Below are 57,671 nucleotides of genomic sequence, written 5' to 3'. Positions count from 1 at the left end.
ATGCGCTAAATATGCTTCTCAATTTAAACGAACGGATATCCCAATGAGTAAACTGGTAATTGGGATGAAATGTGGGGCATCCGATGGTTTATCTGGAATTACGGCAAACCCTACGGTTGGACGCTTCAGTGATTTTTTGATTGCAGAGGGTGGTAGTACTATTCTTACAGAGGTTCCTGAAATGTTTGGTGCAGAAGATATGCTAATGAATCGTTGCATCAATAAAAATATATTTGATAAAGCAGTCAATATGATTAATGGTTATAAACAGTATTTTACAAACCATAATGAAGTGGTTTATGATAATCCAAGTCCAGGAAATCGACAGGGTGGTATCACAACGTTAGAGGACAAAAGTTGCGGATGTGTTCAAAAAGGTGGAACTGCTCCTGTAATGGATGTAATTGGGTATGGTGATAAAGTAACACAAATGGGTCTTAATCTTTTGTATGGACCAGGAAACGATTTAGTTTCCAGTACCGCATTAACGGCTGCAGGCGCACATATCATATTGTTTACAACGGGAAGAGGGACACCATTTGGTGCTCCAGTACCTACTCTGAAAATTGCTTCTAATTTACAGTTAGCAGAAAAGAAAAAAAGTTGGATAGATTTTAATGCAGGTTCCGTTGCATATGGTGAACCGTTAGATGATGTAGCTCAAAGGCTTTTAACTTTAATTCTTCAAGTGGCAAATGGCAAATTAACGAAAAATGAAGAGAGAGGTTTTCGGGAGATATCTATTTTCAAAGATGGGGTAGTTTTGTAGAAAGTAGATGTTAAATAAATAAATTAGTAATTTATGGAAAATATATATTAACCTAAAGAACTAGTAAAAACTAATATATAATAAAAGTAAATGTTAGCTTTAGTAATTAACATGATGATATAATATGTATCATTATTTTAATAAAAAACAAAAGGAGAAATGTAAAATGAAAAAAATGTTAGCTTTATTTATGGTGGGAATTATGTCAGCAACTCTATATGCAGGTTGCAGTAGTATTAAGACGGATAGTCAGGCAAATGAATCAGAGAGTACAACAGAAGCGGCAACGGGAAAAGATGTTTATACAGAGGAAATTAAGATTGCATTTTTACCAAATGTAATTGGAGATTCTTGTGCAGCAGCTTGGTCAGATGGAATGAAAGAGTACTTGTCAGCATTTTCCAATGTCACATTTGATGTATTTGATGGACAAGCATCCGTAGATACTCAAGTAAAGGTAATGGATGAATTAATCAATCAAAAATACGATGCAATTATTTTACAGGCAACGGATGCATCAGGACTTTCTACTTCAACTGAAAAAGCAGAATCAGCAGGAATTCCAGTTATTACAGTAAATCTTGATGCAGATACTACTCATACAGCACTCGTATCGGCAGTTGATGTGGAAGCGGGACAGGCAATCGCAGATAAAATCGGCGAAAGTTTGAATGGAACGGGTAAAGTTGTAATTATATCAGCAACACCAGGAGCAACAAAGGGAGAAAACATTGACAAGGGATTTAAAGCAGTTATGGAAGAAAAATATCCTAATATTGAAATACTTGATGAGCAGTCTGGTGAATGGTTAACTGAGAATGCGAATACCGTAATGAATGATTATTTAACAAAATATCAAGAAATTGATGCTGTACTATGTCATAATGATGCAATGGCAGAAGGAGCTGCAGAAGCAGTAAAAGCAGCAGGAAGATTAGACCAGATCGCAATATGGGGCGTTGATGGAGAATCAAAAATGCTAGATTACATATCACAAGGATTGTGTACTGGAACGGTTTACACAAACTGTAACAATCAGGGAGCATTGTGTGCACAAATGGCAATGTATGCAGTGGATTCCGGAATAACAGCAAGTTCATTGAGTGAAACACCAGTGATTAAAATGTCTCCAACCATTGTAACACAAGATAATTTAGATAGTATTACAGAAGATATGCGTTGGTAAGTTAAAGGAGATTAAAAGGTGTAAATCCTGTTGGAACAGCCGGATTGTTAAAAAGATATACGAATTAAGGAGGTATACATATGAGACAGGAGAATATACGTCGTTTAATTTCTGTCGTTTCGCTAGTTTTAATGATGCTTATTTTTGGAGTAACTAGCAGCTCATTTTTTACTGTTGGAAATATTTTAAACATCTTAAGAGAATGTGCAATAAGTGGTACGATAGCTGTAGGTGTGGCATTTGTAATTATAACGGCGGGTATTGATTTGTCCACTGGAGCAATCGTAGGATTAGCTAGTATGATATGTGCTAATTTAATGTACTATTATAATTTACCTGCACCAGTAATTATGCTGATTGCAATTGCAACAGGTACATTATGTGGAGGGTTAAATGGGTTTATCGTTACCAAACTCCGAGTACCTGAATTTATAGCTACTTTATCCACACAATATTTGTTTCGTTCTATGGTGTTTGTTTTCGCAATCCGTGAGGCTGGGGTGATTACAAATAAGAAAATAACAAATCCGGGTATTCTTCTTATGGGAGGAAGTGTGAATGGATTTTACCTAGTTACTATGGCATTTTTGTTAATTGCAATCATTGGACAGATCATATTAAAAAAGACGAAATTAGGTGTGTATATATATTCAACTGGAGCAAATAGAAAATCGGCTGAACTTTCTGGAATTAACACAGAAAAAATTAAAATAATAGTATTTACTATAACAGGTTTTTTGTGTGGAATAGCGGCTATTTTTGAAATTGGGCGTGTTGGCAGTGTTACAACAGATTTAGGAGTAAGTCTTGAATTTGAGGTGATCGCAGCAGTTGTAGTTGGTGGATGTGCTTTCTGCGGGGGACGTGGTGATATTTTTGGAACAGTTATAGGTGCAATATTTATGGCCGTATTACAAAATGGTATTTTAAAGTACCATATGCCAACAGCAGCCCAGTTGGTAATAAAAGGTGTTGTTATTGTTATTATGATTATTTTTGATTCTGTATATAATAACATGGTTCAAAAGCGCATACAACAGAAAGCAAAAGATGTAGAAATGAAAATGGCAGGGGGCGAAGCATAATGTCAAATCAAACTTTATTAAAAATGGAAGAAATTGAAAAAAACTTTAATGGCTGCCCCGTATTAAAAAAAGTTAATTTTGAGGTTGAAAGTGGTGAAGTGCATGCCCTTATGGGAGAAAATGGAGCTGGAAAATCAACTTTAATTAAGATATTAACAGGAATTTATCCAAAAGATGGTGGCAGGATCATTTTTGATGGAGAAGAAGTTCATATTAATAATAGATCAGATGCGATAAAACTAGGTATCGGTGTAATTTATCAAGAGCTAAGCTTAATCCCTACTTTAACTGTTGTTCAAAACATTATGTTAGGAAAAGAAAAAGAAAAATTTGGTTTTGTTCAATCGAAAAAGATGAGAGAAGAAGTAATTGAGCTAATTAATAAATACAATTTTGGAATCAAACCAGACGCAATCGTGGAGACGTTGACGATAGCACAAAGGCAAACAGTCGAGATATTAAAAGCGTTAAGTGAAAAATCAAAATTGATTATTATGGATGAGCCAACTGCTTCCTTAAGTTCAAAAGAGTCAGAAGCCCTATTTAAGATTATTGAACAGTTAAAGGAACAAGGAGTCAGCATTATTTATATCTCACATCGTTTGGAAGAAGTTTATCGTCTGTCAGATAGATTAACCGTATTACGAGATGGGGTAAGAGAAGCATTACTCAACAGAGAAGAAATTAATCCTTCCGATGTGATTCGATTAATGATTGGAAAAGATCTTAGTGAATCGACTGCTTCAAACAATTTAAGAGTAGCAAATACACCAGTCAAATTAAAAGTAGTGAATTTAGAGAAGAAAGGTGTTTTTAAGAATATTAGCTTTGAACTTCATGAAGGTGAGATACTTGGCTTTGCTGGTTTAGTTGGAGCAGGAAGAACAGAGGTTATGAGATGCATTTATGGAGCGGATCCTATTGATAGTGGAACTGTGACTTTAGATGGGAAAGAACTACCTAGAAGCATTGGCAAGAATATTGAACTTGGATTTGGTTTAGTACCAGAAGATCGAAGAAATCAGGGATTTACCCCTCTTTTGTCCATTGAAAAAAATGTAGCCTTAACCAATTATGATACGTTAGCAGTTGGCGGATTTGTCAAAGAACAAAAAGAAAAGACACTTGGCAATAAAATGGTAGATGCTTTGGGCATCAGACCCAACAATTCACAAATACCAGTTGGAAATCTTTCGGGCGGTAATCAGCAGAAAGCAGTTTTGGCTAAATGGTTAAGCAGAGATTTAAAAGTACTGATTATTGATGAGCCGACTGCAGGAATTGATGTTGGTGCAAAAGATGAAATATATAAAATTATCGAAAGTATAGCAAAGAATGGGGCATCCGTTATTATGGTTTCTTCCGATTTACAAGAATTACTTAGAGTTTCTCAACGAATTATTGTTATGAGAAAGGGAGAAATATTTACAGAATTTTCAAGTGGAAAAATAACGCAAGAGGATATACTAATGGCTGAATCTGGAATCCTAACGAAGGAGGCTGAAAATAATGAACAGTAAAAAAATTGATTTCAAAAAGATTTTAAGTAAATCTCAAAAATTATGGATTTTATTAATCGTTATGCTTATATTAACCATTCTTCAACCAGGAGTCTTTTTAACAGCCGCAAATATGAAGAGTATCTTGTTATCAATCTCTATTTACGGAATTATGGTATGCGGCACAATTTTTCCTATCTTACTGGGGGGAATTGACCTTTCGGTAGGAGCCGTTGCAGCGGCAGCTGGAGCATTTGCGGTGGTTCAAATTGTAAAAAGCAACTATTCAACTTCAGGCGTTATCATCGGCGTGCTTGGCGGACTTCTATTAGGGGTTTTTGTAGGGTTGATTCATGGGATTATCGTTTCTAAATTTGATGTTCCAGCTTTTTTAATCACGTTAGCTTCGCAAAACATAGTATATGGCGTTGCACAATTATTAACAAAAAACAATGTAATACCTTGTATGGAACCAGCTTCTTTTGCTTTCTTGGGTGGCGGTCGATTATTTGGAATTCCATTTTCCATCATAATTATGCTTACTATAGCTATTATATCGTATGTCTTGTTAAATAAAACGGTATTGGGGCGAAATGTATATGCCGTAGGTGGAAATGCAGAAGCATGCCGATTGTCCGGTGTTAAGAGCAAAAAGATTATTATTCTATCCTATATAACATCAGGATTTACTGCTGCCATGGCAGGAATTGTTCTTGCAAGTATGAATCGTCAGGCAATTGCAAAAGCTGCGCAAGGATATGACAATTACGTTCTTACGGCACTAGTCGTCGGAGGCGCTTCCTTAATGGGAGGTGAAGGAAGCATTATTGGTGCTATATGGGGCGCATTTTTGGTAGGAGTTATTTCAAACGGACTACGACTCATTGGTGTGACATCAGATTATCATGGAATTGTTAAGTGTATTGTTATTGTTGCTGCGGTAGCATTTGATGCTCATATCAGACACAAAAATAGTGGATTGCAAAAAAGTAACTTTTTCTTCAAAAAAGGGAAAAAGTTAGCGAAAGAAGGAGGTTCTCTATGAAAATCATTGACTCCCATGTACATATTTTTGAAACCTTAAGAGGATTTAATGGAAAAGGAGAACTTACACCCATTGGCAAAGGGCAAGCTCGTTGGGCAAATGGAGAAGTTGTTAAAATGATACCACCTGAAATGGGAGAGTTTGCCTTTACTGCAGAAACTTGTTATAATGTTCTAAAGGAAAATGGAGTAGAACGAGCTGTTTTACTCCAAGGAAGTTTTTATGGATTTCAAAATGAATATGTAGCACAAACGGCTTTAGAATACTCAGATATGTTTATTGGTGCGGGAACGTTTGATCCGATGGGATATTATGCGGATGCGATTTATAATCGTTTGACAAATGATTTAAAGATGAAAATTCTTAAATTTGAAACGAGTACAGGCTGTGGATTCATGTCGTATCACAGAGTCTTTGACATTGCAGAGGTATTTATGCCAATTGCTAAAAAATGTACAGAGAATAATCAAACACTTGTGTTGGATATAGGAAGCCCAGGAATGTCTAGCTTTCAGCCAGAATCAATTGCAAAGATTGCAAAAACGTTTCCAGAATTAAGAATTGTAGTGTGCCATCTTCTTGCACCAACCTTAAAAGAAGGAGATGAAGAAGCTTTAAAGAAAAGTTTGAATTTATTAACATCAAATCATATTTATTTTGATCTTGCTGCAATTCCATTTAATGTGCAGCCAGAAGAATACCCCTATCCGACTGGAATTAAGTATATACAGTTTGCTAAAGATATTGTTGGTTATGATAAGCTGCTTTGGGGTACGGATATACCATCGGTTCTAAATAGTTACTCATACCAACAATTAATCAATTATATCATAGACTCTAATTTGTTTACAGAAAAAGAGCTTTCTGCTATTTTGTATGACAATGCATTCAAGGTATATCCGTTTGAAGTTTAAAAAAAACTTGGATAGACAAAAGAATCAGTGTTTGTCTTGAATTAAAGAGGAGAATGAGCATGGAATTTGTAAAAAAGTTAAACCAATGTAAGGTACAAGAAGGAGAACTTGCATTATTTTGGCTTGGTCAAGCTGGATTTATCATAAAAAACAGTAGAGGAAAAACGTTAGTGGTGGATCCCTATTTATCGGATGCCGTTGAAAGAATATGCGGATTAAAAAGGTTGATGATGCCAGTTATGGAAGCAGAAGATTTAAATCCTGATTTAATAGTTATAAGCCATCACGACGAAGACCACTTGGATATGGATATCATTCCGGATATTATGAAAAGAAATCCAAATACTAGAATATTAGCACCCGATACATCATTTAAAATGTGCAAAGAAGCTGGAATAAGTGAAAAGCAACTTCTATTGTTTAATAAGGGAACGAAAGTAGAATTGGATGAATACAAATTAGAAGCTGTTTTTGCAGATCATGGTGATCACGCCAAAGATGCAATTGGTATGCTGGTAGAAACAGAAGGTCATTTAATTTATTTTGCAGGAGACACTTCTTTTCAGTGCGATCGCATGCAATATGCTGCTTCAAAAGACATTGATATTTTGGTACTCCCTATCAATGGAGAGTATGGAAATATGAATTCTTATGAAGGGGTTGACCTTGTTAAACTAGTGACCCCCAAATTAACCATACCAAGCCATTTTTGGACTTTTATAAGACATGGCTCAGATCCATATACATTTGACCGTGAAATGCGAATTGAGGCACCCAATATGCCGTTTTATTTTATGTGTCAAGGAGAAATGATAAAGTGGAATGGCAGTATGTTAAATCCATAATAGGTATTTAACGACTCTTTCATCAGTCAGCAAAGAATCAAATTATAGTAGTAAATGGTAATTGATTTTAGGAGGCAGCATTCCAAATTCATAAACAATATATCCTAAATAGCATTGGAAAATACAAGAAGTCCTTTACTCCTTAAATTAGTAAACGTGGATTAACACGATCTCAATTAGCAGAAATGTGTAATGTAAAGCAGCCAGTAATAGCGAGAATGGAATCTGATATTCATTCGCCACAAGTAGACAGCATATTAAAAGTACTTACCCCACTAGGGTATGCTCTGCAAATCGTGCCAATGCAAGAGAAGCATAAATCTATGAAAGATATATACTAGAAATAGTGTGTATCTTTTTTTATGGAATAATTATTTACAAAATAGATATGAAATAGATTAATCTTATTTAATAGAAAACTAGTTCCTTTTTCCTATTCATAATGGTAAATATACCTATTCATAGGTGAGGGAGGATTTATATTGAAAAATCTTAAAAAGGTACTGTTAACGCCTATTGTAATGGTTTTTGTGCTATTATTACCAACTGGTCTTAATGAGGTGCAAGCTGCAAAGGCAAAAATAAGAGTAACGTTAAAGTAAGAGATAGTAAAATAAAATCAAAACGTATTCAAGTTTAGCTACTACTAAAACAGTATATGGTGAAAGAGTAATCCCTTTAAATGAAAGTGCTATTTATTACTTAAATCTACTAAAAGAGTTTATCAATAATCATAATATTCAAACAGAGTTTGTTGTATATGCGACAAATGGTAATTATAGTACAGCAAGAAATCTTCAACGAACGTTTGATCTAAATATATCCATGTTTTAAAAGAACAGCAGGTTGAAGCAGTTAGATTTTTAAATATAATTTAAGATAATTTTACTCAATTTTATAACCAAAATAATACCCAAATAAAGCCGAAATTAAATAAAATGTAACGGTTTTAACCGAACTAAAAATAAAACGATATGTTAAATTCATAAAATAAAAAATGCTCAAAACACTGTAATTATAAGCATTTCAAGCATCTTAAATATTTTTGTGATATCTCTTTAATATGGAGCTGAGGGGAATCGAACCCCTGTCCGAAAGCTCTTCCATCATGGCATCTCCCATTACAGTCATTATTTTAACATTCCCTCTGTCCAGCGCCTAATGACAGGCTTTGGATTTTAGTAGCTTCATAAATTCTTTTACTTTTTCAAAGCTTTAAAAGTAAAGTGCCCCGCAAGTTCGAAGCCGAATTCTTAAGCAGCGAGTGGCTTAAGGTCGACTGCTGCCACTAGGCAGCGTACGCTAAATTTTCGTCTGCGTTTATATTTATTTTACGGATTAATGACGCGGTCCCGCCCCGCGAATGGCTTCCTTAACTTCTAAACCCCCGTCGAAACCAGTACAACCCCTAGGCTGTAGGTATGCAAACGTAAGTTTATTATAATCTAATAATTTTATTATGTCAACTTTATTTATAATCCATTTTATTCCTATCAATGATTTAAGAAATCAATAGGTATCATTGTATTTAATGATTCACAACTTCAAGCTTATCATAGATTATATGTACTTTTTCATCACTAAGCTTTGTAAGTACATTTTTTGATTTATCATATATAATATAATTTGCAAGCTTATCACTTTCATGATAAGTATCCTTAATTAGAACTGCTTTATTTCCACAATAATGTGAGAGATATTCTTTGAATTCCCCATTATAACCAGTATCAAGTATTAATAGCATATCAGCTGTTGAAATTGCATTCATTGCTTTTGTAACCTTATTATTATCAATTAATTCGCCAATCATTTTTACATCAGGTCTAATGGCAGAATTACATTCCAGACATTTGGGTAGTCCCTTGCTTTGTATCATATAATCAACCGAGTATCGTTGACCGCATTTTGGGCATATATTATCATAAACATTTCCGTATATATCTATTACATTTTTACATCCAGCTCGCTGTGCCAAATTAAATATTCCTTTAGTAATACAGCATTTTAATCTACCTATTTTCTCAAGTTGAGCCAATTTATAATAGGAAAGACTAGGTTTAAACTTAAATTTTAGTATCTCTTCTTTGTATATTTCAAAGAACTCCTTACTCCTTGTTGAATAAAAACCGATATTATATATTTCTTCCATCGATTTTCCATATTTGTTCTCAAAATAATATGAATAATTCTGAGTCCAATATTCAGGATAGCCGCAATCATAAGTCATACCTCGTCCGTTGATACATACAATATTTTGCGAGTTACTAATTAATTCTTCTAATTGAATTATATTCATATTCATCCTCCTTATATTGTTATAATATCGATTTACTTATGTATATTTCTTACTTTTGCGTGTATAAATAGTATACATCATACAAGTAATTTTTTCAATATTCATGTATTAATTTGTAATTTTATAAAATAATTTATCGAATTATGAAATTGTAAGTATAATTATAAAATTAATTAAATATTTAATGTTATTTAACGAGCCATATTCCCTATGTTTATGTAGATAACAAAATGTTTATAACCGAACATATAAAGTTTATTATTTTTTAAATGTTTATATAATCCATATAAATATTTAATTGTAAGTATTTAAATTCTTTTAAATTATTTAATAAAAGATCACATCATTTACTGATGTCATTATACATGATATGATTCAGTTAAAAAACTGCTCACTTAATAAAGGAGCAGTTTGCTGAAATGTTTTGAAGCGGGTATGGTGACTATCTTGATATAAATAGGAGTTATTTGAATATATTTATTACATAGTCACGCATGGCATCTTTTGAATTGATGCATTTTGCTCCTTCAATTAATTCATTTTGTTTTTCTTTTGTCAATTTAGAAAATTGATTCAAAACGTCACTGTGCTGTGCAAGCTCCATTGTAAAACCGATAGGAAGCTCTTCGTTATTTATCATAGTATCACCTCATTAGGTATTATTTCTAATTTTGCTTATATTAAACAAAAATCTTAAAATAATAAGTTTAAATATTCTGTGAAATAACTTGATAAAGGATATAAGACTGTAGTAAAGTACAATCATAAGATTTAAATTATTGAATAGAAATTTGCTATTAAATCTGTTAAAATATCAGTTAGTAAAAGGAGTGATACAATGGCAGATAGAGATAATTTAGAGATAGATGGATTTGTTTTTTGCTCAAGGCGTGATGCAATTGCAGCGGAAAATGAGTTAAAGGGTGTAGAATATCTTAAAAAGAAAGCAAATACAAAAAATGTGAAAACAGTACTGGTTGTATATAATAAATTAGTTTCTGAGGGGTTATTTCATACTCCGATAGGAATAAGCTATTTAAAAGAGCTTCAGCAGCTTCTGATTGACAGTAAGGAAATAGATAATAATAGTATTAAAAATATTCAGGTAGAGCCATTAGATAATGGTATATCAAAAAGGAATATGGCAGATAGAATAGCACATATATTTAGCAATTCGAAAAAAGCATATCGTGAGAGACTTAAGATGTCAATTATAATAAATATTATTTTGGCAATTGTGATTGCTGCTATGTTTGTTATTACAACTACAGGCAATAATGTAAATATATTGAATTATGAAGAAAAGTTGGTTAATAAATATGCTTCATGGGAACAGGATTTAACAGAAAGAGAAAAAGCATTGAATAACAGATAGAAAGAGGGGTTATCATTATGAATCGTGATAAATTAAAGATTCTTGTTGTAGATGATGAAAGCAGAATGAGAAAGTTGGTAAAAGACTTTTTGGTTAAGCAGGATTATGAAGTAATAGAAGCAGCTGATGGGGCGGAGGCATTGGAGCAATTCTATGCAGTAAAGGATATTGCTCTTATTATTTTAGATGTTATGATGCCCCAAATTGACGGTTGGCAGGTTTGCAGAGAGGTAAGAGAATGTTCTAAGGTTCCAGTTATTATGCTCACTGCTAAAGCGGATGAAAGGGATGAACTGCAGGGCTTTGAACTTGGAGTGGACGAATATATAGCTAAGCCGTTCAGCCCTAAAATATTGGTTGCAAGAGTAGAAGCACTTCTTAGACGTGCTAATGTACTGAATAAGGATGATGTGATTAAGGTTGGAGGCATAGAAATTAACAAGGCAGCTCATATGGTTTATATTGATGGAGAAGCGATTGAGTTAAGCTTTAAGGAATTTGAATTGTTGACATATTTTATTGAAAATCAGGGTATTGCTCTTTCAAGAGAAAAAATTCTAAATAGTGTTTGGAATTATGACTACTTTGGAGATGCAAGAACTATTGATACACATGTAAAAAAATTAAGAAATAAACTTGGAGTAAAAGGTAACTATATAAGGACAATATGGGGTATGGGCTACAAGTTTGAGGTGGAATAGGCTCGTTTTAACAATTGTAACTCTGTAAAAAAATCTATAAGAGAGTATACAAATGCTATCAGCAAAATTGCAGAGGGATATGAAAGTGTATATGATATAACTGCTAATAAAGGGGCTGTTGCCAAATTGACTAGTTTTTAGTCAATTTGGAACAACAGCCCTTAGTTAATAAAGAGGTATAATGGGAATTAATGCATTGGTTTGATTTTCTCATGACCATTTTTAGCTTTTCCTTGAATTTCTGGTACTGGTGCTACTGAATTTTTTGGAATGTGCAATTTGTGATTGCTTTCCGTGCCATGAGGTTCTTTGGGATCAGGTCTTTTCATACCTGCTTTTGCCATATTGATTGCTTCCTTTCTTTTACTCTATACGAAATACACTACAGAATTATTATTACGAAATATTTTAAAGAATATACGATACATCTTTTGACAAAAATAATTAAATACTTGGATTTCATGTAACCCTCATTACGGAAATAATAATATGCTATGGTACTTTTATCTGCTTTTATGTAGACTAGTTAAAGAACATGAATTTACTGTGAAATGAATTGAAAGCCTTGTGCAAAGATAGTATAATTATAGCATTCAGTAATTAGCTAATAACAATATAGTTTCTTTAGCTGATTAGTATAAAATAAAAGAGAAAACAATAGTTGCCAAATAGTTACCGGAAAATAAATAAAAATTATATCAAATTTTATATAGAAAATAGGTTAAAAATTATATTTTTTTGGAAAATGGATATAAAAGTAGTGATAAAATGGTAGTTATGGGCTACAAGTTCGAGGTAGAATAATGAGATGGTCACTTAAGAAAGAAATAGCCTCAGTATTTATTATTTTAATGACGAGTACTATTTTTTTGTGTTGGTTTGTAAATAATACTTTTTTGGAGCGCTACTATGTCGCAAACAAGGAGAATGTTTTATTAAATGCCTATAACGAAATCAATCAGGCAGGTAATGACGGAACCTTAATGTCTGATGATTTTTTAATGCAATTTGAAAAGATTACGTCTACAGGTAATATATCTATTCTTGTTATTGCTCCGAGCGGTAAGGTTATCATGTCCTCTGTTTATGATTATGATATGCTTAATCAGCAGCTCTTAAAAAATATTTTCGAACAAAATACGGATGACGTTACAGTGCTTAGCAAAGAGCAAAATTACATTATTCAAAAGACAAGAGATCCGCAAATTAATACAGATTATTTGGAAATATGGGGAAATCTAGAAAATAACAATTTATTCATTATGCGTACCGCTGTTGAAAGCATTCGAGAAAGTGTTTCAATTTCCAATCGGTTTTTAAGTTATGTCGGCTTATGTGCTGTTATGATTAGTGCGATGATTATATGGACTGTATCAGAGCAGATTTCAAAACCAATACTAGATTTAGCCAGAATATCAAAACGAATGACAAAGCTGGATTTTGAAGCCAAATATACAAGAGGGGGAAGCGATGAAATAGCGATACTTGGAAATCATATCAATAAATTATCAGAAACTTTAGAAAAAACAATATCTGAATTAAAAACAGCCAATAATGAGCTAAAAACAGATATTGAGAAAAAAGAACAGATCGACGAAATGAGAAAAGAGTTTTTATCCAATGTTTCACATGAATTAAAAACCCCTATAGCTTTGGTTCAAGGCTATGCTGAAGGGTTAAAGGAATGCATAAATGATGATGCAGAGAGTAGAGAATTTTACTGTGATGTTATCATGGATGAAGCAAATAAAATGAACAAAATGGTGCAAAAGTTATTAACACTTAATCAAATAGAATTTGGCAATGATAAAATAGCACTGGAGAGATTTGACATTACTGCATTAATTCATGGAATAATACAAGCGTCAGATATTTTGATTAAGCAAAAGGATGTAAAAGTAATTTTTACAGTAAAGGAGCCTATTTATGTTTGGGCAGATGAATTTAAGCTTGAAGAGGTATTTACAAATTATTTTAGTAATGCTTTAAATCACGTTGCAAATGAAAAAATTATTGATGTTAAAATAACCAAATATGAAAATAATATTCGTGTTTCAGTGTTTAACACAGGCGATAGAATACCAGAAAATGATTTGGATAATATATGGATTAAATTTTATAAGGTAGATAAGGCAAGAACAAGAGAATATGGAGGCAGTGGTATTGGTCTATCAATTGTAAAAGCAATTATGGATTCATTAAATAAAAAATGCGGTGTTTCAAATTATGATAATGGAGTAGAATTTTGGTTTGAGCTGGATTCTAATGTACCACAGAATAATTAGACAAAAGATATTGTTTCAATCTTAAAAAGATGTTAAAATTATCAAAGATACTGAAAAGAGATATAATTGATATACAGATAATGAAAAGGGGATAGACTTATGAAAAAAATTGGGATATTGATGGTAACAGTTTTATTTTTAACGGGGTGTGTACAACAGATTGATATATCGGATCAGGAAAGCGATATGATAGCAGCTTATGCGGCAAATGTGACCTTGCAGCATGATAAAAAATATAATAAGAAGTTAGTAGAATCTCAGAATGCTGTTACAGAGCAAGCGGATGCAAATACACCTGAGGTGGATAAAGGTGCTGTTTCAATGAATGAAGAGACGGCTGCTTTGCCGGATGAAATGATGGGGATTGATAATACTGCTGATGCGAATGCGGCAGAGGAAACAGTACCTGATATTGCAACTACTCTTAATTTAGAAGGCTTTAATATTACCTATGAAGGTTTTGAATATGCAAAACAGTATTCAGATGAAGCAGAAAATGAAGCGCAAACAGAAGAAACAGTAAATTCAGAACCACATGTCGTAAATAGTCTGGATAATAGTGTTTTTGTAGTATTGAAATTTAAGGTGGAAAATACAACAGATGAGACGAAACTTTGTGATATACTTTCTTTAAGTCCAAGATTGAAGATTTCAGTAAATAATGAAGAACCGATTAATTCGCACGCATCCTTGTTGAATAATGATTTTTCAACTTTATATAATGAATTTGAAGCACATGAATCTATGAATGTAGTATTACTGGCTGAGGTTGGTCAGGAATATGAGAATAGTGTTAATACGATAGCATTGGATATTGTCTTAAATGGACAAACCACAACTTTTGAACTTAATTAAAATATTGTATTGCTTGTACAGGAGATTATCAGGATGGAGAATAGAATAAAACAGGCAAATCAGTCAATAATAGATGTTCTTAATCTGGAGATAGAGAAAGGACAACTCCCAGGTGCTGCCATTAGTATTATTTACAAAGGTCAAAATGTTATAAACAATTGTCTTGGATATTCGGATTTGGAACAAAAAAAGCAGGTAACGCAAGATTCTATTTTTCGAATCTATTCCATGAGTAAACCAATTGCAGCAGTTGCAGCAATGATACAGGTTGAAAGAGGATTAATTGATATTTATGCACCAATACAAATTTATTTACCAGAATTTAAAAATATGCAGGTATGCAAGGACGGAAAGTTAGAGAAAGCCAAAAGAGAAATTTTAGTTAAAGATTTGCTTGATATGACTTCAGGAATTGTTTATCCGGATATAGATGAAGCAGGATTACATATGGAGGAGCTATTTACTCAACTGCAAACCAGATTAAATCAAGGTGAGAGAATTACAACATTAGAGATATGTAATAAAATAGCTAATATTCCGTTAGCCTTTCATCCTGGTGAAAGATGGAGGTATGGTCTTGGCGTGGATGTAATGGGAGCTATCATTGAAGTAACTTCAGGAATGAGGCTGTCAGAATTTTATGCCAAGGAGATTTTCAATCCACTTGGGATGCAAGACACAGGTTTTTATGTTGAACAAGAAAAGCAAGAACGATTATCTGTGCTTTATAAATATGAAGATCATTTGCTTAAGCCAGATGAAAAAAGACATTTATGCTTAACAAAATGCCTTTCTGCGCCAAGTTTCGAATCCGCTGGAGCAGGTATTGTTTCAACTTTGAGAGATTATAATCAGTTTGCACAGATGTTGGTAAATTATGGAACCTATCGAGATGTTAAATTATTAAGCAGAAAGTCTGTTGAGTTGTTTACACAAAATCATTTGACACGAAAGCAGTTGGCTGCGGTTAATTTTGAAACATCCATAGGATATGGTTATGGTAATTTTATGAGGGTTTATCAGGATTTGACTTTGGCTGGAGCATTGGGAACAGTAGGGGAATTTGGCTGGGATGGCTGGAGTGGTCCTTATGTAACTATTAATCCGTTTGAAAATTTGACTATTGTGATGATGCTTCAACGAGGAGGTTATACCAATGCTTCCCTAATAAGAAAGATCAGAAATATTGCGTATTCTATATTGTAATATATGGAATGTTCTATTCATAGAGCATTCCATTTTTAAGATGATATTCTTATAAATTTGACTTAAAAATAGCTGTGGTTAGTAGTTTTTATGATTACTAATCACAGCCTAATCCCTTAGCAAAAAGAGAATTGATTTTATACCTTGATGTAAATTCATTACATTTATAGTGGTTTTAAGCCAAAATAGTTTAATACACCGATATAAATGGCATAGGCAAAAGCATATTGCTGATTGGCAAGCTTCCAGGCGTCAGAGGAGTTTGTAATATAGGCAAGCTCTACTAAAATTGCAGGCATGTTGGTATTTCGAAGGACATAAAGAGATGGTCTTATTATAACGCCATTATTATTAGTACCTAGTCTACGCACAATTTCGCGTAAAACATCATCGCCAAGCCAATAACTTTCACTGTAAAGAGAGGATACATATACTTCGGTACCGTTTATATTAGGATTGTCATTAGCATTAACATGAATACTGATAAAATAGTTAGCTGGCCAGTTATTTGCCTCGGTTACTCTTTCATTAAGGCTGCTTATATTATCGGTTCCAAGTATTTCAGAAGCGGTATTTCTGGAGGTTCTCACCTCAAAACGAGGATCTTTTTCCAATAAATCAGCTAAGTAACGACCTACCATATACGTAATATCCGATTCATAAAGACCATTTCCTTCTGCACCGCTGTTGTGATAACCAATCGGATTATGACCTTGATCAATAAAAATTCGAATAGCCAAAATATCACCTTCTATTAAAATAAATGAGTTGTTTTAATATATGCCATAATCATAAATATGTGAAAAAATGATTCTTATCTTTTAAATATTATATTCTTGCGTTATACTATTTAAATAAGTATAGTTAGTATTTCAAAATTTATACATAATAAGAAGCCAAATAGGAATGAAAGATAAGGAGAAGCAGAATGAAAGATGAAAATTGTGGATATTGTATGGGAGGAGAACTACTGGATAAATTCGGTATTCCGATTTGTAAACTTGGTGTAAGTGATTTAGTGTTATTTAAAGAACAAAGTAAAAAAGGCAGATGTATTGTGGCTTATAAGGATCATGTAAGTGAAATTGTTGATTTGTCCGAAGAAGAAAGAAATGCATTTTTTGCAGATGTAAATAAAGTGGCTAAGGCTATTCATAAAGCTTTTTCTCCAGATAAAGTGAATTATGGAGCCTATGGAGATACAGGAAGTCATTTGCATATGCATCTGGTACCTAAGTATAAGGATTCAGAAGAATGGGGAAGCACATTTGATATGAATCCACAAAAGACATTCTTATCAGAGAATGAATACAAAGAAATGATTAAATTGATCAAAGCAAATCTTGAATAAAATAAAAAAGTGAAACAGATTATAATAAGTAGTCTGTTTCACTTTTTTATTTAATTGATAAGTTTTACAAACATCCATATTAAGATACGTATATAATATAAACGAAAAATAAAAATTATTTAAAATAGTATTGACTTATTTTAAAATATAATGTATAAATAAAACATAGTATTCATAGCGAATAAGTATGAATAGTGAGAAACTGGTTATGAAATTAATAAATTGTTACTAATAGGAGGAAACAGTATGGCTAATATTTATAGTAGTATTACGGAATTGGTTGGAAAGACACCTTTAGTTGAATTAAAACGCTTAGAGGAGGCAGAGCACTTAGAGGCTAAAATTATTGTAAAGCTTGAGTACTTTAATCCGGCCGGAAGTGTAAAGGATAGAATTGCAAAGGCCATGGTTGAGGATGCAGAAGCAAAGGGATTGATAAATAGCGATACAACAATTATTGAGCCGACAAGTGGAAATACGGGTATCGGTCTTGCAGCTATTGCAGCAGCAAGAGGCTATAAAGCAATTTTTGTAATGCCAGAGACAATGAGTATTGAGAGAAGAAAACTGCTGAAAGGATATGGCGCAGAAATTGTGTTGACAGAAGGCACCAAGGGAATGGCGGGAGCAATTGCAAAAGCGGATGAGCTAGTGAAAGAAATACCGAATGCATTTATACCCGGACAGTTTGTCAATGAAGCAAATCCAAAAGCGCATATTGAAACTACAGGCCCTGAAATTTGGAACGATACAGATGGCGATATTGATCTATTTGTTGCAGGTGTAGGAACGGGTGGTACGCTTACTGGTACTGGTATTTTTTTAAAAAGCAAAAATGCAGATATTAAAGTGGTTGCAGTTGAGCCAGCGAGTTCTCCTGTTTTATCGAAAGGAACACCGGGAGCACATAAAATACAAGGGATTGGTGCCGGTTTTGTACCTGAAGTTTTAAATACCACAATATATGATGAAATAGTTGCTGTTGAAAATGATGCAGCCTTTGAGACAGCAAGATTAATTGCTTACAAAGAAGGTATTTTAGTTGGTATTTCTTCAGGTGCGGCGCTATGGGCAGCAATTGAATTAGCCAAAAGACCAGAAAACAAGGGAAAGACGATTGTTACAGTATTACCGGATACAGGAGAAAGATATCTATCCACTCCTTTATTTGATTAGATGTATCAAAATTATAATATTATGTTTTGAGCTATTTACATGTAAGCAGCATTAGTTTAAAATAAAGTTAAATGATAAACGGTAATTTGAGAGTTAAATTCAGATTACCGTTTTAAAATAATTACAGAGCAATAATGAATTCACAACAGCAGAAAGGTGACTATTATGAATTATAACTTTGATGAAATAATTGATAGAAAAAACACATATAGTTTAAAATACGATTGTAATAAGGAATATGGCATGCCTGAGGATGTACTACCGTTGTGGGTCGCAGATATGGATTTTAAAGCACCAATACGGGTTATTGAGGCATTAAAAGAAATATCAGAATTTGGTATTTATGGTTACACCAGAATCAATGATCAATATTTCTCCACTTTAGAGAGGTGGTATTCAAAATATTTTGGGAGAAGAGTCAGAAAAGAGTGGCTGATAATAACACCTGGCGTTGTTTTTGCGATTGCATTAGCTATAAAAGGGCTTACCAATGAAGGGGACAGTGTTATCATACAAAAACCTGTATATTATCCATTTAGTACTATGATTATTAAAAATAACAGGAAATTAGTCAATAATCCGCTTATTCTGAAAGATAACAAATATGTGATTGATTATGATGATTTTGAAAATAAAATTATTCAAAATAACGTTAAATTGTTTTTATTTTGTAATCCGCATAATCCGGGTGGTAGAGTGTGGACGAAAGAGGAAATAATCAGACTGGCTGATATATGTGTGAAGCATAATGTCAAAATTGTATCAGATGAAATTCATAGTGATTTTATATTCCCCGGATATGAGCATACAGTATTAAGTGACTTGAAGCCTGAATATGAAGCGCTAACTATAACATGCACGGCTCCTACAAAAACCTTTAACTTGGCAGGATTGCAAATATCTAATATTTGGATACCAAATGAAAGAATTAGAAAAATCATAGAAAACGAAAAAAGCAAGACTGGATACCATGAACCTTCCATTACAGGATTAGTAGCATGTAAGGCTGCATATGACAGTGGTGAAGAGTGGTTATCTCAGCTTAGAAGTTATTTAAAGGGAAATCTTGATTTCGTAAGAGAATTTATAAAAATTAATTTGCCTGAAATCGAATTGATCGAACCGGAAGGTACCTACTTAGTCTGGTTAGATTTTAGAAAACTAGGTTTGGCTGATGAGGAAGTGGATACGTTAATTGTGAGCAAAGCAAAGCTTTGGCTAGACAGCGGAAAAATGTTTGGCGAAGAAGGAAAAGGATTTCAAAGGATTAATATTGCATGCCCCAGAACCGTATTAGAAGATGCTTTAAACAGAATAAAGACAGCAATGAATTCAAGCGTTTTTAAGAAAGAGATTGACAAATTATCAGAATAAGAATATACTGTAGCAAATTGAAGTGTTAAACCGTAGAGCAAGAGAAGTAGTTATATAATCTAATTACAGAGAGCTATCGGCTGGTGGAAGATAGTATTAGTAATATAATGAATGGGCTTGTGAGGGCAGCTTGAAACCGATAGGTAGTAGACGCTGACGGAAACCTGATCCGTTAACAAAAAGGTATGCATGTTAGTGCATAAGCAGAGTGGATGTATTACATCAAACTGGGTGGTATCGCAGAAGTATAAGCTTTTGTCCCTTTATAGGGACAAGAGCTTTTTTTCTATATTGAGGTATTGATAATGTAATGTGTTAAAGTAAGTGATTCCTATAGAATAAAACACATACCATATAGAATCTATGTAAATAAATAGGAATATGTTATTGTGTGGTTCCCACATTAAGAATAACAGTATATTGTCTAAAATAAAAAGGAGGAAGGAAGCAGATGATTAAAGAAGCAATTTACAAATTAATGATTGGAAATGACTTAACCTATGAAGAAGCGAAAGATGTTATGGAAGAAATGATGGATGGAACAGCTACACAGGCTCAAATGGGTGCATTCTTAGCTGGTCTTAGAATGAGAGGGGAAACAATCGGAGAAATCACAGCTTTTGCAACTGTAATGAGGGAAAAAGGTATTAAGATTCAGCCTCAAAGGGCTGTGATAGATATCGTAGGTACGGGAGGAGATGAAGTAGGAACTTTTAATATTTCTACAACGAGCGCTTTTGTTGTTGCAGCGGGTGGCGTTCCTGTTGCCAAGCATGGGAACAGAAGCGTATCAAGTAAGAGCGGAGCGGCCGATGTACTGGAGCAGCTCGGAGCCAATCTAATGCTTACTCCTGGCCAAAACGAAGAGATTCTAAATAATATAGGAATATGTTTTATGTTTGCACCAGTATATCATTCTTCTATGAAATACGCTGCACCGGTGAGAAAGGAGCTGGGAATTCGAACTGTATTTAATATTCTTGGACCTTTATCCAATCCGGCAGCCGCTACGATGCAGTTACTTGGAGTTTATGATCAAAAGCTTGCCCAGCCATTGGCACAGGTATTGGCTAATTTAGGAGTAACAAGAGGTGTAGTTGTATGCGGGAAAGATGGGCTTGACGAAATTACGCTAACAGGAGAAACTACAGTTTATGAGATTAGAGATGGAAAAACTACAAATTATGCTATTACACCAGACGAGTTTGGTTTAAAATCCTGTGCGCTGGCTCAACTAATTGGTGGAACCCCCGAAGAAAATGCGAAAATTACAGAAAATATATTATTAGGTAAGGAGAATGGACCTAAGAAAGATGTGATTTTAATGAATGCAGGAATGTGCTTGTATCTTGGAATAGACGGGATATCGCTGAAAGAGGGCATAGAAATGGCTGCAAACATTATTGAGTCTGGTAAGGCGTATCAAAAGCTTTGTGAGTTTATAAGAGAGACAAACGAAGCTCAGCAATAATGTCTGTTATTTGTTGTATTGATGCTTGGTACTATTTGGTGATTTACAAAAAGGTAAATATTGTGTATTCTAATAGTAAGAGCATATTGTACGAGGAGATATTAAATGAAATTAGTAATTGACAGATTTGAGGGCAAATTTGCTGTTTGCGTGCAAGAAGACCATGTGATTAATATACCCAGATATAAGATACCCATTGAGGCTAAGGATGGAGATTGTATTGAGATGGAAAATGGCTTTTTTGTTGTTAGGAAAGAAGAAACAGAGGATAAACGATATAAGGTGAAAAAATTTATGGATGAATTAAAAAAGAAGAATAAATGTTAGAAATGCCTGTAATTAGAGAAATATACTTGACAAATTAGCACCATATGATAAAATATCAATATTGTTATGGATACAGACTGTGATGAGGAGTATTAAGAGAAGTATGGTTTCAGAGAACTATCGGTTGGTGTGAGATAGTACCTAAGATCTCCCAACTCGCCTCGGAGTTCCTTAATTGAAATAAGTAGATTGAGGCGGGACTTCCCGTTATAGAAACAGAGTGCATTTTGCTTTTGCGAAATGAATTAGAGTGGTACCGCGAATGTTCCTTTTCGTCTCTATTGAGATGAAAGGGATTTTTTATTTCGTAGGAAAGACCTTGTTGTGGTAACGTAAAAAAGTTTGATTCCTATGAAATAAAAACACAATGCGAACGAATGCAAGTGAAAAATGTCACTGTGTGACTGCATTCGGCGCTGGAAAGCAGTCAAGCCCTCATGAGTGAGGGATTAGGGAGCTGCGGACTCTAAATTGTTGTTTTGCAACTGGTATAAGAGCAGGAATCAGAGAATACGAACTTTTATATAATTGAGAGGAGAACATTTATGTCAGAAGTTTATAATCATAAGGTAGTAGAGAAAAAATGGCAAGAGGTATGGGATAATGAGAAGGCTTTTGCGGCAACAGACGATTATTCAAAACCAAAATATTATGCCTTAGTAGAATTTCCTTATCCGTCAGGACAAGGACTTCATGTTGGTCATCCAAGACCCTATACGGCACTTGATATTGTTGCAAGAAAGAGAAGAATGCAGGGCTATAATGTATTGTATCCAATGGGTTGGGATGCATTTGGTCTTCCAACTGAAAATTACGCAATCAAGAATAAAATACATCCAAAGATTGTTACTAAGAACAATGTAAAGAGATTTAAGGAGCAGTTACATTCGTTAGGATATTCCTTTGATTGGGACAGAGAAATCAATACTACAGATCCAAACTATTACAAATGGACACAGTGGATTTTTCTAAAGCTATTTAAGGCAGGCTTAGCCTATAAAACAGAAATGCCGATTAATTGGTGCACTTCCTGTAAAGTAGGACTTGCGAATGAAGAAGTAGTTAACGGAGTATGTGAACGTTGCGGCTCAGAAGTTGTTCGTAAGGTAAAAAGCCAGTGGATGCTTAAAATTACAGAATATGCAGAAAAGTTAATTGAAGGTCTTGATACCGTTGATTATATTGAAAAGGTTAAAGTTTCGCAGAAGAACTGGATTGGTAAATCGGAAGGTGCAGAGGTCGATTTTTTAATAATGGGGAAAGAAGATAAATTACGAGTTTATACTACAAGACCAGATACATTGTTTGGTGCTACCTATATGGTTGTATCACCCGAGCATCCGATTATTGACAAATATAAAGAAGAATTAACAAATTGGAATGCAATTGAAGAATACAGAGAAATGGCTGCTAGAAAATCTGATTTTGAAAGAGCGGAATTAGCCAAGGAAAAAACAGGCGTGGTAATAGAAGGTCTGTCTGCAATTAATCCTGTGAATGGGAAAGAAATTCCAATTTGGATTTCAGATTACGTATTAATGACCTACGGTACGGGTGCAATTATGGCTGTACCTGCTCATGATGAAAGAGACTGGGAGTTTGCTAAGAAATTTAATTTACCTATTATCGAGGTAGTGGCCGGAGGAGATGTGCAAAATGAAGCATTCACTAATGTAGCAACAGGAATCTTAGTGAATTCTGATATCTTAAATGGGCTTGAGGTTAGTGAAGCAAAGAAGAAAATGATTGCTTATTTAGAAGAAAAAGGTATCGGTGAGAAGAAAGTAAATTATAAATTAAGAGATTGGGTATTCTCAAGACAAAGATATTGGGGAGAACCAATTCCAATTGTAAAATGTGATAAATGTGGGTATGTTCCATTAGATGAAAGTGAGCTTCCATTAGAGCTCCCCGAGGTTGATAGCTATATGCCTACCGACAATGGTGAATCTCCAATTGCTGCAATGACTGATTGGGTAAATACCACTTGTCCATGTTGTGGTAACGCGGCCAAAAGGGAAACAGATACTATGCCACAGTGGGCAGGCTCCTCATGGTATTTCTTAAGATATACAGATCCTCACAATAATGATGCTCTTGCAAGCAAAGAGGCATTAAAATACTGGCTGCCAATTGACTGGTACAATGGAGGTATGGAGCATACAACACTGCATTTATTATACTCTCGTTTTTGGCATAAGTTCCTGTATGATAATAATATCGTACCGACATCGGAGCCATACCAGAAGAGAACCTCACATGGAATGATTTTAGGTGAAAATGGAGAAAAAATGTCAAAGTCTCGCGGAAATGTAGTAAATCCGGATGATATTGTAAGAGAGTATGGAGCGGACACACTTCGTGCCTATGAAATGTTTATCGGTGCCTTTGATTTAAGCGCTTCATGGTCTGAGGATGGAGTGAAAGGATGCAGACGTTTTCTTGACCGAGTGTGGAAGCTTCAGGATATGGTAACTGACGAGGAAGAGTATTCTCGTGATATGGAAACTAAAATGCATCAAACCATTAAAAAGGTAAGCTCTGATTTTGAGAGCTTGAAATACAATACGGCGATTGCTGCCATGATGGCGTTAATCAATGATTTTTATAAGAAAAATCAGGTAACAAAAGGTGAATTTAAGACTTTGATTACTCTATTAAATCCTGTTGCACCTCATATGACAGAAGAGCTTTGGGATGTATTGGGATTGGAAGGCAGAATATATCAAGCATCTTGGCCGGAGTATGAGGAAGCAAAGACAGTGGAAAGCACAATAGAAATTGCGATTCAGATTAATGGCAAAACGAAGGCTACTATTATGATTGACAAGGATGAAGAAAAGGTTTCTGTTTTAGCAAAAGCAAAGGATGCAATTGCTGACAAAATAACAGGAACTGTTGTAAAAGAAATCTATGTGCCGGGCCGTATTGTCAATATCGTACAGAAATAAATGGATTTTAGTAGTTAAACATTATGCACTTAGCATGTTAGAAGGAATAAGAGCAATAACAACCATTGGTGTGGTATTGTTAGTGGATTATATAGTAAGAAAGTGTTTATATTGTGGAGATAGGACTTCATGTTAACAGCAGTACTCATTGGTCACACTGTGGTGAAGTTATTAATACTTACAATAAAAAGGATGAATTGAATAAGTATATTCGATATTATTAAAGGGGCTATCCATTTAAAAATGGGTAGCTTTATTGATTATAGCTATTAATATATACCCTTAATTAATTTTTTTAGTATCATTTTATTATAAAAGTGAAGTTAAGAAATTCTTACAAAAATAGAAAGTATACAAAAAATATTGAATTTTTTATGTTGTTTTGGTATTATTTATTAGATGAGTATTGTATAAAAGAGTATACGAATACTTATTTTTTAGATTAGCAGTTATATATGATAATATCATGTGAGCTGGAATAACAATTGAGAAAGCGAGAGAACTATGAAGAAATTACAAATAGTATTGCTGGCTGTGCTAGCTGCAACCTTTATGTTTGCAGGTTGTGGTTCTAAGGCTAAGGAAGAGACAACAGAACAAGCAGTTGTTGAAACGCCGGCAGAGGAAACAGTGGAAGAGCCAAAGGAAGAAGTGACTGAGGTGAAAGAGGAAGTGCTTCCGGAAGGTAAGAAGAGAAGTGCATTAACGAATGAAATTGAGGATGAAACAGTAGCTGATTCTCGCCCGATAGCTATAATGCTTCCAACCGATAAAGCGGCACAACCACAGTATGGTATTGGAGAAGCAGGTATTTTATACGAATGTATGGAAGAAGGCAATATGTCTCGACAAATGGCAATTATTGAGGACTGGCAGAATATAACACAGCTTGGTAATGTTAGAAGCTGTCGTGACTATTATGTATATTGGGCATTGGAGTGGGATTCCATTTTAGTTCATTTTGGAGGACCTTATTATTTGGCTGATATGGTTACTAGAAGTGATGTGAATAATATTACAGGATGTGCAGTAAATAGTACGTCTGTGTCCCCTGGTGCAAGCGCATTTTATCGTACTACTGATAAAGAAGCACCTCATAATGCATATACAAGCGGTGCGAAGCTTGTAGAAGCATGTAAAACACTTGAGTATTCTTTGGAGCATAGAGATCAGTATTATGAGCCAAATCATTTTACCTTTGCAAAGGAAGAAGAGTCAAATACATTAGAATCAGCAAGTGGAGCTTTAGAAGCCACCAGCATTGATTTATCACCAGCATTTTCATATACACAATCCTCATTAGAATATAACGCAACCGAGGGTACTTACTATAAGAGCTTATACGGTTCTGCTCAAAAGGATGGTGCTACAGGAGAACAGCTTAAATTTGAAAATGTAATTGTTCAGTATACTTATCATGAAACGAGAGATGCGAAAGGCTATCTTGCATTTGGTTGTACTGACGATCAATATGATGGTTATTTCTTTACTGAAGGAAAAGCCATTCATGTAACATGGAAAAAGACTTCTGATTATGGCGCTACAAAGTACTATGATGATAACGGTGATGAAATTGTTTTAAATACAGGCAAGACCTATATTGCAATAGTAGAAAGTGATGACGCAGTTAAGATTAATGGGGAATCCTATTATTCAAATACAGTTAAGACAACAAGCTCAAAATAATAATTTAATTGTATCAATATCAATGTACCCTGACTATTCAAATGCTGGTAGAAGGGTACATTTTTTATTCTACTAGGAATGATTTTGCTGCAATAAAGTGATAATTCTTATAGAATATAAAGTTTTCCAAGCAGGATGCATAAAATTTATAAAAGTGATGCTGCTCCATATCTATATTTTAATACAGTTTTGACAAATCAAGCGAAAGAAAATAATGGTGTAGTTTATTTTATAAAATATGATAAAATATAGAATATTACATTATATAGGAAATAAGGGAGAAGATTATGTTTGATGAATTGACGCAAAACGATATTGATAAAATGAAAGAAGAAATTGAATACCGGAAGTTGGTAGTGCGAAAAGAAGCACTTGAGGCAGTGAAAGAAGCAAGGGCACATGGTGACTTAAGTGAAAACTTTGAATATCATGCAGCAAAGAAAGATAAAAATATGAATGAGAGCCGTATTCGATATTTGGAAAAAATGATAAAAACAGCTAGAATCATATCAGATGAATCCAAAGAAGATGAGGTTGGAATTAATAATACAGTTCAGGTATATTTTGAAGAAGACGATACAGTAGAACAATATAAATTAATTACAACAGTCAGAGGCAATTCTTTGGCTGGCCTAATAAGCATAGATTCACCACTTGGTAAAGCAATATTAGGTCATAAGGTCAATGATAGAGTTTATGTTTCGGTCAATGATAATTATGGATATTATATTGTTGTAAAATCGATTGAAAATACAGTAGATGATGGTAATGATAAGCTTAGAAGTTTTTAAAAATGGAGAAAGAAAAATTATAAATATATAAAATTGAACGGTTTAAAATGTTATAAATGTATGTGCATTCCATCTATTCCACAGATATCCTATTAATTATATCGGTAGAGTATGAAAATGTTACGTAAATTAGTTTAAATGAATGAAAGAAATGTGGTATAATAAAATAGTTCAATTAATATATCACTATAGGACGATTCATTTTTGGATAATAATTATATAATTGCATTCAGTGATGAATTGTTGAGAATGATTTAGGCAGGTTAGGAAGATGGAAAGAAGAAGAAAAAAGAAAAAAACAAGAAATAGAAGAAGTCAGTTTAATTCAAAAATAGTTATTATAACAGGAGTGGCACTACTTTTAATCTATCTTGCTGGTTCATTATATTACACTTGGAATTTTTATAATAGAACAACAATTAATGGTGTCAATTGTTCTAATATATCTACCAAAAGCGCGGAGGAACTTATTTCGACTCAGGTTAGAGAATACACATTGACAATTGAAGAAAGAGACGATGCGACTGAACAGATAAAAGGTGAAGATATTGGTCTGAAAATATATTTTGATGGCGGTTTGGATAGCATCAAAAAGAAGCAGAATGGTTTTTTGTGGCCAATACATTTCTTTACTAAAGATGATTACGAAATAGGTACAATGTTAAATTATGATAAGGATTTGCTGGAAAGCTTTTATAATTATTTAAATTGTTTTAATGAAGATTATGTTATTCAGCCGATAGATGCACATGTTTCAGAATATCAGGACGATGGTTATACGGTTGTAGAAGAGACAAAAGGAAATTTAGTTAAGAAAGATAAGTTATATGAAATAATTCAGAATGCTGTTCTAGCTTTGGATTCTTCTGTATCAATTGAAAAAGAGGACTGTTATGAAAATCCTGGTGTAACCATGGATAATGAAGCGCTAAATAATGCAGTAGAGCAAATGAATCATTTAGTGAGTTCTAAAATTACATATGAATTTGGTGACGATCAGGAAGTAGTTGATGGTGAGAAGATACATAAATGGATTAACGTCGATTCTGATTACAATGTTAGTCTTAATCAGGAGGATATCAAAGAGTTTATAGATTATATAGGTAAAACCTATAATACTTTTGGTAAGGTGCGTACATTAAAAACTTCCTATGACAAAACAATTCAGGTTTCCGGTGGAGATTACGGCTGGTGGCTTGATCGTACGACAGAGCTTTCAGAATTGACAAAAGCAATACAAGCTGGTACGCAAGGAGTGCGGGAACCGGTTTATTTTCAAACGGCAAAGCAATACGGTGATGATGACGTTGGAAATACTTATGTAGAAATTAATTTAACAGCACAGCATTTGTTTTTTTATAAGGATGGTAATATGGTGGTTGATTCCGATTTTGTTTCTGGTAACTTAACAAAAAATTATGGAACACCTGTAGGAACCTATCCAATACAATACAGACAGAAGGATGCTACGTTAGTAGGAGAGGATTATGAAACGTCGGTATCTTACTGGATGCCGTTTAATGGAAATATCGGAATGCATGATGCTTCCTGGAGGAGTGATTTTGGTAAAGACATATACCTTAAAAGTGGTTCACACGGCTGTATCAATTTACCACCTAAGGTAGCAAAGACCATTTATGAAGGTATTTCAAAGGGAACTGCCGTTATAGTTTATGAGTTGCCCGGAACTGAAAATTATACAGTGGGATCAACAGCTACTGAAGCTTCAGAGCAATCAAATGAAACGCAAAACGATAATTCGCAGACCAATGAGACAACGCAAAATAATTCAACTACAAGCAATACGCAGACAAATTAATTTAATATGAGCAGTAATCGAATAAAGCTAAGGTGAATCTAGTAATTGGATTGTAAAATACGAAGCTTAATTGATAGACAGTAATGGATTGGCAGTTTGAGTAAAAGGAGTAAACAGGTGGAAATTATAGAAATTTTAAAGGTAATTATACTGGGAATTGTAGAAGGAATAACAGAGTGGCTGCCAATCAGCAGTACAGGTCATATGATTTTGGTGGATGAAATAATTCAATTAAATGTTACGAAAGAATTTAAGGATATGTTTTTGGTGGTAATTCAATTGGGCGCAATTTTGGCGGTTGTAGTACTTTATTGGAAGAAAATTTTTCCGTTTCAATGGAAAAAGAGTGAGCTGCATATTAACATGGATATCATTCATTTGTGGTTTAAAATAATTGTATCCTGCGCACCGGCCGCTGTAATTGGACTATTATTTGACGATAAGCTGGAGGAATTATTTTTCAATTACAAGACGGTTTCGTTCACTTTAATATTATATGGTATTCTTTTTATTATTATTGAAAAGTGGAATAAAACAAGAAAATCAAATATAAAACAGCTCTCACAGGTTACTTATCAGACAGCACTTTTTATTGGTGTATTTCAGGTACTTGCCTTAGTACCTGGAACCTCAAGATCAGGAGCCACAATCATTGGAGCATTATTAATAGGAACTTCTAGAACCGTAGCAGCAGAATTTACGTTTTATCTGGCTATACCCGTGATGTTTGGCGCAAGCTTATTAAAAATTGTAAAATTTGGGCTTGCATTTACGACAACAGAGTTGGTAATAATGATTCTTGGTATGTCAACAGCATTTGTTGTATCGGTATGGGCAATTAAGTTTTTGGTTGGTTATATTAAGAAGCATGACTTCACTGCATTTGGAATTTATCGAATTATTCTGGGTGGGCTTGTAATAGTATGTGGGATACTAGGAGTTTTTAAATAAATATAATTTAATGAGAAAGGATACAATATAGGAGAATGTAATGACATATTTTCCATTATGGTATCCTTTATATGTAATAGGAAATTTCGTCCTATTACATATAAATGCTCCGCAGGATGCGCACGAATGCAAGTGGAAAATGTCACAGCGTGACTGCATTCGGCGCTGGAAAGCGGTCAAGTCCCTCATGAGTGAGAGATTTAGGGAGCTGATGCGGACTTGTCCGCTTTGTTCTAATGTTTATGTAAAATGAAATGCTTTTTTCCATTTATTTTTCTTAAATGTGTAAAGATAAATGAATCCTCTTGTGCATTCATCAATAGCCATGGCAATCCAAATGCCTTCTAGTCCAAGCTCTAATTTAACTCCCAAAACGTAGGATAACAAAAAGGCTAATAGCCAGTGTCCTGAAATACCAAAAAACATAGGTGTTTTAACATCCCCCACGCAAATAAGCATTCTTGTCATCACGATATTCATAGCACGCCCTATTTCCAAGAATATTTCAATAAATAATAAATGTTTTCCAAGTTTAAGTACCTCTTTGGAGGGATTAAAAATCTGAAAAATCGTATCACTTCCCAAATAAAGAAGGATAGACAATCCAACACAGCAGCCTACAGCAATTTTAAGAGTATCCCATACACGTTTTTCTAAGTCACTTATTCTTTTTGAGCCTAAGAGATAGCCAACAATTATTTGTGTTGCCTGTGCAATTGCAATTGCATATACATAAGAAAAATTCGCTAATATACTACTATACCCTTTTGTAACGATTGCAACGGTTCCAAAGGAATTAATAATTCCCAGAATGCAAATCTGTGACATCTGATAAGATAGGCTCTCTGTTCCGGAAGGAAATCCAATTAATAGAATTTTCTTGAATGTTTGCAAGGAATTATGTTTTAAATAACCCCAATTTATACTTACCTTTGTTTTCTTAAAAAAGACAAAAGTAATTAACAATAATCCAATCGTTTTACTTATAACTGTAGAAATGGCAGCACCCATGATACCAAGCTGAGGAAAGAAAAAAAGACCATTGATTAAAATTGCATTACCTATTATATTTAGAATATTCATAAAAATGGAGATATACATAACCTGCTTCATATAAGTATATCCCCTTAAAAGAGCAGCAAAGTTAAGGTAAAGTCCCTGTATAAGTGTAAATCCACCTACAATACAAAGGTAAGTTGCAGATTCTTCCAAAATATCAGATGAAATATGCATGGCATGAAAAATATCATGATAAAAAAACAATATAATAAAAGTAGCTATGCCGCTGATGATAGTAATAATAGTAATAGATACAGTACAAGTCTGATTACAGTGTTCATAATCATTAGCTCCCAAATACTGTGACAATATAACCGTAGATGCCATTGTCATCATATTCAGGACGATGATAATAATATTAATAATTTGGTTTCCATTTACGATAGCAGCGACTGAATTTGCAGAATATCTGCTTATCATTATCTGGTCAATATTTCCAACTAGAAGTTGTAACAACAGCTCTATAAAAATAGGAATTGACATCTTAAAAATATATGCATTTGATCTTAAGATATCTAAATCTTTGGTTTGGTTCATATCATCATCCATCCTTACTTTGATATGTGGGATATAACATATTTTATCTTTATGTATTATAAATTAATGCACGCAGAGTATATCATATGATTTTAAAGAATAAATGTCAATATACTTTAAGAAAAAACATATAAAGGTAATTTTCTATCAAATAGTAATAGTTTACTTACAAGCTAAAAATGTAAACAAACAATACAAAACAACAAAAATTATGTTGGTTTTATTTGTTTGTCATTCTATTTTGTTGACATCTGCATTTAAGTTCGCTATAATATTTCTTATAAAATTTAATTAATACAAAAGGGTGAGGTTCAACAGAACCCACCCTTACTTAATAGGAGGGAATTATGACATTTCAGGAAGAATTTAATAATCCATCCGTCAAATATAGAATTAAGCCATTTTGGTTTTGGAATGGAGAATTGACAGAAAGAGAAATTGAGATTCAGATTAAGGAAATGGCAGAAAAGGGGTTGGGTGGATTCTTTATCTGTGCCAGACAGGGAATGTCAGTTCCTTACTTATCACAAAAGTGGTTTGATTTGGTAAAGTTTGCTGCTAAGAAGGCGAGAGATTTCGGCTTAGAGGCTTGGCTTTATGATGAATATCCATATCCCAGCGGCATGAGTGGGGGAGAAGTACTGCTGGAACATCCAGAGGCTGAGCATATGATATTGAAACATATTTCAAAAGATATCGAAGGATTACAGGACATAGAAATCAACCTTGGATGGTCGGGTATCCTTTATGCGAAAGCATTTCCGGTAGAAAAGAACAAAATAAAGTGGGATTTTCCGCTTGATTTAAAAAGTAGGATTGGAAGCTTACAAACAACACAACTTTATCAGACAACAGGACTGACAAAATATAATAATAAAAGATTTTTTTCCTATGGACCGCAAAAAATACTTTCAGTGAAACTTCCAAAGGGAAAATGGCATATTGAAGTTTACACGCAGACAGCTATGGGAGATTTCAAATATTATGGAGGCTTTTTTGACCCATGCAATGAGAATGCGGTAAAAACCTTTTTAAATACAACGCACGAAAGATATCGGAAGGCATTTGGTGATGGTTTTGGAACTTTCATTCAAGGAATGTTTTCAGATGAAGTAGGTCTACTCAGTCCGATTCCGTGGTCTAAGCTGATTCCTGAATATTTTGAGAGACTAAAAGGGTATCAGATACAGGAGGTTTTGCCGGCACTACATAACAACACCTATCAGAATGCTATAAAGATAAGATATGATTTGTACGATGCACTGCATAAGCTGTTTGTAGAAAGTTATCATAAGCAGGTAGCACACTGGTGTAAAAATAACAATCTTTATTATGCTACAGAAGTGCCATCTATGAGAATGAGTACCCAAAGATATAGCACTATTGTAGGCGGAGATACGGCTCATGAGAAGCTGGGAAAGCCACTTGAATGGATATATGATGAGTATATTAGAAATTACAGAAGCAATGCGAAATCTGTAAGTTCTCTGTCTAGGCAGTTGGGCAATGAATTTGCAATGATTGAAAGCTTTCACAGCGTTGGCTGGACTATGAATATGCAAGATGCAAAATGGATGATTGATCGTTTAGGTGCCAGTGGAATTAATCTATATAATTTCCATGCATTTTATTACACAATTGATGCAATAACCAAGCATGATGCGCCTCCGTCACAATTTATACAGAATCCATATTGGAAACATTATAAGGTACTTTCGGATTACGTGGGCAGAATGGGAGCCTTTGTAACTAATACAGAGGCAGTTATCCATGTTGCTGTTCTTGATCCGGTTGCATCATTATGGAGCTATTTGGCAAATCCTTTCCATGGTTTTATATATGAGGGAGAGGATGAGCATGAAAAATTTTGTTGTGACAAGCTTAGAGATGATTGGGTGTCAATTTGTAAAACGCTATTGTTTCAACAAATTGATTATGATCATTTAGATGCTGAAATACTCGCAGATGCAAAGATAGAAAATGGTGAAATCAGACTGGGAAGAGCCTGCTATCAGGTACTGATTATACCTCCAAGCGTCTGTATCGAAGACAATGCATTTAAAAAAGTAAAAGAATTCGTGCAGCAGGGGGGAAAAGCAGCAGCACTTGGAATGCTTCCCACTAAACCGCTTGGAGAAGAAAATTCACAATTATTATGGCAGAAGCTTTTTGGTATGAACCAAAGCTTTCAGGAAGAATATTTTGGGGGGAAGAGTAATAATATTATTGAAAATAATAATATTTGTTTCTATGGAGATGTTCATAGTAAAAACTGGATTGATTGGTGTAGAGGAGAAATTAATTCTCTATTTGAAATTAGACCTGATCAGCAGAATCAAAAGAATATTGTATCGACTATTAGAAAGGATAAAGAAGAAAATATCTATATTTTTGTTGCAAATCAGGGAGCACGAAAGACAGATGTAACCATTAAATATAAAAATAAGATGAATTTTAAGACAACTGAATACTGTCTTGAAAATGGGACAACAAAAAATATTTATCTGGAGGACAACATTCTTCGTCTATTGCCATATGAAAGCAGATGTATTCAATTCTCTAAGGTAAAAAGAAATCATCAGGATGTTCAAGATAAAACAGCGAATGTTATCGTGATTGATACTAAAAATAAAATGAAGGTAACAATACAAGGAAAAAATATTTTCAGACTGGAGGAATTTGAGGTATCAAAGGATAAACTGCAATGGCATAAATCCACTGTGAAAACATTTGTTGAGCAGTGTTCAGAGACGCCAATTCTGTCAGGAGAGAATTATTCTTTTCACGGAGACTTTGGAACGCCAAAAGAAATTACAATTCAATATCCGTTAAATGTTTATTATCGAACTACGTTTGAAGTTAAAAAGCCAATAGAAGCTATTTCACTTCTTATGGACAGAGGAACGATTAAGGATAGCTTTGAAATCAGGCTAAATAATCATATCCTGAAAATAGACGATTTTATCAGTACTTTTATTATTGACTTTAATAATCTTCTTTGTGATATTTCAGGATATCTTGTGCAAGGCTTGAATGAGCTTGAGATAAGGGTTCAAGTAACAAAGGACGAAGATGGAATCAGAGATCCCTTGTATTTATATGGGGAATTTGGAGTGCAAATGGAACGAGAAAACCTGAAATATCTGACAAAAATTTCGAACGAAACGAAGCTTGATTTGAATTATGTTAAGGGCTTTCCTTATTATAGCGGTACTTTTGACTTTGAAACTCATGTTTTTTGCGAGGATGCAAAAAAGGACTACTTATTAAAGTTTGATTTTGAACAAGCCTGTCATGAGTGTATCGAGGTTTTTGTAAATGATAAAAGTATTGGAGTTAAGGCATTTTCGCCATACATATGGCAGACAGAGAAAACTATATGGAAAAAGGGTAAAAACAAAATAAACATTAAATTGACAAATACATTAGGTAATATGCTGGATGGTATGTATTTTGACTATGAAAAGCACTTATTAGTGAAAATATAAAAAGAAAGTCAGAAACTTAAATGGGTGTGACATTGTGTTTGTTTGTGTTTGATTTATTCCGATTGGCGTGTAAATTGATTGACTTTTGTGTTTGGTTATAGTACAATTTTACATAGATAAAAAGAACGATGAGACAAAAAGAATGCCTTACATATTGATACAAAGGAGCTGGTGAATATGAAGAAATATGGAGATTTAGAAATAATAAAGAGTCCTAGAATACCCAAGCTAATCGAACATTTATATGCTAAGCTTCCAGAAATTGAAGCAGATAGAGCAGTTATTTTAACAAAAAGCTATCAGGAAACAGAGGGTGATCCAATCATTACCAGAAGAGCTAAGGCTTTTAAGGCAATTTGTGAGGAGCTTCCAATTACCATACGACCAGACGAGCTGATTGTGGGAAGTAACAGTAAGGCACCAAGAGGCTGCCAGGTTTTTCCAGAATACTCCTATGAATGGTTAGAGCAAGAATTTGATACAGTAGCGGCAAGAAGTGCCGATCCGTTTTATATATCAGAGGAAACGAAAAACCAACTCCACGAAGCCTATCTTTATTGGAAAGGGAAGACGACCAGTGATCTTGCCACTTCTTATATGGAACAAGAGACATTAACAGCGATGGAGCATTATATTTTTACTCCAGGTAATTATTTTTATAATGGTATTGGTCATTTAACCGTTCAGTATGATAAAGTATTAAAAATTGGGTATAGTGGTATTCATAAAGAGGCAAAAGAAGCACTAAGCAAGTTGAAAATATCAGACGGAGATTATGGAAAGCGTGCCAGGTTTTTGGAGGCAGTTATGATGAGCTGTCAGGCGGCGATCAATTATGCAAATCGATATGCCAAGCTGGCTCTTAGCGAAGCTTCAACGTGTCAGGATAATGTAAGAAAAAAAGAACTTCTTCAAATTGCACAAAACTGTGCAAACGTACCTGCAAATGGGGCGACCAGCTTTTGGGAGGCTTGTCAGTCTTTTTGGTTTGTCCAAATGTTATTGCAGGTTGAATCTAGCGGACATTCTATATCACCGGGACGTTTTGACCAATATATGTATCCTTATTATTTAGACGATATTGAAAAAGGTAAGATAACCAGAGAATTTGCACAAGAGTTAATTGATTGCATCTGGGTTAAATTAAATGACTTAAATAAGGTGCGTGATGCGGCATCAGCGGAAGGATTTGCAGGCTATAGTTTATTCCAAAATCTGATTACAGGAGGTCAAGACGAGGAAGGCAATGATGTAACCAATGAGTTGTCTTTTATGTGCATTGAGGCATCCATGCATGTTATGCTTCCGGCTCCCTCTTTATCTGTCAGAGTGTGGAATGGAACTCCCGATGAATTTTTAATTAAGGCAGCCACCCTAACACGGACAGGAATTGGACTTCCTGCCTATTATAATGATGAGGTTATTATACCCGCATTGGTGAATCGAGGTGTTTCGTTAAAGGATGCAAGAACCTATGATATCATAGGATGCGTGGAACCTCAAAAGGCGGGTAAAACAGATGGCTGGCATGATGCGGCATTTTTTAATATGCTAAGACCATTAGAAATGGTATTTTCAAATGGTTACGAAAACGGTGTAAAAGTTGGTTTGCAGACCGGAGATGTTGCAGGTATGAAAACTTTTGAAGAGTTTTATGCTGCATATAAAAAGCAAATGGAATATTTTATTGAGCTTATGGTCAATGCAGATAATGCAATTGATTTGGCACATGCAAAAAGATGTCCACTTCCTTTCCAATCGAGTATGGTTGAAGACTGTATCGGACGAGGAATATCTTTGCAAGAAGGTGGGGCAGTATATAACTTTACGGGTCCACAAGGATTTGGTATAGCTAATATGACAGATTCCTTATGGGCGGTTAAAACACTTGTATTTGAAGAGAAGAAGCTTACTTTATTGGAATATAAAAAAGCATTGGAGGATAACTTTGGTCAAAAAATGCCGATTGAAAAGGCAAAATTAATCACAACCAGAGTGGCAGAGGAGTTAGCTAAGGCAGGACATCAAGTGAATGAAGCACAGATTGCTGATATTTATAACATGGTAAGTATGGGAAATGAGTTAGAAGCAGGTCAGAAAAAATACAATCAACTTCTAGAGTGGATTGAAGAGCTTCCAAAGTATGGAAATGATATTGAAGAAGTAGATCTTTTGGCAAGAGATGTTGCATATACCTATACAAAACCGCTTGAAAACTATAAGAACCCACGAGGTGGGCAGTATCAGGCAGGTTTATACCCGGTTTCTGCCAATGTGCCGTTAGGAGCACAAACAGGTGCTACTCCAGACGGTCGCTTGGCAAACACACCAATCGCAGACGGAGTAGGGCCGGCTTCAGGCAGAGATGTAAAAGGACCTACGGCAGCAGCAAATTCAGTAGCAAAATTAGACCATTTTATTGCCTCGAATGGAACTTTGTTTAATCAGAAATTCCATCCATCAGCCTTAAGCGGCATGAGAGGGTTACAAAACTTTACAGCTTTAATCAGAGGGTTCTTTGATGAGAAAGGAATGCACATGCAATTTAATGTAGTAAGCAAAGAGACTCTATTAGATGCACAGGCACATCCCCAGAATTATAAAAACTTAGTAGTTCGTGTTGCAGGATACAGTGCACTGTTTACCACACTTTCAAGATCCTTGCAGGATGACATTATTAATAGAACAACACAAGGCTTTTAACCGGAGGATAATATGAATAATGATTATTTAAAAGTAAAGGGCAGAATATTTGATATTCAGCGATATTCAATACATGACGGACCGGGAATTCGTACTATTATTTTTCTTAAGGGATGTGCCTTAAGATGTAAATGGTGTTGTAATCCGGAATCGCAAAGCTTTGATATAGAGAAAATGAAAGTAAAGGGTAAGGATAAGCTGATTGGAAGAGATGTAACGGTAGAAGAAGTGATGAAAGAAGTGATGAAAGACATTCACTATTACAATCGATCTCAAGGTGGGATTACACTATCTGGAGGTGAATGCTTATTACAACCTGATTTTGCTGTGGCACTTTTAAGAGCGGCAAAAGCAAATGGAATCAATACAGCGATTGAATCAACAGCATTCACTAAGTTTGAGATAATTGAGAAGTTTTTACCATTTTTAGATTTATTTTTATTGGATATTAAGCATTTGGATACAATAAAGCATAAGCAATTTACTTCACAGCCAAATGAGCATATATTGGAAAATGCAATGAGACTGGCTATGAGCTCTATGCATTTAATTATAAGAGTACCGGTCATTCCTACCTTTAATGACACTATAATAGAAATAAGATCAATCGCCGAGTATGCCAAGGTATTGCCAGGAGTTGAAGAATTACATTTACTTCCATATCACAGGCTTGGAAGTGATAAATATGAAGGCTTAAATAGAGAATATGAGCTGAAAGATTTAGAACCTCCAACCAATGAGCAGATGCAGCTTCTTATGGAAGAAGCCAAGAAGTCTGGGCTGAAGGTTCAGATTGGGGGCTAGAGTCCAAGAATTGACAAGATTTTAGATGTTTTTTCCTGCTCAGCAGGCGTCATATCCTTTTGCAGGACACTTATAATCAATTGCATTTCGTCTTTAGTAAATTTAAGACCTTTTGAATTTGCTTGTTTTGATGCTGCCATTAAAAATGGCAGCATTTCGTTTGTTTTCTTGCCGTTTGACTGTTTAAACAGTTCTTGCAACAGCATTATTTTATGTACATCAATATTTTTCAAAGCTTCATTATTTGACCAAGGATTTGATTCCATTTTGACCTCCATTCATTTATTTATAATTTGACAATCAATTGCAGTGCTCTCCATAATTATTATGAATTAAACATAAGAGAATAGGTTTCAAACATTTGCTGCTGTTCTGGTGTTAACAGATCCTTTAAATTGTTATATAAAGTTGAAGAATTTGGGTGTTCCATATTATCATTATCATCGTATGATTGGCGGTATGTATTATACATCTGAAACGCATTATAATAGTTAATAATCATATTAATGATATCTTGCTCTTTTGTATTACATACTGTTTTGACATCATTTAACATGTCTAGTATTGTACCGCTGTTATTACCCAATGAGCAGATACCAATACTGGCCTCAGGCTTTTGAAAAATGTTTATTGTTTCTGCCAATTCGGCGGCCTTTACAAAAACAGATATTACTTTTTGTTCTGATGTGTTTATGTAGGGGATTGCAGCCTTTATGATTTCTAAGTGATGTGTTTGTATAGCTGCATCAAATGCCGTTTTGGCTTTGATGTTATCTTCCTCCATGTGTTGTCCCCCCTTTTTTATATGTTCTAGAAAATAATATTCATATCTGTTTGATAATATGACAGATATGAAGTATAAATCATATATTATATTATAGTTTCAATGTAATTATATTTTTCGGTTTATTACAGTATTTTAATAAAATTGAAAAAGAAAGGAATTATATGGGGAATAAAGTAATAATTGAGGATAATACTATATATGAAATAGATGAGGAATGTATAAAAAAGATGGAAAAACAAAAAATAATGATGGAAGAAAGAAAAATGAAAAATAAAAATAGTAATTCGTATCATAATACAAAAAAAATTAAGAATGAGTCATAACTATTAATTAGATCGTGTGATAATCATACAATGGAGCAAAAACAGAAAAATGCATTCCATTATGGAATGCATTTTTGTTAGAAAATATGGATTTTAACAGAAAGAACGTCCGCAGCCACCGCCACAGCCACCGCAGCAAAGAAGTAAGATTATAATTAGGAGACAACTATCGTTTCCGCCACCGCAGCCGCCACCGCAGCTATCGCCACAACCTCCTCCTAAACCATTTCCACCACAGCAGCAAAGTAATAGGATAATCCAGATAATGGAATTACAACCACTATTACAATCGCCACATCCGCATTGTGTTGCAGCTAAATCACTCATTTAATTTCCTCCAATAATTTGATTACACTTAATAATATGATGTAATGTTTGTACTTGTTGACACTAATTTTAAAAATAATAAATAAATGTGAGATATTTTATTTTAATTATGTTTGAATAAATATGGTTATAAATAATATTTATAATAGAAGATTTGAAGAGAAAAGAGGGATAAAATGGCTTATGAAATATTAGAAGATATTTTTCAAAACAGCAATCGTTTGGTTTGTTTGTGTGGCTTAGGAGCTTATAAAGAAAATGGATATTTGAATTTTAGGGAGGATGAAGAAGCCTATGATATAGAAATGAGCTATGGTTATTCTCCAGAAGAATTATTTAGTTCTACTTTTTTTCACACGAGAACAGAATTATTTTATCAGTATTATAGAGAAAGTGTGTTGCAGTTGGATATTATACCAAACGAAGCTTTCAAGGCATTGGCTAAGCTAGAGCAAATGGGTAAGCTCAAGTGCTGCATTACCAGATGTATTCATGGAGCACTTGAATTAGCAGGCTGTAAAAAGGTAATAAATTTACATGGAACTGTTTCAGATAATACTTGCCCAAGATGTCATAAAAAATTTCCAGTAGAATATATTAAACAAAGTAAAAGGGTACCACTTTGTGAAAACTGTAAGGCTACAATTCGTCCGGGGGTAGCATTGGTGGGAGAGATGATATCAAATGCAGCCATTACGGAAGCGGCTTCAGCCATCGCAAATGCAGATAATTTATTAGTGTTAGGATGTAATTTAAATGCATTTTTATCTGAAAAATTTCTTCAATATTATACAGGAAATAAACTTATCTTAATTAACGAGGAAGAACATTATACTGATAAATTAGCGGACTTTGTTGTGCATAAAAAAGTAGTTGATGTATTGCCTGAAATAGTAGAAGCTATAGAGGAGAAAGAGTGTCTTTCACAAGTTAGAGCTTAAGCCTGATACCAATCTAATAAAAAATATAATGTAAAAAAGATACAAACCTAGAAAAGATAGGCTTGTATCTTTTAAATATTATAGAATAGATTATTATATTAAGAAATAAAGTAGGTAATTTCCAAAGTATAAAAATCGTTAGTGCTAACGAGAAATTTTATTCATTAGCATTTGGCATTGATTTAAATTTATTTGCTTTATATTTTGGAACTATTTTTTTCCAACTTGACGCTCCAATAATTTTTAAAGCAAATTTTGTTACCTTAGTAGAACTTGGAGTGTCCATATATTTATATATTCTCCAGGAATATTTTTTTTGGTATGCTTTTTCAACTCGTCCTGGCGTATTACTCCATAAACCTAAATTAAGTCCATCATTTGTTTCTGCAACATTATCGACATGCCGGGAAAGAATAAACGCATCTATCATGGGATTGAATTCAGCTAAATAATAAGCATAAGCCATTGCCGCGGCCTGAGTCTTTTCACCATATGGCTTGGCAGAAGTAAAACCTTGCTCAGACAAGATAATTCGTGTACTCTTACCGTAATGTTTTTTAATATAATTGGTTAATACATTAATGTTACTAATTGATATTACAGGTGTGTCCTCATTGTTTTCTGACAATCCATTTTCATTTTTCCAAAAACGAGGATTTGTCAAAGGTGAAGGATAAGCATGATAAGCAAGATGCCATCCAATATCTCCCGATCCACTTAATATAGAATCAAATTGATTCAAAAATTCTTTTCCTCCAAACGTATCTGAATTACTGATGGTCCAGCATTGATCCAGAGATACATATACTCGTGCATTACTATATTTACTTTTGATAGCAGTATAGGCCAAGCGATAGGAATCAGCGTAAAGCTGGGCATATTTAGACAATGATTTTGTGCCTGCATAGTTCCATGTATCAAAGCTATTGACTTCGTTTCCAATAATCCAATTTACCACTTGACCATTTCCAGAGTCACTGGCATAACGCTGCGCAAGGAAAGCAAAGGTTGCCTCTAGTTGTTTTCTGGCATCATAATTTGAAGTATTAAAATTGTAGTAATTATGGCCTTCTTCTCTGCCGGATGGGGAAATCAGGTAGGTTAAATCATTTCTCCACCCTAATAAGATAATAGCAGTGACGACAATATCCTGATCCTTTAATTGCCTGAATAATGAATCATAAGCAGCAATCATACCTTTTCTAAACCAATAGGTTTCACCGTTATAATCATATTCGATTCCATTTCGATGGTTATCTTCCCCAGGTGCGGCAATAATCATATCAAGAGGAATGTTAAAGGCTGAGTTTTTAACGCCTAGGTCTTTTACATCATTCAACATTCCAGCATTTATTTGTAGTCCCTTCTTAGTCGATGCAGTTGGAAATGAATAGGTATATTCAGCAATTTTTTGAGGATTTGTTATGTATTTAGCTTTACTGATTATTTTATATCCGGATTTCACCTTAATTGCTACAACAAATTTAGAGTAAAGCTGGCTTTCAGAGGTATCAGCATTCAATGGAGTATTAAATTTAAATGAGGTTGCTTTCACTGTTGAATCTAAAGGAACAGCGTTTTTTGGTATACTCTTTTTATAAGATGGGAGAGCAAATAAATAATAATAATTATCGCTGCTCTTAATAATAGCACTGGCTTTGGCTGAAACATTTATATTGTCATTTGAGGTGATTTTACAACTTCTGATTGTTGAGGATGTACCAGTTGCCTTTGCCTCTGAAAGTCCCTTGCTAATTTTAAGTTTTTTAATTTTACTATAATCACTGTATACTTTTTCACCGGTTGAATCTGACGAATAGGTTCTTACCGTTACATAATAGGTTTTTCCTTGCACCAGATTGCCAATGGTGTAGGAAGTTTTATTTGTTGTAATAATAATAGCATTTTTCTTAGCACTTTTATTTGTACTGTAAGAAATTTCATAGCCTTCAATATTTTTAGCAGCTTTTAGATTTACTTTCAGTTTAGATTTTTTAGAATTTTTTAAACTCTTAATGGTTGGCTTGGGCGGTGTAACTTGCTGCCAGTGTGCATTTAAGGTAATATCACCAGATATTGCAGTATTAAAATCATAGGGGATTTCTCCATTATACCAGCCGTTGAATAAATATCCGGACTTAACAGGATTATCCGGTGAAACAACATGACTGCCTGCTTGTACGGATTGTGATAAAATTTCATTACCCCCATCGCTATTAAAGACAACCTGATAGGATACAAGACTTGGTGTGCTGTTAGTTGCAGGAATCTGTGTTTGAGCCTCAACCTGTGGTAGAGCTTCTGCTTGTGTCTGCGGTTCAATCTGTGTCTGAGCAGCTTGTGTTATCTGAGGAAGTACCTTTATAGTAAAAGTAATACTGCTATCGGAAAGCTGAGGGGCATTGACCATATAGTCAAAGGTAATCAGTTTTTCATCAGTAACGCTATCTAATAATAGAGAACTTTCATTACTTAAATTTCCCTCAGACCAGTTAGTTGTTCTGGTTAAATCAAGGAGTTCAAGCCCGGATAAAGAAACAATATTATTTTCGGATGTCAATTCATAGACATTATCTTTACATTCAACCAGCTCTAATAAGGGACAGGTACTTAAGTCTAGGCAGTACAACTGGTTATTGTTTAAATAAAGTTCGACAAGCCCTGTCAGATTTGTGGTATCAAGATTGGTTAATTGATTACTGCTACAATCGAGCTTTTTAAGCTGATTAAGTGGGTTTATGGTTAAACTGGTTAGTTGATTGTTGCTGCAATAAAGCTCTTCAATATTTGTCAGCTCATTAATTTGCAAATCAGTGAGCTGATTGTTATCTAAATAAATACTTCGTAAACTTATAAAAGTATTAACATTAGCAACCGTAATGTCATTATGATCCAAGTTAAGGAATACCAGGTTTGGAAAATATTCAATGCCAGAAAGCGAAGCAATTTTTTTTTCAGGGGCGTAAAGATAAGTAATGCTATTTCTTTCTTCGGATGTTAAAATAGAGTCTTCATTTGTATCAAAATTCTCAATTATGTATTCTCTAAACGCCTCATCAGGAAAAGTAGTTTCATTCATTTCAATATCAGACAGATTCTGATCTGCAATTACCATAGTAAAATGAAGATAAGTATCTTCAATAAGTGGAGCACTGACCAAATAATCATAAGTGATAATTGAATTTTTATAATCATCTTCTAAGGTTAAAACGCCATCTTTAATGACTACGCTCTCAGACCAATTAGAAGAATTTTTTATATCAAAGCCTTTTAAAGTAGATAAATCATAAGAATTGTTATCGTCTAATGAAATTGTAAACGCATTATTTTGGCACTCTAATGAAACGAGAGCAGCACATTTACTTAAATCAAGACTAGTTAAATAATTGTATGAGCAGTCTAATACGGTCATACTTGATAAGGTATCAAGCTTAAGTGATTTCAGTTTGTTGCCATTGCAATATAAATAAACAATATTTGTGAAATACTCAATACCGGTCAAGTCTTGAATTCCCATATTAGATACATCAATATTTTCTACTTGAGTCATTTCTTCGCAGGACAATTTTTGATTTTTATCATTATCAAAATGTTTGGTCACAAAAGTGCGAAATACTTCATCTGGAAACGTTTCTTTAGATATTTCGATGTCTTCACTTTTGCTCTTTGTTTTATTATCTGTATCTGCAACGGAAACAGATTCGTCCGCCAAAGCATTTGTATCGGAGCTATCTGTTTGTGAAACTGTTTCGTTTGTTGTGGTATCAGTTCCGGTATCTGTACCACTATCCGTTGAATCTGAAACAATAGTATTATCCGCCCCGGTAGCAGTTGACAATTCATTAGAGTTGACAGTATCACTGTCATCTTCGGTATTTGTTACAGGGGTAGTGTCTGTTGAATTATTTTGAGTTTCATCTGTACTGTTAAAGGAATCTGTATTTGTTTCTTGTGAATTGGCAGTTTCGGCATAAACAGTAGGTATGTCTGACGAAAATGTAGATTCAGACAGAAGACAAAAAAGTAAAAGTAATGGTATTACTTTTTTAATCATTGTTTTATGAAATAGTCCTTTCATAGTTATCCCTCCTTAATTATGTTATAATGGACTGAATGATTTTGTTTTTAAAAATAGCCTGCAAGTATTTATTATAGTAGTCCTGAAAGAAAATTTCCACAATTTCCAAAAAATAATTAAAAATTAATAATAGAGCATCTACTATTTTTGGAAAATTTATCGTACTGTTGCATTATATATATAGATATATTATAGTAATATTGTAGAAAATAGTTATGGACAATGGATTAAAGGAGGAAAAAAAGTGAAAAAGGTACTGACGATAGTAACACTGTTTCTGTGCACGATTCTTCTATCTACATCAATGCCTGTTGTAAATGCAGAGGATACTGCAACAAATGGGCAGACACAGAATAGTACAGCAAATGATCAAACACAAGATAGTACCGTTTGGCAGACAAAAAAGGGGAAGACGTATTGTTATATTGATGGCGTCAAACAAACAGGATGGAAAAAGATTGATGGAAATAAGTATTATTTTGACAGCAAAGGAGTCATGAAGACAGGTTGGCAAACCATCAATGATAAGAAATACTATTTCAATGAATCAGGTGTGATGCAGACTGGTTTTCAAACGATAAAAAAGAAAACTTATTACTTTAATAAAAAGGGAGTCATGCAGACAGGTCTGACCAAAGTAGGTTCAAGCAAGTACTACTTTGACAATAAGGGCCGGATGAAAACAGGATGGAAGACCGTTAATAGTAAAAAGTATTATTTTGACAGTGCAGGAACTATGACAACCGGTTTTCAAGAAATCAAAGGAAAGACCTATTACTTTAATAAACAAGGTGTGATGCAGACAGGTCTGACGAAAGTAGGGTCAAAGAAATATTTCTTTGACAGTAAAGGCCGAATGAAAACTGGGATCAAGACGATCAATAAGAAAAAGTATTATTTTGATAGCACAGGAGCAATGCAGACCGGTTTTCAAGAAATCAATGGAAAAACTTATTATTTTAACAAAAGTGGAGTGATGCAGACAGGCCTGACAAAAGTAGGCTCAAAGAAATACTTCTTTGATACCAAAGGTCGAATGAAAACAGGCTGGAAGACCATTAGTAAAAACAAATACTATTTTGATTCGGATGGAACGATGCATACGGGATGGCTCACACTGAATGATTTAAAATACTATTTTAAATCAACCGGAAAAATGGTAAAAAACACTTCGGTAAAAATAGGTGGAGTTTATTATACATTTAACAGTAAGGGTGTCTGTGAAAGCGAATCCTACTTAATGGTGAATGGAGTTAAAGTACATGCACAATATAAAACCGATCCACAGGTAAGCACAGAACAACTTTTGGCAACCATTATTTATTGTGAAGCGGGTAATCAGAAGCAATATCCGGTAACCGGTAAAATAAATAGCAGCAGTGTTACGGTTTATAAAGGCCAGCTTGCTGTCGGATATGTGATTGCGAATCGGTTAAAGAGTAATATGAGTTATAAAGAAGTAATCTATCAGTTTAATCAATTCGAACCGGCAAGAACAGGTGTGTTGACAAAATATTTAAATAATTATGGCTTAGTTTCGACAGAATGCAAAAACGCGGCAAAGATTATTTTGAATGATTTTAATAATAATGAAAACAGTGTAGCTGACTTTAAACGTTCTACATTTACCTGGAAAAATTTCTGGGCTTTGTCTTATGCGAATAAGACTAATTTCTTTCGGGTATACAGCGAGTCCGAATATGAAGTGATACAAGGACATGTATTTTTTAATTATACAAAAACAATATCAAAATAAAACTTAATATTTAGGTTATAATATACATATGCAATGGAAAGTTCTTGGATGAGCTTTCCTTTGCTTTTTTTAATATTTGAAATGTTAAAATTTCCTATGGGACAAACAAAACTGCAGACAAGATAATCTGCTCAAATGCATGAAAAAGATGTGAGCAAAAATCGTTTTCAATATTTATAGAAAACGATTAAGAAAAAAGTAACCAAATGAGTAATCAGGGGAGTTGAGTGTCGAAGAAATCTTGCTTAAAAAATAGATAAAAATAATTAGCTGATTAAAAATGAGCAGGTAAATTGCTGTTTTAATATATTATGTTAAGCAATATGCAAATCTGTTGTGTGAAAGTAAGTACAATAGCAAAATCCCTTTACAATAATATGGTTTGGGTATAGAATTGTAGATGGAAATTAAATACACAAGGAGGATTATTGATGAACAGAAAAATGAAAACAATGGACGGAAATACCGCCGCAGCTCACGTTGCATATGCATATTCGGAAGTTGCAGCAATCTATCCAATTACACCTTCATCAAATATGGCGGAATTAGCAGACCGTTGGGCAAATGATGGGTTGAAAAATATTTTTGGAGAAAAGGTATTGGTACAGGAAATGCAGTCCGAAGCTGGAGCAGCAGGTGCAATCCACGGATCGTTAGCAGCAGGAGCATTGACTACTACATTTACAGCTTCTCAGGGATTATTGCTAATGATTCCTAACATGTATAAAATTGCGGGAGAATTGCTTCCATGCGTTATCAATGTTTCTGCGAGAGCATTAGCGACTCATGCATTATCTATTTTCGGAGATCATTCCGATGTATATGCATGTAGACAGACTGGTTTTGCTATGCTTGCATGTTCAAGCGTACAAGAAACAATGGACTTATCTCCAATTTCTTATTGTTCAGCATTAAAAGGAAAAGTTCCGTTTGTAAATTTCTTTGATGGTTTTAGAACATCACATGAGTTGCAAAAAATTCAAGTTTGGGACTATAAAGATTTAGCTGAAATGGTAGATCAGGATTCGATTGATGAATTCAGAGCAAATGCACTTAATCCAAATCATCCATGTCACAGAGGTTCAGCACAAAACCCTGATATTTTCTTTCAGGCAAAAGAAGCTTCAAATGAATACTACAATAAATTACCAGCAGTTGTTGAAGAATATATGGGCAAAGTTAATGCCAAGCTTGGAACAGATTATAGCTTATTTAACTATTACGGAGCAAAAAATGCAGAACACGTAATCGTTGCTATGGGTTCTGTTTGTGAAACGATTGAAGAGACAATTGATGCATTAATTGCAGCAGGAGAAAAAGTTGGTGTGATTAAAGTAAGACTTTACAGACCATTTAGCATAGAACATTTTCTTAAAGCTATTCCAGATTCTGTAAAGCAGATTAGCGTATTAGACAGAACAAAGGAGCCAGGATCAATAGGTGAACCGTTATACTTAGATGTATTTGCAGCATTGAAGAATACAAAATTCAAAGATATTCCTGTATTTAAGGGCAGATATGGTTTGGGCTCAAAAGATACTACACCCGCTCAGGTTAAAGCTGTATTTGATAATTCTTCAAAAGAAAGCTTTACCATAGGTATTCATGATGATGTTACTAATTTATCACTAGAGGTAGATAATAGCTTTGATTCATCTAGCGATAAGATTAAAAGCTGTAAATTCTGGGGATTAGGTTCAGACGGTACCGTTGGTGCAAACAAGAACTCAATCAAAATAATTGGAGACAATACAGATCAGTATGCACAGGCTTATTTTGATTACGATTCTAAGAAATCAGGCGGTGTTACTGTATCTCACTTAAGATTTGGTACAGAGCCAATTCGTTCCACCTATTTGGTAAATAAAGCGAACTTTGTGGCATGTCATAATCCTTCTTATGTTCATAAATTTAATATGGTTGAAGATTTAAAGGATGGCGGAACTTTCTTATTAAATTGCGGTTGGACTTTAGAAGAACTAGAAAAAGAGCTGCCTGCTCACACGAAGAGATATTTAGCTACACATAACATTAATTTCTATACCATTGATGGTATAAAATTAGGTAAAGAAATCGGACTTGGTGGTCGTATTAATACAATACTTCAATCTGCATTCTTTAAATTATCTCAGATCATACCAGTTGAAGATGCAATTGGATACATGAAAGCAGCAGCTAAATATTCATATGGCAAAAAAGGTGATGCGATTGTTAATATGAATTATCAGGCAATAGAACGAGGAGCAGAGGAAGCTGTTAAAATAGAAATTCCAGCATCATGGGCTAATGCAAAGGATTCTGCTTCAGAAGATATCAGTGTAGAAGGAAGAAAAGAAGTAGTAGATTTTGTTAAAAATATTCAAAGTCAAGTGAATAAAGTAAATGGAAACGCACTTCCTGTTTCAGCATTTAAGGAATATGCAGATGGTACTACACCTTCAGGAACTTCAGCATATGAAAAACGTGGTATTGCAATTGATGTGCCAGAATGGATTCCAGAGAATTGTATACAATGTAATTTCTGCTCTTATGTTTGTCCTCATGCAGTTATCAGACCAGTGGCTATGACAGATGAAGAAGCTGCCAATGCACCAACTGGAGCGAAGACATTACCATTGACAGGACTTGATAAGTTCAAGTTTGCAGTAACCGTTTCTGCATTAGATTGTACAGGCTGTGGTTCATGTGCAAATGTTTGCCCAGGTAAAAAGGGTGCAAAAGCTCTTGTTATGAAACCATTGGATACGCAGATTCATGAGCAGGAAATGGCTAACTATGCATTAAAGGTTGGAGAAAAGCAAGAAGTAATTGATAAATACAAAGCTACTACAGTAAAAGGAAGTCAATTTAAGCAACCATTACTTGAGTTCTCAGGAGCTTGTGCAGGATGTGGAGAAACACCATATGCTAAATTAGTAACTCAGTTATTTGGGGATAGAATGTATATTGCTAATGCAACAGGTTGTTCTTCAATCTGGGGTAATTCATCACCTTCCACACCTTATACAGTTAATAAAGCAGGATGCGGACCAGCTTGGTCAAATTCATTATTTGAAGATAATGCAGAGTTTGGTTATGGAATGAAATTAGCTCAGCTTGCATTAAGAAATAGCTTAAAGAATAAGATAGAAGCATTAGCAGCAGACACTAAAGACGCAACATTAAAGGATTCGGCTAAGAAGTATGCAGATACTTTTGAGTCAGGTGCAGAAAATGCAGTTGCTACAGCTGAGTTAATCAATGCATTAGGAAAAGAAGGAAGTAAAGCTGCTAAGGAAATATTGGCAAAAAAAGACTTTATTTCTAAAAAGTCACAATGGATATTTGGTGGAGACGGCTGGGCTTACGACATAGGATTTGGCGGTTTAGACCATGTTATAGCTAGTGGACAGGATGTAAATATTTTAGTATTTGATACAGAAGTTTACTCTAATACCGGAGGACAATCATCTAAGTCCACTCCACTTGGAGCAGTTGCACAGTTTGCAGCAGGCGGTAAAGCTGTTAAAAAGAAAGACCTTGCACAAATTGCGATGAGCTATGGCTATGTATATGTGGCACAAATTGCACAAGGCGCAGATATGAATCAATGTATCAAGGCTATGAATGAAGCAGAAAGCTACAATGGACCTTCAATCATTATTGCTTATGCACCATGTATTAATCATGGAATTAAGGGTGGAATGACTGGAGCACAAACTGAAGAAAAGAAAGCAGTAACTTCAGGATATTGGAATTTATTCCGATTCGATCCAAGACTAAAAGCAGAAGGAAAGAATCCATTCACATTAGATAGCAAAGCACCTACAACAAGCTATCAGGAATTCTTAACAAATGAAGTTCGTTATAGTTCATTAATGAAGCAAAATGCAGAAAGAGCACAAGAGCTATTTGGTCAATCAGAAAAATTAGCAGCTGAAAAATTTGAACATTTAAATAAGTTAACGAAGTTATACGATACTGCTGAATAGTAGGTAACTTTTAAGCAAACAAGCCCCCATTTATGAGGGCTTGTTTGCTATTATGGCAAAATAGTAGAATAATCATCTCATCTTGTTTTAAAATAAGGTAACAGTATGAATTTCATTAATAAAACCTTTCAAATTGTTTAAAACTTAAAGTATATTATAGTAAATTCAAAAGTAATGTGTTATAGTTATCAAGGATTACTAGTATAAATAAATGGGGATGTGATTATCAAAGGAACCATAAGAATGATGTATAATATATGAAGTTTAATAGCAATATAATTAAAAAAGTTAATGCTATATGTTTATAAGCGAACTGAGGGATGATAATGAAGAAAGTAATAGTATTTTCATTAGTACTAGGTGCAATATGCCTTTTGGCGGGTTGTCAAAAAGAGAACGAGTGGAAGGAATCATCAGAAACTGCAACTAAAACAGATTTAGCTAATATTGAAGAGGTATTAATTACAAAAGATAATATTTGTATTAAATACCCAAAGCTAATTAACCTAGTAAATTCAAAAATTGAAGATAAATGGAATGGTATTATTCAAGAAAAGATAACTAGCGATTTGGATCTGTTGACTGAAAATGATGTTTATAACTTGGATTATGAAGTGGTTTCAAGCAGCGAGGATGAATTATCAATCAAGATGGTGGGCAGTTGCCATTATGATGGTGCAACACAACCATTTAGTTTTATCTATACATATAATATATCATTAGAGACGGGTGACAGTATAAGACTTTGTGACCGGGCAGATGTTAATCAACTGGCGGAAAAAATATACAATAATCAGGGATTTCAAATTGAAACAACAATAAAAGAAAAGTTTATAGATTATATCTATAGCGCATTTGATAATGAAGAATTATTAGCAGAGATGTTAATGAATTTTGATTATAGTGAAGATAATAATCAACCTTTCGGGTATTCATTTTATCAAGATGGAAGATTACATTTATGCATTGAAGTACCTCATGATTTGGGTGACTTTATTATTATCGAGTTAGAAAATAGTTAGTAATTGGAAACAGGCTGAAGAAAATATTTTTCAACCTGTTTTTTCTATGTAATTAGACAAAAAATGTATAATTTCTAGTATTAATATGTATAATTAGTAGTTAAAATATTGTCAAACCCCCTTGTAATTTATAAAAAAAAGAGATACAATTATAATTGGCAGAAAATTGGTTTTACTTTTATAAAATAGAAAAAATGGAGGGCTGAAGAATGAGTAATACAGCACAAAACTCAGCAATAGTAAGAATTAATTCCTTACTAGATGAGAACAGTTTTGTTGAAATTGGTGGACTTGTAACTGCTAGATCAACTGATTTCAACTTACAGCAAAACGAGACCCCTGCAGATGGAGTAGTAACCGGATATGGAGTTATTGATGGCAACCTTGTATACATATATAGTCAGGATGCATCAGTTCTTAACGGTTCAATAGGTGAAATGCATGCTAAAAAAATTGCGAATATCTATGATATGGCGATGAAAATGGGAGCACCTGTAATTGGTTTAATTGATTGTGCAGGTTTAAGACTTCAAGAAGCAACAGATGCATTAAATGGTTTTGGGGAAATTTATTTAAAACAATCCTTAGCATCCGGAGTAGTTCCACAGATTACAGCAATTTTTGGAAATTGTGGTGGCGGACTGGCAGTAGTTCCGACTCTTTCAGACTTTACATTTATGGAAGAAAAAAATGCTAAGTTGTTTATGAATACTCCGAATGCATTGGCAGGAAATACAGAAGAAAAATGCAATAGTGCATCAGCAAAATTTCAAAGTGAAGAAAGTGGTATTGTTGATTTTACAGGAGCTGAATCAGATATTTTTGCGCAAATCAGACAATTAGTTACCATGTTGCCTGCAAACAATGAAGATGATATGTCATATGAAGAATGTAATGACGATTTAAATCGTATTTGTGCAGATATTGAAAACTGTACAGGTGATACATCAATCTTGATTTCGAATATTGCAGATGAAAATATTTTTGTTGAGGTGAAATCCGACTATGCGAAATCTATGGTTACTGGATTTATTAAATTAAATGGAGTAACGGTTGGCTGTGTTGCGAACCGCACGCAGGTATTTGCATTGGATGGAAACTTGGACAAAGAATATGATTCAGTGCTAAGTCCACAAGGCTGCGAAAAAGCTGCTGAATTCATTAATTTTTGTAATGCCTTTAATATACCAGTTCTATCATTTACCAACGCTACAGGATTTGAAGCAACGTTAGATTCAGAGAAAAAGATTGCAAAGGCTGTTGCAAAATTAACTTATGCATTTGCAAATGCAAATGTTCCGAAAGTAAACGTGGTTATAGGAAAGGCCTATGGAAGCGCTTATATTACGATGAATAGCAAATCAATCGGAGCTGATATTGTATATGCTTGGCCTAAAGCTGAAATTGGGATGATGGATGCTAAACTAGCAGCTAAGATTATGTATCCTGCTGCTGCCGCTGGCGTGATTGATGAAAAAGCAGCTCAATATAGTGAACTACAATCAAGTGTTGTATCAGCAGCTAAGAGAGGCTATGTAGATAGTATCATTGAAGCACAGGATACAAGAAAGTATGTAATTGGTGCATTTGAAATGTTGTTTACAAAGAAAGAGGATCGTCCCGGGAAAAAACACGGTACGGTTTAAATGAGGTGATGCTTAATATGAAAAAATTATTAATGATATTATGTATGATTACCAGTATTCTTTCCATGACAGCAGTGGCAAATGCGAGCAGTGAAACCCAATCTTATAATGGTTATACAGAGGATGACTTTAAATCTAATTCAGAGAGCCTGTATACCAGTATATCCGGTTTTACTGATGATGAGCTTAAGCAATACATGGAGAGCGATGATGCAATTATATCCGAAGCCGTTAAATCATGGTCTGAAATTAAAGATGATTTAGGTGATTATGTAGAAATTGGTGACTTTTCCATTAATGAGAGCAAAGGTACCATTACTACAGTATTAAAGGTAAACTATTCAAAAAGAGATTTAATTTTGACTGTTGTATATGATGAAAATTTATCAGTTACAAGTATTACAACTGACAAAGAATATACAATAGGTGAGACAATGAAAAAAGCTGGTTTGAATACTATCATGGGAATGGGTACAGTTTTTGTTATCTTAATTTTAATTTCAACTTTAATTTCGTTATTTTCCTACATTAATAGATGGGAAGAAAAAATGAAAAATAAGAAGAAGGTTAATCAGCTAGAAACAACGACTGTGTCCAGAAATCCAGTAATAGAAGAAAAGGTTGAGGAACTTGTGGATGATTTAGAGGTGGTGGCAGCTATATCAGCAGCTCTTGCAACATCTATGAATACTTCAATCGATGGTTTTGTAGTAAGATCAATAAAAAGAAGAACGACTAAAACGAGATAATGGCAGAAGGCCTTATGAATAGGAGGATATAAAACGATGAAGAATTATACAATTACCGTAAATGGAAACGTATATGATGTAACAGTAGAAGAAGGACAAGCAGGTAGTACTGCTGTAGCAGCGCCTAAAAAGACAATGCCAGTAGCAACTCCTAAAGCAGTAGCAGCTCCAAAAACAGCAGGCAGTGCAGGTTCTATTAAGATAGAAGCAGGTGCAGCAGGAAAAGTATTTAAAATCGAAGCAAATGTTGGACAGGCTGTTAAAAAAGGTGACGCTGTTGTTATCATTGAAGCAATGAAGATGGAAATTCCAGTTGTTGCTCCAGAGGATGGAACAGTTGCTAGTATTGATGTAGCTGTAGGTGATGCAATAGAGGCAGGGGCAACTTTGGCAACATTAAACTAGGATTCACGAGGATAGAGACAGCAAAGTATGGTGTGTCTATTTCAATATATGAAGATATGTGAATTCCCAAAGCAATTAAATATATTGCATAAAATCTAATGGGAGGTAAAAAAATGGATTACGTATTAGACACCATGGGAAATCTGCTTCACCAGACAGCGTTCTTCAATTTGACTTGGGGAAACTATTTGATGGTCGTAGTAGCATTGATTTTCTTGTATTTAGCGGTAAAAAAAGAGTATGAACCATTGTTGTTGGTTCCTATCTCATTTGGTATGCTATTAGTTAATTTATATCCTGATATTATGTTATCAATTGAGGATTCATCAAATGGAGTAGGCGGATTATTGCATTATTTCTATTTGATGGATGAGTGGTCAATTCTTCCTTCACTTATTTTCTTAGGAGTCGGAGCGATGACAGACTTTGGTCCACTAATTGCAAATCCAAGAAGCTTTTTACTTGGAGCAGCGGCACAGCTTGGTATCTTTGTGGCTTATTTATTAGCTATTTTATTAGGCTTTAATGATAAGGCAGCGGCAGCGGTATCTATAATAGGAGGAGCAGATGGTCCTACTTCAATTTTCCTTGCAGGAAAATTGGGTCAGACTGCTTTGATGGGACCTATAGCGGTTGCGGCATATTCTTATATGTCTCTTGTGCCTATTATACAGCCACCGATTATGAAACTATTTACAACGAAAGAAGAAAGAGAAATCAAGATGGGACAGCTTAGACCAGTTTCTAAATTAGAAAAAATTCTGTTCCCAGTTATTGTTACTATTGTAGTAGTATTGATTTTACCAACCACAGCACCTCTTGTAGGTATGCTTATGTTAGGTAATTTATTTAAAGAATCAGGTGTTGTTAGACAGCTTACGGATACAGCAGCGAATGCACTTATGTACATCGTAGTTATATTGCTTGGTACTTCAGTTGGTGCGACTACAAGCGCAGAAGCTTTCTTGAATACAAATACATTAAAAATTGTTGTTTTAGGCTTAATTGCTTTTGCATTTGGTACCGCTGGCGGAGTATGGTTTGGTAAAATTATGTGTAAAGTAACAGGTGGAAAAGTAAATCCGTTGATTGGTTCGGCAGGTGTATCAGCTGTTCCGATGGCAGCCAGAGTTTCACAAAAGGTTGGTGCAGAGGCGGATCCTACAAACTTTTTACTAATGCATGCTATGGGACCTAACGTAGCAGGTGTTATTGGAACCGCAGTAGCAGCCGGAACATTCATGGCTATTTTTGGCGTAGGATTATAATCCTATATAACAGATAATAATTCGCAGGAGGTTAACATAATGGCAGAAATTGAAAAGAAACCAGTAAAGATTATGGAAACAGTTTTACGTGATGCTCATCAGTCATTAATTGCAACAAGAATGACAACAGATCAAATGCTTCCAATAATTAAGAAAATGGATAAGGTTGGATATCATTCTGTAGAATGTTGGGGAGGTGCTACCTTTGATGCATCACTCAGATTCTTGAAAGAAGATCCATGGGAAAGATTAAGAAAATTAAGAGACGGATTTAAAAATACAAAATTACAGATGTTATTTAGAGGACAGAATATTTTAGGCTATCGTCCATATGCAGATGACGTTGTAGAATATTTCGTTCAGAAATCAATTGCAAACGGTATTGATATTATTCGTATTTTTGACTGTATGAATGATATTCGTAATTTACAAACAGCAGTTAAGGCAACTAGTAAGGAAAAAGGTCATTCGCAAGTTGCTCTTTCCTATACATTAGGTGATGCCTATACGTTAGATTACTGGACAAGTATGGCGAAAAAAGTAGAGGATATGGGAGCAAGCTCACTTTGTATCAAAGATATGGCTGGACTTTTAGTTCCTTATAAGGCAACAGAGCTTGTTGGCGCTTTAAAGGATTCTGTAAGTATTCCTATTCAGCTGCATACACATTATACCAGTGGTGTAGCTTCCATGACCTACTTAAAGGCTGTTGAAGCAGGTTGTGATATTATTGATACTGCCATGTCGCCGTTTTCAATGGGTACCAGTCAGCCAGCCACTGAGGTTATGGTAGAGACATTCAAGGGAACTCCATATGATACAGGATTGGATCAAAAATTATTGGCTGAAATCGCCGAATATTTTAGACCAATGAGAGAAGAAGCATTAGCAAGCGGCCTTATGAATACAAAAGTATTAGGTGTTGATATTAAGACATTATTATATCAGGTACCAGGTGGTATGCTTTCTAATATGGTATCACAGCTGAAAGAGCAAAATGCGGAAGACAAATATTATGATGTATTAGAAGAAATCCCAAGAGTTCGTAAAGATTTAGGAGAACCTCCTTTGGTTACACCATCTTCACAAATTGTTGGTACTCAGGCTGTATTTAATGTACTCATGGGAGAACGTTATAAAATGGCTACAAAGGAGACAAAAGCAGTACTTAGTGGTGAATATGGTGCTACTGCTAAACCATTTAATCCTGAGATTCAAAAAAAGGTTATTGGAGACAAGAAGCCAATAACTTGCCGTCCGGCTGATTTGCTTGAAAATGAACTGTCTGCAATAGAAGCAGAAATGGTGCAATGGAAAGAGCAGGATGAGGACGTATTAACTTACGCGTTATTCCCTCAAGTTGCAACAGAATTTTTTAAATACAGACAAGCTCAGAAAACAAAAGTAGACCCTGCTGTTGCAGATACTACAAATGGTTCTTATCCAGTATAATAATTGAATTGATTGTATTTTTACACACATTCTGGAATAGAGTGCATTATATAAAATATATTAAGGAAAGCAGAAGTTTTCATATTTTGCTCAGACTGTAGGCAAAATGGTTCTACGCACAAAGTGCTGGAACCATTTTGTTGTATATTTTTATTTTTGCTTTTCCACATTGTGGAGAAAAGATATGAATATATTTTAACCTTACGAATAAAGAAATAAAAAAAGATAATAATAAAGGAATAAAATCATGTGTTAGATGACATAAAGTTCTTGAAAAGAACTAAAAAAAAGGTTATAATCTTATGTTTGACAGTTGTAACGTTAAAAAAGGCTGGAATCCACTGTATTTACTGGATTACGGCCTTTTATAATTCTCATAAAAAGTGAGTAATGTTTT

The 57,671-nt window shown here is 34.3% G+C and carries 45 protein-coding genes, 1 other RNA gene and 2 other annotated features (1 of these 48 running past the window's edge); of the genes, 36 read left to right on the top strand and 10 right to left on the bottom strand.

All coding sequences use genetic code 11. The features are described from left to right. The 8 genes from C8E03_RS19490 to C8E03_RS22985 form a co-directional block, all read left to right on the top strand. Window positions 1-769: the 3' portion of a UxaA family hydrolase gene (locus C8E03_RS19490; protein WP_110291894.1), read on the top strand. The gene continues 713 nt to the left of window position 1, outside the view; the window shows 769 of its 1,482 coding nt (coding positions 714-1,482); the start codon falls outside the window, past its left edge; the stop codon is at window positions 767-769. Between the two features lie 166 nt (window positions 770-935). Further along, window positions 936-1,955: a sugar ABC transporter substrate-binding protein gene (locus C8E03_RS19485; protein ID WP_094375767.1), complete on the top strand. Its 1,020-nt coding sequence runs from the start codon at window positions 936-938 to the stop codon at window positions 1,953-1,955. 80 nt (window positions 1,956-2,035) lie between these two features. After that, a complete protein-coding gene (locus tag C8E03_RS19480) occupies window positions 2,036-3,040 on the top strand; it encodes an ABC transporter permease (RefSeq protein ID WP_094375766.1) in 1,005 nt (334 codons plus the stop codon). Continuing rightward, window positions 3,040-4,560, top strand: coding sequence for a sugar ABC transporter ATP-binding protein (locus C8E03_RS19475; protein WP_094375765.1), 1,521 nt, complete (start codon window positions 3,040-3,042; stop codon window positions 4,558-4,560). Before C8E03_RS19480 ends, C8E03_RS19475 begins: the two co-directional genes overlap by 1 nt. Then, window positions 4,550-5,584 (top strand): ABC transporter permease, encoded by a 1,035-nt coding sequence (locus C8E03_RS19470; RefSeq protein WP_094375764.1) that lies wholly within the window; start codon window positions 4,550-4,552, stop codon window positions 5,582-5,584. The genes C8E03_RS19475 and C8E03_RS19470 overlap by 11 nt, the downstream gene beginning before the upstream one ends. Continuing rightward, a complete protein-coding gene (locus tag C8E03_RS19465; RefSeq protein ID WP_110291893.1) occupies window positions 5,581-6,498 on the top strand; it encodes an amidohydrolase family protein in 918 nt (305 codons plus the stop codon). Before C8E03_RS19470 ends, C8E03_RS19465 begins: the two co-directional genes overlap by 4 nt. A 59-nt stretch (window positions 6,499-6,557) precedes the next feature. Next, window positions 6,558-7,343, top strand: a complete 786-nt coding sequence (locus C8E03_RS19460; RefSeq protein WP_170123076.1) for an MBL fold metallo-hydrolase — start codon at window positions 6,558-6,560, stop codon at window positions 7,341-7,343. Between the two features lie 146 nt (window positions 7,344-7,489). Next, window positions 7,490-7,684 (top strand): helix-turn-helix domain-containing protein, encoded by a 195-nt coding sequence (locus C8E03_RS22985; RefSeq protein WP_278321201.1) that lies wholly within the window; start codon window positions 7,490-7,492, stop codon window positions 7,682-7,684. A 720-nt stretch (window positions 7,685-8,404) separates the two neighbouring features. Here the strand turns inward: C8E03_RS22985 and ssrA are convergent. The 3 genes from ssrA to C8E03_RS22120 all read right to left on the bottom strand — a co-directional run bounded on the left by ssrA (window position 8,405) and on the right by C8E03_RS22120 (window position 10,279). Next, window positions 8,405-8,752: a transfer-messenger RNA gene (gene ssrA / locus C8E03_RS19450) on the bottom strand. Between the two features lie 119 nt (window positions 8,753-8,871). Continuing rightward, window positions 8,872-9,639, bottom strand: a complete 768-nt coding sequence (locus tag C8E03_RS19445; RefSeq protein WP_170123075.1) for a Sir2 family NAD-dependent protein deacetylase — start codon at window positions 9,637-9,639, stop codon at window positions 8,872-8,874. Window positions 9,640-10,102: 463 nt separating this feature from the next. Next, the gene (locus tag C8E03_RS22120) at window positions 10,103-10,279 is read right to left on the bottom strand and encodes a hypothetical protein (RefSeq protein ID WP_170123074.1); all 177 of its coding nucleotides are present in this window, start codon (window positions 10,277-10,279) and stop codon (window positions 10,103-10,105) included. Window positions 10,280-10,477: 198 nt separating this feature from the next. Here C8E03_RS22120 and C8E03_RS19440 point away from each other — a divergent pair, with 198 nt between their 5' ends. Both C8E03_RS19440 and C8E03_RS19435 read left to right on the top strand, forming a co-directional pair. Continuing rightward, window positions 10,478-11,014 carry a hypothetical protein gene (locus tag C8E03_RS19440; RefSeq protein ID WP_094375759.1) on the top strand — a complete coding sequence of 179 codons (537 nt, stop codon included), beginning with the start codon at window positions 10,478-10,480 and terminating at the stop codon, window positions 11,012-11,014. 17 nt (window positions 11,015-11,031) lie between these two features. After that, window positions 11,032-11,715, top strand: a complete 684-nt coding sequence (locus C8E03_RS19435) for a response regulator transcription factor (protein WP_110291890.1) — start codon at window positions 11,032-11,034, stop codon at window positions 11,713-11,715. Window positions 11,716-11,903: 188 nt separating this feature from the next. Here C8E03_RS19435 and C8E03_RS22115 read toward each other — a convergent pair whose 3' ends face one another. Next, window positions 11,904-12,059, bottom strand: a complete 156-nt coding sequence (locus C8E03_RS22115) for a hypothetical protein (protein WP_170123073.1) — start codon at window positions 12,057-12,059, stop codon at window positions 11,904-11,906. A gap of 459 nt (window positions 12,060-12,518) precedes the next feature. On the opposite strand from C8E03_RS22115, the gene C8E03_RS19430 reads away from it, so the two are divergent. The 3 genes from C8E03_RS19430 (at window position 12,519) to C8E03_RS19420 (ending at window position 16,061) form a co-directional block, all read left to right on the top strand. After that, complete coding sequence (locus tag C8E03_RS19430; protein WP_110291889.1) at window positions 12,519-14,000, top strand: sensor histidine kinase; 1,482 nt, start codon at window positions 12,519-12,521, stop codon at window positions 13,998-14,000. 99 nt (window positions 14,001-14,099) lie between these two features. Then, window positions 14,100-14,855 (top strand): hypothetical protein, encoded by a 756-nt coding sequence (locus tag C8E03_RS19425; RefSeq protein WP_094375756.1) that lies wholly within the window; start codon window positions 14,100-14,102, stop codon window positions 14,853-14,855. A gap of 33 nt (window positions 14,856-14,888) precedes the next feature. Continuing rightward, a complete protein-coding gene (locus C8E03_RS19420) occupies window positions 14,889-16,061 on the top strand; it encodes a serine hydrolase domain-containing protein (RefSeq protein ID WP_110291888.1) in 1,173 nt (390 codons plus the stop codon). Between the two features lie 164 nt (window positions 16,062-16,225). Here C8E03_RS19420 and C8E03_RS19415 read toward each other — a convergent pair whose 3' ends face one another. Beyond that, entirely contained in the window at window positions 16,226-16,801 is a 576-nt protein-coding gene (locus C8E03_RS19415) for an N-acetylmuramoyl-L-alanine amidase family protein (protein ID WP_094375754.1), read from the bottom strand. A 188-nt stretch (window positions 16,802-16,989) separates the two neighbouring features. Between C8E03_RS19415 and C8E03_RS19410 the strand changes: the two genes are divergently transcribed. The 10 genes from C8E03_RS19410 (at window position 16,990) to C8E03_RS19365 (ending at window position 29,958) form a co-directional block, all read left to right on the top strand. After that, window positions 16,990-17,412: an HIT family protein gene (locus tag C8E03_RS19410; protein ID WP_110291887.1), complete on the top strand. Its 423-nt coding sequence runs from the start codon at window positions 16,990-16,992 to the stop codon at window positions 17,410-17,412. Between the two features lie 246 nt (window positions 17,413-17,658). Continuing rightward, a complete protein-coding gene (gene cysK, locus C8E03_RS19405; protein WP_110291886.1) occupies window positions 17,659-18,588 on the top strand; it encodes a cysteine synthase A in 930 nt (309 codons plus the stop codon). A gap of 165 nt (window positions 18,589-18,753) precedes the next feature. After that, window positions 18,754-19,962: a MalY/PatB family protein gene (locus C8E03_RS19400; RefSeq protein ID WP_110291885.1), complete on the top strand. Its 1,209-nt coding sequence runs from the start codon at window positions 18,754-18,756 to the stop codon at window positions 19,960-19,962. Between the two features lie 24 nt (window positions 19,963-19,986). After that, window positions 19,987-20,228 (top strand) — a binding site (T-box leader). 185 nt (window positions 20,229-20,413) lie between these two features. Continuing rightward, window positions 20,414-21,433 carry an anthranilate phosphoribosyltransferase gene (trpD, locus tag C8E03_RS19395; RefSeq protein ID WP_110291884.1) on the top strand — a complete coding sequence of 340 codons (1,020 nt, stop codon included), beginning with the start codon at window positions 20,414-20,416 and terminating at the stop codon, window positions 21,431-21,433. Between the two features lie 105 nt (window positions 21,434-21,538). After that, complete coding sequence (locus tag C8E03_RS19390) at window positions 21,539-21,760, top strand: DUF3006 domain-containing protein (protein WP_110291883.1); 222 nt, start codon at window positions 21,539-21,541, stop codon at window positions 21,758-21,760. A 70-nt stretch (window positions 21,761-21,830) separates the two neighbouring features. Further along, window positions 21,831-22,043 (top strand) — a binding site (T-box leader). 262 nt (window positions 22,044-22,305) lie between these two features. Further along, a complete protein-coding gene (gene leuS / locus C8E03_RS19385) occupies window positions 22,306-24,711 on the top strand; it encodes a leucine--tRNA ligase (protein WP_094375748.1) in 2,406 nt (801 codons plus the stop codon). A gap of 504 nt (window positions 24,712-25,215) precedes the next feature. Further along, window positions 25,216-26,397: a DUF3048 domain-containing protein gene (locus tag C8E03_RS19380; protein ID WP_110291882.1), complete on the top strand. Its 1,182-nt coding sequence runs from the start codon at window positions 25,216-25,218 to the stop codon at window positions 26,395-26,397. Window positions 26,398-26,684: 287 nt separating this feature from the next. After that, window positions 26,685-27,188 (top strand): GreA/GreB family elongation factor, encoded by a 504-nt coding sequence (locus C8E03_RS19375; RefSeq protein WP_094376182.1) that lies wholly within the window; start codon window positions 26,685-26,687, stop codon window positions 27,186-27,188. Between the two features lie 271 nt (window positions 27,189-27,459). Further along, entirely contained in the window at window positions 27,460-29,007 is a 1,548-nt protein-coding gene (locus C8E03_RS19370) for a L,D-transpeptidase family protein (RefSeq protein WP_110291881.1), read from the top strand. Between the two features lie 117 nt (window positions 29,008-29,124). Next, window positions 29,125-29,958, top strand: a complete 834-nt coding sequence (locus tag C8E03_RS19365) for an undecaprenyl-diphosphate phosphatase (RefSeq protein WP_094376184.1) — start codon at window positions 29,125-29,127, stop codon at window positions 29,956-29,958. Between the two features lie 240 nt (window positions 29,959-30,198). On the opposite strand, the gene C8E03_RS19355 is transcribed toward C8E03_RS19365, so the two are convergent. Then, complete coding sequence (locus C8E03_RS19355; protein WP_110291880.1) at window positions 30,199-31,554, bottom strand: MATE family efflux transporter; 1,356 nt, start codon at window positions 31,552-31,554, stop codon at window positions 30,199-30,201. A gap of 347 nt (window positions 31,555-31,901) precedes the next feature. Between C8E03_RS19355 and C8E03_RS19350 the strand changes: the two genes are divergently transcribed. From C8E03_RS19350 to C8E03_RS19340, 3 genes are all read left to right on the top strand, one after another. Then, window positions 31,902-35,042 carry a glycosyl hydrolase gene (locus C8E03_RS19350; protein WP_094376187.1) on the top strand — a complete coding sequence of 1,047 codons (3,141 nt, stop codon included), beginning with the start codon at window positions 31,902-31,904 and terminating at the stop codon, window positions 35,040-35,042. A 177-nt stretch (window positions 35,043-35,219) separates the two neighbouring features. Next, window positions 35,220-37,745, top strand: coding sequence for a glycyl radical protein (locus C8E03_RS19345; protein WP_110291879.1), 2,526 nt, complete (start codon window positions 35,220-35,222; stop codon window positions 37,743-37,745). A gap of 12 nt (window positions 37,746-37,757) precedes the next feature. Further along, window positions 37,758-38,549: a glycyl-radical enzyme activating protein gene (locus C8E03_RS19340; protein WP_110291878.1), complete on the top strand. Its 792-nt coding sequence runs from the start codon at window positions 37,758-37,760 to the stop codon at window positions 38,547-38,549. On the opposite strand, the gene C8E03_RS19335 is transcribed toward C8E03_RS19340, so the two are convergent. Further along, window positions 38,546-38,815, bottom strand: coding sequence for a hypothetical protein (locus tag C8E03_RS19335; protein WP_094376190.1), 270 nt, complete (start codon window positions 38,813-38,815; stop codon window positions 38,546-38,548). The two genes, C8E03_RS19340 and C8E03_RS19335, sit on opposite strands and share 4 nt — an antisense overlap. Before the next feature lie 59 nt (window positions 38,816-38,874). Beyond that, entirely contained in the window at window positions 38,875-39,333 is a 459-nt protein-coding gene (locus C8E03_RS19330; protein WP_094376191.1) for a hypothetical protein, read from the bottom strand. A 164-nt stretch (window positions 39,334-39,497) separates the two neighbouring features. On the opposite strand from C8E03_RS19330, the gene C8E03_RS22110 reads away from it, so the two are divergent. Beyond that, complete coding sequence (locus C8E03_RS22110) at window positions 39,498-39,659, top strand: hypothetical protein (RefSeq protein WP_170123071.1); 162 nt, start codon at window positions 39,498-39,500, stop codon at window positions 39,657-39,659. Between the two features lie 93 nt (window positions 39,660-39,752). Here C8E03_RS22110 and C8E03_RS19325 read toward each other — a convergent pair whose 3' ends face one another. Beyond that, a complete protein-coding gene (locus C8E03_RS19325; protein ID WP_094376192.1) occupies window positions 39,753-39,986 on the bottom strand; it encodes a chorion class high-cysteine HCB protein 13 in 234 nt (77 codons plus the stop codon). 176 nt (window positions 39,987-40,162) lie between these two features. On the opposite strand from C8E03_RS19325, the gene C8E03_RS19320 reads away from it, so the two are divergent. Continuing rightward, window positions 40,163-40,927, top strand: coding sequence for a Sir2 family NAD-dependent protein deacetylase (locus C8E03_RS19320; RefSeq protein ID WP_110291877.1), 765 nt, complete (start codon window positions 40,163-40,165; stop codon window positions 40,925-40,927). A gap of 157 nt (window positions 40,928-41,084) precedes the next feature. Here C8E03_RS19320 and C8E03_RS19315 read toward each other — a convergent pair whose 3' ends face one another. Further along, window positions 41,085-45,005 carry a DUF5722 domain-containing protein gene (locus C8E03_RS19315; protein WP_110291876.1) on the bottom strand — a complete coding sequence of 1,307 codons (3,921 nt, stop codon included), beginning with the start codon at window positions 45,003-45,005 and terminating at the stop codon, window positions 41,085-41,087. A gap of 244 nt (window positions 45,006-45,249) precedes the next feature. On the opposite strand from C8E03_RS19315, the gene C8E03_RS19310 reads away from it, so the two are divergent. The 8 genes from C8E03_RS19310 (at window position 45,250) to C8E03_RS19275 (ending at window position 57,274) form a co-directional block, all read left to right on the top strand. Then, window positions 45,250-46,761 (top strand): cell wall hydrolase, encoded by a 1,512-nt coding sequence (locus C8E03_RS19310; RefSeq protein WP_110291875.1) that lies wholly within the window; start codon window positions 45,250-45,252, stop codon window positions 46,759-46,761. A gap of 431 nt (window positions 46,762-47,192) precedes the next feature. Continuing rightward, a complete protein-coding gene (gene nifJ / locus C8E03_RS19305; protein ID WP_094376196.1) occupies window positions 47,193-50,732 on the top strand; it encodes a pyruvate:ferredoxin (flavodoxin) oxidoreductase in 3,540 nt (1,179 codons plus the stop codon). A gap of 326 nt (window positions 50,733-51,058) precedes the next feature. Continuing rightward, window positions 51,059-51,754 (top strand): hypothetical protein, encoded by a 696-nt coding sequence (locus C8E03_RS19300; RefSeq protein ID WP_094376197.1) that lies wholly within the window; start codon window positions 51,059-51,061, stop codon window positions 51,752-51,754. A 209-nt stretch (window positions 51,755-51,963) separates the two neighbouring features. Then, window positions 51,964-53,400, top strand: coding sequence for an acyl-CoA carboxylase subunit beta (locus tag C8E03_RS19295; protein WP_094376198.1), 1,437 nt, complete (start codon window positions 51,964-51,966; stop codon window positions 53,398-53,400). Window positions 53,401-53,417: 17 nt separating this feature from the next. After that, complete coding sequence (locus tag C8E03_RS19290; RefSeq protein WP_170123072.1) at window positions 53,418-54,149, top strand: OadG family transporter subunit; 732 nt, start codon at window positions 53,418-53,420, stop codon at window positions 54,147-54,149. 36 nt (window positions 54,150-54,185) lie between these two features. Next, window positions 54,186-54,554 carry a biotin/lipoyl-containing protein gene (locus C8E03_RS19285; RefSeq protein ID WP_094376200.1) on the top strand — a complete coding sequence of 123 codons (369 nt, stop codon included), beginning with the start codon at window positions 54,186-54,188 and terminating at the stop codon, window positions 54,552-54,554. Window positions 54,555-54,667: 113 nt separating this feature from the next. Continuing rightward, a complete protein-coding gene (locus C8E03_RS19280; protein ID WP_094376201.1) occupies window positions 54,668-55,822 on the top strand; it encodes a sodium ion-translocating decarboxylase subunit beta in 1,155 nt (384 codons plus the stop codon). 39 nt (window positions 55,823-55,861) lie between these two features. After that, the gene (locus C8E03_RS19275) at window positions 55,862-57,274 is read left to right on the top strand and encodes an oxaloacetate decarboxylase subunit alpha (RefSeq protein ID WP_094376202.1); all 1,413 of its coding nucleotides are present in this window, start codon (window positions 55,862-55,864) and stop codon (window positions 57,272-57,274) included. Window positions 57,275-57,671 lie beyond the last annotated feature (397 nt).

Source organism: Lachnotalea glycerini, from assembly GCF_003201285.1.
Lineage (GTDB): Bacteria > Bacillota > Clostridia > Lachnospirales > Lachnospiraceae > Lachnotalea > Lachnotalea glycerini.
This window is presented reverse-complemented; position numbering and strand designations above follow the sequence as displayed.

Bases quoted from the DNA above. Each gene is read 5' to 3' on its own strand.
- C8E03_RS19485 (WP_094375767.1), top strand. From the start codon at position 936: ATGAAAAAAATGTTAGCTTTATTTATGGTGGGAATTATGTCAGCAACT.
- C8E03_RS19480 (WP_094375766.1), top strand. From the start codon at position 2,036: ATGAGACAGGAGAATATACGTCGTTTAATTTCTGTCGTTTCGCTAGTT.
- C8E03_RS19475 (WP_094375765.1), top strand. From the start codon at position 3,040: ATGTCAAATCAAACTTTATTAAAAATGGAAGAAATTGAAAAAAACTTT.
- C8E03_RS19470 (WP_094375764.1), top strand. From the start codon at position 4,550: ATGAACAGTAAAAAAATTGATTTCAAAAAGATTTTAAGTAAATCTCAA.
- C8E03_RS19465 (WP_110291893.1), top strand. From the start codon at position 5,581: ATGAAAATCATTGACTCCCATGTACATATTTTTGAAACCTTAAGAGGA.
- C8E03_RS19460 (WP_170123076.1), top strand. From the start codon at position 6,558: ATGGAATTTGTAAAAAAGTTAAACCAATGTAAGGTACAAGAAGGAGAA.
- C8E03_RS19445 (WP_170123075.1), bottom strand. From the start codon at position 9,639: ATGAATATAATTCAATTAGAAGAATTAATTAGTAACTCGCAAAATATT.
- C8E03_RS22120 (WP_170123074.1), bottom strand. From the start codon at position 10,279: ATGATAAATAACGAAGAGCTTCCTATCGGTTTTACAATGGAGCTTGCA.
- C8E03_RS19440 (WP_094375759.1), top strand. From the start codon at position 10,478: ATGGCAGATAGAGATAATTTAGAGATAGATGGATTTGTTTTTTGCTCA.
- C8E03_RS19435 (WP_110291890.1), top strand. From the start codon at position 11,032: ATGAATCGTGATAAATTAAAGATTCTTGTTGTAGATGATGAAAGCAGA.
- C8E03_RS22115 (WP_170123073.1), bottom strand. From the start codon at position 12,059: ATGGCAAAAGCAGGTATGAAAAGACCTGATCCCAAAGAACCTCATGGC.
- C8E03_RS19430 (WP_110291889.1), top strand. From the start codon at position 12,519: ATGAGATGGTCACTTAAGAAAGAAATAGCCTCAGTATTTATTATTTTA.
- C8E03_RS19425 (WP_094375756.1), top strand. From the start codon at position 14,100: ATGAAAAAAATTGGGATATTGATGGTAACAGTTTTATTTTTAACGGGG.
- C8E03_RS19420 (WP_110291888.1), top strand. From the start codon at position 14,889: ATGGAGAATAGAATAAAACAGGCAAATCAGTCAATAATAGATGTTCTT.
- C8E03_RS19410 (WP_110291887.1), top strand. From the start codon at position 16,990: ATGAAAGATGAAAATTGTGGATATTGTATGGGAGGAGAACTACTGGAT.
- cysK (WP_110291886.1), top strand. From the start codon at position 17,659: ATGGCTAATATTTATAGTAGTATTACGGAATTGGTTGGAAAGACACCT.
- C8E03_RS19400 (WP_110291885.1), top strand. From the start codon at position 18,754: ATGAATTATAACTTTGATGAAATAATTGATAGAAAAAACACATATAGT.
- trpD (WP_110291884.1), top strand. From the start codon at position 20,414: ATGATTAAAGAAGCAATTTACAAATTAATGATTGGAAATGACTTAACC.
- C8E03_RS19390 (WP_110291883.1), top strand. From the start codon at position 21,539: ATGAAATTAGTAATTGACAGATTTGAGGGCAAATTTGCTGTTTGCGTG.
- leuS (WP_094375748.1), top strand. From the start codon at position 22,306: ATGTCAGAAGTTTATAATCATAAGGTAGTAGAGAAAAAATGGCAAGAG.
- C8E03_RS19380 (WP_110291882.1), top strand. From the start codon at position 25,216: ATGAAGAAATTACAAATAGTATTGCTGGCTGTGCTAGCTGCAACCTTT.
- C8E03_RS19375 (WP_094376182.1), top strand. From the start codon at position 26,685: ATGTTTGATGAATTGACGCAAAACGATATTGATAAAATGAAAGAAGAA.
- C8E03_RS19370 (WP_110291881.1), top strand. From the start codon at position 27,460: ATGGAAAGAAGAAGAAAAAAGAAAAAAACAAGAAATAGAAGAAGTCAG.
- C8E03_RS19355 (WP_110291880.1), bottom strand. From the start codon at position 31,554: ATGAACCAAACCAAAGATTTAGATATCTTAAGATCAAATGCATATATT.
- C8E03_RS19350 (WP_094376187.1), top strand. From the start codon at position 31,902: ATGACATTTCAGGAAGAATTTAATAATCCATCCGTCAAATATAGAATT.
- C8E03_RS19345 (WP_110291879.1), top strand. From the start codon at position 35,220: ATGAAGAAATATGGAGATTTAGAAATAATAAAGAGTCCTAGAATACCC.
- C8E03_RS19340 (WP_110291878.1), top strand. From the start codon at position 37,758: ATGAATAATGATTATTTAAAAGTAAAGGGCAGAATATTTGATATTCAG.
- C8E03_RS19335 (WP_094376190.1), bottom strand. From the start codon at position 38,815: ATGGAATCAAATCCTTGGTCAAATAATGAAGCTTTGAAAAATATTGAT.
- C8E03_RS19330 (WP_094376191.1), bottom strand. From the start codon at position 39,333: ATGGAGGAAGATAACATCAAAGCCAAAACGGCATTTGATGCAGCTATA.
- C8E03_RS22110 (WP_170123071.1), top strand. From the start codon at position 39,498: ATGGGGAATAAAGTAATAATTGAGGATAATACTATATATGAAATAGAT.
- C8E03_RS19325 (WP_094376192.1), bottom strand. From the start codon at position 39,986: ATGAGTGATTTAGCTGCAACACAATGCGGATGTGGCGATTGTAATAGT.
- C8E03_RS19320 (WP_110291877.1), top strand. From the start codon at position 40,163: ATGGCTTATGAAATATTAGAAGATATTTTTCAAAACAGCAATCGTTTG.
- C8E03_RS19315 (WP_110291876.1), bottom strand. From the start codon at position 45,005: ATGAAAGGACTATTTCATAAAACAATGATTAAAAAAGTAATACCATTA.
- nifJ (WP_094376196.1), top strand. From the start codon at position 47,193: ATGAACAGAAAAATGAAAACAATGGACGGAAATACCGCCGCAGCTCAC.
- C8E03_RS19300 (WP_094376197.1), top strand. From the start codon at position 51,059: ATGAAGAAAGTAATAGTATTTTCATTAGTACTAGGTGCAATATGCCTT.
- C8E03_RS19295 (WP_094376198.1), top strand. From the start codon at position 51,964: ATGAGTAATACAGCACAAAACTCAGCAATAGTAAGAATTAATTCCTTA.
- C8E03_RS19290 (WP_170123072.1), top strand. From the start codon at position 53,418: ATGAAAAAATTATTAATGATATTATGTATGATTACCAGTATTCTTTCC.
- C8E03_RS19285 (WP_094376200.1), top strand. From the start codon at position 54,186: ATGAAGAATTATACAATTACCGTAAATGGAAACGTATATGATGTAACA.
- C8E03_RS19280 (WP_094376201.1), top strand. From the start codon at position 54,668: ATGGATTACGTATTAGACACCATGGGAAATCTGCTTCACCAGACAGCG.
- C8E03_RS19275 (WP_094376202.1), top strand. From the start codon at position 55,862: ATGGCAGAAATTGAAAAGAAACCAGTAAAGATTATGGAAACAGTTTTA.